The organism is Neorhizobium sp. PAMB6630, from assembly GCF_058242775.1.
Genome location: NZ_CM177836.1, coordinates 2,808,591 through 2,862,914, shown reverse-complemented (window position 1 = coordinate 2,862,914; position 54,324 = coordinate 2,808,591). Strand labels below are relative to the sequence as shown.

Below are 54,324 nucleotides of genomic sequence, written 5' to 3'. Positions count from 1 at the left end.
TGACGTAGTTCGGATTGCCAACAATGAGACCGGATGCCCGATTGATCGTCTCGGAAAACAGATTGAATGTCATGAGCCCCGCGAACAGCACCAGGGCAAACTCTGCCTTCGAGGTTCCCCCCGTGCCCCATTTCGCCTTCAATATGGAGCTGAAGACGAAGGTGTAAACACTCAGCATCAGCAACGGGTTGAAGAAAGACCAGAACACGCCCAGAAACGAACCCCGGTAGCGGCCAAGCACCTCGCGTTTGATCGAGGCCTTGAGCAGGCCGCGGTGGCGCCATTGGCTCGCCACCATTTCCCGGAGGCTCGCGGAAAAGGTCTGCATCAGTCAAACAACTCCGCCATATCCAACGTGGTGGCCGCAGCGTCTTTCGCCGCCAGCTTCGGTTCGCCCTGGATTGGCCAGTCAATCGCGATACGCGGATCATTCCACAGCAGACTGCGCTCAAACTCGGGCGCATAATAGTCGGTCGTCTTGTAGAGAAACTGCGCGGCATCGCTTAAAACGACAAAACCATGCGCAAAACCCTCGGGAACCCAAAGCTGCCGCTTGTTCTGTTCACTCAGATGCACGCCGACCCAATGACCAAATGTCGGTGACGACCGGCGAATGTCGACGGCAACGTCGAAGACTTCCCCTTCGACCACACGCACAAGCTTTCCCTGCGGCTGCCGAATTTGATAATGCAGCCCCCGCAAGACATTTTTTGATGATCTGGAATGGTTGTCCTGCACAAAATTACGATCAAGGCCCGTCAGTTCCTTGAAGGTGCGCGCGTTGAAGCTCTCCAGGAAATAGCCGCGATCGTCTCCGAAAACCTTAGGCTCGAGGATCAGGACGTCAGGAATGCTGGTTGAGATCGCCTGCATCAGAACACTTCGTCCTTGAGAAGGTTCATCAGATAGACGCCGTAGCCGCTCTTTTTCAGCGGAGCCGCCAGCTCTTCCAGTTTTGCAGCGTCGATCCAACCCGCCCTGTAGGCAACCTCTTCCGGACAGGCGACCCGCAGACCCTGCCGTTTTTCGATCGTGGCGATGTAGTGTCCTGCCTCCAGCAGTGAATCATGGGTGCCCGTATCGAGCCATGCATAACCGCGCCCCATGATCTCGACGTTCAGCTGGCCCTGCTTAAGGTAGTGGCTGTTGACATCGGTGATCTCGAGTTCGCCGCGGGCGGAGGGCTTGATATCGGCTGCGATGTCGCAGACCTGCTCATCATAGAAGTAGAGACCCGTCACGGCATAGTGCGACTTTGGCCGCTGAGGTTTTTCCTCGATCGACAAGGCTTTCTTGTTCTTGTCGAAATCCACAACACCGTAACGCTCGGGATCGGTCACGTGGTAGGCAAACACCGTCGCACCATCCGGACGGGCTGACGCGTGTTTCAGCAACTTCTGGAAATCATGACCGTAGAAGATGTTGTCGCCCAGCACGAGGGCAGATGGTTTTCCCCCGACGAAATCGCGACCGAGGATAAAGGCCTGCGCCAGCCCATCGGGACTGGGCTGGACGCTATAGGTGAGGTTGAGACCCCATTGACTGCCATCGCCCAGCAGTGCCTCGAAACGGGGCGTATCCTGCGGCGTCGATATGATCAGGATATCCCGGATGCCCGCCAGCATCAGCGTCGTCAGTGGATAATAGATCATCGGCTTGTCATAGACCGGCAGCAACTGCTTGGAGACTGCCAGCGTTGCCGGATGAAGCCGTGTGCCGGATCCCCCGGCCAGAATGATACCCTTGCGTGTCGTCATCGCCTCAAAACATTTGCTGGAGAATATGGTCAATTCCGGCCTGCCAATGGGGCAGGTTCAAGCCGAAAGTCGTGCGAAGTTTGCAAGTGTCAAGTCTGGAATTGGCAGGCCGCTTCGCCGGCGTCGGATATTGGCTTGAGGGAATGGCCAAAATCGCATCCGGCGCGACGCGGACAGGCCGCCCGCTACGGCGCGCCGTTTCGATCACATGACACGCGTAAGCGTGCCAGTTGGTTTCTCCGCTCGCGACAAGATGGTAAACCCCATCTGGAATGGCATGGCCCTCTTTCACGGCTTCCCGTGCGGCATGCGCTGTCACGTCGGCGATCAGGCTGGCCGATGTCGGTGCGCCAATCTGGTCGGCCACAACCTTCATTTCGTCGCGCTCCGCTGCCAGACGGAGCATGGTTTTCAGGAAGTTGGCGCCGTGAGCACCGGCCACCCATGATGTCCTGAAGATCAGGTGCCGCGCTCCGCTGGCCTTCAGGGATTGCTCGCCGGCAAGCTTGCTGCGGCCATACACGCCCTGTGGATTGGGCTCATGCGCTTCGGTGTAGAAACCGTCATCCTTGCCGTCAAAAACATAATCGGTCGAATAATGCACCACCAATGCGCCAAGAGCGACGGCTTCGGCACCGATGATGCCCGGCGCCGTAGCATTGATGGAAAAAGCCAGATCCTGTTCGCTTTCCGCCTTGTCGACGGCGGTGTAGGCCGCCGGATTGACGATGATATCAGGCTTTACGTCCCGGATAACCGACCGCAATTGAGTGTGGTCGGAGAGGTCGCAAGCGTTCCGGTCCAGCGCGATCACGTCCCCCAAAGGGGCAAGCGCCCTTTGCAATTCGAAACCAACCTGACCGTTTTTGCCTGTCAACAACAACCGCATCGATCAGTTCCCGTATTGCTTTCCGACCCAGTGCTGGTAGGCGCCGCTCGTCACGTTCTGGACCCAGTCCTGGTTCTCGAGATACCACTGCACCGTTTTGCGAATGCCCGTCTCGAACGTTTCAATCGGCTTCCAGCCCAGTTCCCTTTCCAGCTTGCCTGCATCGATCGCATACCGTCGATCATGGCCCGGACGGTCTTTCACAAAGGCAATCTGTGTTGCGTATGACTGACCATCGGCCCGCGGATGCAGTTCATCAAGGATCGCGCAGAGTGTGCGAACCACATCCAGATTGGCCTTCTCGTTCCAGCCTCCGACATTGTACGTTTCGCCGAGTTTGCCTGCATCGAGAACACGCCGGATGGCAGAACAGTGATCCCGGACATAGAGCCAGTCGCGGATCTGCTGGCCATCACCGTAGATCGGCAGAGGCTTAAGCGAAAGTGCATTGAGGATGCACAGGGGAATGAGCTTTTCCGGGAAATGGAACGGCCCGTAATTGTTCGAGCAATTGGTGGTCAGTACCGGCAGGCCGTAGGTGTGATGGTAGCAGCGAACAAGATGGTCGGATGCTGCCTTGCTGGCCGAATAGGGGCTGTTTGGCTGGTACTGGTTCTCTTCACGGAACGCAGGCTCATCCTTTTCAAGCGAGCCGTAAACCTCATCGGTGGAAACATGCAGGAAGCGGAAGGCCGTCTTTTCACTCTCTGCCAGATTTGCCCAGTAGGTGCGAACTTCCTCGAGCAAGGTGAAGGTTGAAACCACGTTCGTCTGTATGAATTCGGCAGGTCCGTGAATGGACCGGTCCACATGCGATTCAGCGGCAAAATTGATGACTGCGCGCGGATTGTGTTCGCAGAGCAGTTTTGCGACCAGCTTCCCATCGCCGATATCGCCCTGGACGAAAATATGCCGTGCATCTCCTTCCAGGCCAGCCAGGTTGTCTAGGTTGCCCGCATAGGTCAGCTTATCCAGGTTGACGATCGGTTCGTCACTTTGGGCGAGCCAGTCCAGCACAAAATTGCTTCCAATGAAGCCAGCGCCGCCGGTAACGAGAATAGCCATCGAATGTCCCTCACGAATTACGCATGAACGCAAAGATGCTGAGTTGAGGTCTCGTGCCTCAATGCAAGCGGAGGAGTTACACGACGACTGGAAGCGGGTCAAACCCCGCTGCGGAATGAGCGCTTGCGCGGTCGGATACGCGTGGGACTGAAACGCTGAGAATATGGGGTGCATTTGAATGAGCTTCGCAGCCATGCAGGCACATCCAACGTGGCTTAAATCCTTCCGGATGAGCGCATGCTGTTGGATCGTGTCAGCCATGCGATGCCAGAGTTTACCGGTGATGTGATCCACACCTGTTCAGCGAAACGGGCCCTCTCAACGCGGCAGCGTACCTGTCATCAAGTCTTCATGCGGGCTTCACGGGAATGTCGTGTGCGACCGTTATGTCGCTCTCATTGCAATTTAACTTGCAGAGGAGAGAGACATGACACGCAAATTGCACAGCACGATTGCAGCCAGCGTTTTTGCCCTGTTCGCCACGATCGGCTCTGCCGAAGCCGCAACCACGGTCAAATTCTGGCACACGTTCAGCAAGACCAATGGCGAGGCTCTGAACAAGATCATCGCAAACTTCGAAGCCGCCCATCCCGATATCGATGTCGAACCGGAATTTGTCGGCAATTACAATGATCTGGTTGCCAAGCTGCAGGCGGCCATTCCCGCCCGTCGCGCGCCGGATGCCGTGATCCTCGAGATCACCCGCTATGGGCTGTTTGCCAACAACAATATCCTGACGGACCTGACGCCTTACGTCGATGCCGATCCGCTGAAGGGTGATCTTTACGACTTCGCCCTCGAAATCGGCCAGATCAACGGCAAGAACTATGTCGTGCCGTTCAACTCCTCCACGCCGGTTCTTTACGTCAACAAGGACATCTTTGCCCGCGCTGGTCTTTCCGTCGATACCCCGCTGAAGACCTATGACGACATCCTCCAGGCTGCAAAGACGATCCAGGAAAAGCTGGGCGCAGAGGGCATTTCCGGAATGGGCGCGCCTGGCCAGTTCGCCCGCTGGGGCCTGGTCATGGCCAATGACAGCGAGTTGATCAATCCGAAGACCAACGAGATCCTGCTCGACAAACCGAACACCATCGAAGCCTATCAGTGGATGGGCTCGCTGGTCAGCCAGCACAAGGTTGCCTCGCCGGATGGCGTGACCGACGAGGACATGGGCAATGCCGCCTTCATGGCCGGCAAGGTCGGCCTCGACATGGATTCGACCGGCAGCTACGGCGGCCGCAAGAAGGCGCTGGGTGAAAATCTCGTCGTGCGGCCCATGCCCTGCAACAAGGTCTGCTCGGTTCCGATCGGCGGCGCCGGCATCGGCATCATGGCGTCTTCGCCCAAGGACGTGCAGGATGCGGCCTACAAATTCGTGAGCTACGCCGCTTCGCCGGAGGCCAATGCCGCCTGGTTTGCCGCGACCGGCTACCTGCCGATCAACAGGAAGAGTGCGGCTCTTCCGGTCGCCGTCAAGGCGCTGGAAAGCCAGCCGGGCATCGATGTTGCGATCAATTCGCTGCCTTACGCCCATGGCCGCGCCCGCGCCACCTTCGTCACCTGGATGCGCACCAATGAATACAAGGTGTGGCAGTCGATTGCGCTTGGCCAGCGCAAGGCCGACGCGGCGCTGAAGGATTTTGCCGAACAGACGCGCAAGGAAAGCCAGCGCGCCGGAAACTGATTTTTCAACCTTCAGGGGCGCCGGTCGGGCAAACGTCCGACCGGCGCAGATAAACAATGCTCCGCAAGCTGACGCCCTATCTTTTCGTTGCGCCGCTGATGATCTTCATCGCGGTGTTTACCTATATCCCGATCCTGACGAGCCTGAACCTCAGCGTGCGCCAGTGGAATTTCCTCACCCCCGACATGCCCTTCGTGGGGCTTCGCAATTATGAAGAGCTGTTCGCCTCGGCCGAATTCTGGAACTCGCTGTGGGTGACCACCGTTTTTGCCGTGCTTTCGGTGCCGTTGAGGCTTGGGGCAGCACTTGCCATCGCCAACTGGCTGGTGCGCGAAACGCTGGCCTCCCGGCTCTTGCGCGGCGCGTTGTTCCTGCCGTCGGTGACATCGACAGTATCGATCGCGGTGGTGTTTTCCTGGGTCTTTTCCACCGATTACGGCATGATGAACGCGCTGCTCTCCTGGCTGGGGCTCGGGCGGCCGCATTGGCTGCAGGATCCGCATCTGGCGCTCTGGGTGCTGATCGTCGTCAATACCTGGAAGCAGATCGGTTATGACATCGTCATCTATATCGCCGGCCTGCAGGCGATCCCGCAGGAGCTTTACGATGCCGCCGCCGTCGATGGCGGCAGGCGCCTGCACGTCTTTCGCCGTGTGACCATGCCGCTGGTGATGCCCACCACCTATTTCCTGCTGGTGATCTCGGTGATCGAGGCCTTCCAGGTCTTCACCATCGTCAATGTGATGACAAAGGGCGGTCCGGCCGGCGCCACCGACATGCTGGTGAACCTGCTCTACGAGATCGGTTTCGTGCTGTTCGACATCGGCCGCGGCTCGGCGCTTGCCGTCATCCTCTTCGTCCTGCTGGTGGCGCTTGCCATCCTCAAATCGCGCATCATCGGCCGCAAGGTGCATTATGAAGCCTGAAAATCCCTTTGTCGCGGTGCTGTCGCTCGTCGTCGGCCTGCTGTTCCTTTCGCCGGTGCTTTATTCCATCTGGATGTCGTTCCAGACGGCCGATGCCTTCTATGCCGGTCACGTCACCTTCACGCTGGACAATTATGAGCGGGCCGTCGGCCAGTTCAATTTCGCCCGTTACCTCCTCAACAGCCTGATCGTCTCCGGCCTGGTCACCGTTCTCGGCATCACGGTGGCAACGCTTGCCGCCTTCGCCTTTGCCCGCTTCACCTTTCGCGGCGGCGACCTGCTGTTCGCAGCGACCGTCGCGACGCTGATGATCCCGAGCCATATCAGCCTCATCCCGAATTACCTGACGCTTGCCAAGGTCGGGCTGCTTGATACCTATGCGGGGCTGATCCTGCCGGCGATTTCCAACGGTTTTGCCGCCTTTTTCCTGCGGCAATATATTCGCGGCATCCCGAAGGCGCTGGACGAGGCGGCCTATATGGATGGAGCCTCGCCGCTCACCGTGCTGTGGCGCATCATCGTGCCGCTCTCCAAGCCGGCCATTGCCTCCATGGCGCTCTACATCTTCATCACCGAGTGGAACAACTACATCTGGCCGCTGGTGGCCGTCGGCCGGCAGGATCTCTACACGCTGCAGATCGGTCTGGCACGGCTCTACAAGATCAATCCGGGGGAGGGGCTTGTCGACTGGCCGCTGGTCATGGCCGCCTCCACCATCACCATCCTGCCGGTGCTTGCCGGTTTCCTGTTCGTGGAGCGCCATCTCGTGCGCGGCATCACCATGGGCGCCGTGAAATGAACCTCTCAAAAGACGAAACGGGGAAGACCAGACTGATGACACGCATCGCATCCCATCGCGGCGGCACGCTCGAATATGGCGACAGCACACCGCGCGGTTTTGCCGCGACCGCTGCCATGCCGCTGGAGGAGGTGGAATTCGACGTCCACCCGACAGCCGATGGCGCGATCGTCGTCCACCATGATCCGACGCTGGAGGGAACGACTGACCGGATGGGCGCGATTGCGGGCCTCACGCTTGCCGAGGTGAAGGCCGCCACCATCCATTACAGCGCCGGCGGCCATCCGCTGACGCTCATCGAACTCTGCGCGCTCTATGCCTCATCCAGCGTCGATTTCCGCTGCGAGATCAAGCCCGGGGCTGATGGCCTTGCCTATCCGGGTTTCGTGCCGAAGGTGATCGACCTGCTTGCCCGCCACGCCATGCTGGCGCGCACCACCTTTTCCTCCTTCCTGCTCTCCTCGCTGGACGATCTGGCGGCTGCCACCGACCGGCCGCGGCTGTGGCTGGTCAGCCCGCCGGTGCTGAAACAGGTTGGCGTTCATGGTGTGATCGAGCTGTGCCGGGCGCATGGCGTGCCGGAGATCGGCGTGCATATCGACACGGCCAATGCCACGCTCGCTGCAACCGTGCAGGCTGCCGGGATCGATTTCGGCTGCTGGGCCACCCACACGCCGACGCAGATCGACAAGGCGCTGGCGCTCGGCGTCAAGGTGTTTACCACCGACCGGCCGACGCTGGCGATTGCCCGGCGCACTGCCTTTCGTCAGAAGGAGATCACGGCATGAGCGGCATTGCCCTTCGCAACATCCGCAAGGCCTATCCGGGCGGACCGACGGTTCTGCACGATGTGTCGATGGAGTTCCATCCCGGCGAGTTCATCGTCATTGTCGGCCCCTCCGGTTGCGGCAAGTCCACGCTGCTGCGGCTGATCGCCGGGCTGGAGCGCGCCGATGCCGGCGAGATCGAGATTGCCGGCATTCGCGCCAATGATCTGGCGCCGCAGGACCGCGACATCGCGATGATCTTCCAGAACTATGCGCTCTACCCACATATGAGCGTGCGTGAAAACATTTCCTTCGGGCTGGAATTGCGCGGTATGCCGAAGGCCGAGCGCAACCGGCGGGCCGAGGAGGTGGCGCGCATGCTGCAGCTCGAACCTTATCTGGAGCGCAAGCCGGGCGCGCTGTCCGGCGGCCAGCGCCAGCGTGTCGCCATGGGTCGCGCCATGGCGCGCAACACCTCCACCTTCCTGATGGATGAGCCGCTGTCCAACCTCGACAATGCGCTCAGGGTGGCGATGCGCACCGAGATCAAGGATCTGCACCGCCAGCTCGGCGCCACCATCGTTTATGTCACGCATGACCAGACAGAGGCCCTGTCGCTGGCCGACCGGGTGGCTGTCATGAAGGATGGCCACCTGCAGCAGTTCGACCGGCCGGAAGTGATCTACGACCGCCCCGCCAATCGATTTGTCGCCGGTTTTCTCGGCGTGCCCCCGATCAATTTCGTCGCTGCGGAGAAACTGCCGGGCTGGCAGGGCATGCAGGGGCTGACGGCAGGCCTGCGCCCGGATATCCTCAGCGTTCATGCGCAAAAGCCGGCGGGACCGGCGCTGGAAGCGCGCCTTGTCCTGTCGGAAATGACCGGATCGGATCTGCTCCTGCATTGCGACAGTGCGGCGGGACGGTTGACGGCCATTGCACCGCGCCGCACCATGTCGGACCCTGCGGCGCAGCTGTGGATCTCCTACGATCTTGACCGGGCGCTGTTCTTTGATAACGACAGTGGAGAGCGGGTCGATCTCACACGTGATTTGCGCAGCATCAGAACAGCGGAAGAGTGATGGACAGGCAAGACCCGTTTCCCCCGGCGTTTGCCGATCTGATCAGCCGCCATTCGACCCGGCTCACCGATGCCGATACGCGCCTGCTCGATGTGCTGGTGCAGGACCCGATCCGGGCTGCGATGGAGAACGGCAAGGATGTCTCCTTCCGCGCCGGCGTCCATCCCGCCTCCGCCGTCCGGTTGGCAAGGCGGCTGGGTTTCAAGGGATATCCGGAGTTTCGCAGCTTCCTGCAGGCCAGTCTTCGAGATGGCGGCGGCGATTTTGAAAGCTCTGCCGCGCGTATGGCCGCCCGGCTCGTCAGGGCCGAGGAGGGCGGCCTGCTCGCTTCGGTTCTGGATAGTGAAATCGCCGCGCTCAACACTGCGCGCAACACCGTATCCGATGCCGATATCCGCGCCTTTTCCGAGCACCTGCGCGACAGCCGCCGCATTTTCGTCTTCGGGCGCGGCCATTCTTCGGCGCTCTCGGCCCTCATTACGCTGCGCTTGGTGCGATCGGGATACGAGGCCGTCAACATCGCCAGCCAGATGGATCAGATGCCGGAGCTTCTCTGGTCTCTTTCGAAAGGCGATGTGGTCTGGCTTCTCTCCTTCCGCCGCGTCGCGCCTCTGGTGCACGAGGTTCGCCGGATTGCCGCCGAGCGTGGCGCGGTAACGCTGGCCCTGACGGACCTGCATGCCGCCCGCATCGATCCCGCGCCGGATCGCCACATCTCGGTCTCACGCGGAGAGCCCGGTCAATCCCAATCGCTCGTGGTGCCGATGACCATCGCCAACGCGATCATTCTCGATCTTGCCGCCATCGATGACGGTCGCTCGATCCGGGCGCTTGGCGAACTGCGGTCGTTCCGGGCCGAGACACGGCTGAAGCTCGACTGAAGCGAAGCTTTCTTTCTCGCCCCCTCCCGCTCTCCCGTCAGTTCTCCCGGAAGGCGCGCATGATCTGGTCGCCTTAGGGTTTCAGCAGATAGGAAGCGACGCTTCTTTCGCCGGTCTGGATAAAGGTCTCGACCGGCATGCCGGACAAGCATCACCTGACCCGGTCGTGCGGCGTCTTCGCGGGTGATGTCGATGCGTAACTCTTTTCACCCTCGTGCCGTTTTTTCCCCCTCGATATCCCCTGCAGGCGTTGCGATTGTCGTGCGGTTGCGGCCAGCGGCCTTGGCGCGGTAGAGGGCTTCGTCGGCGCGGTCGATCGCCGTCTGAAGTGTGTTGCGGCCGGGCTCCAGCGGGGCGATGCCGAGGCTGAGGGTCATGGTTCGGGATGTGCCGCGCAGGTTCAAGATCCGGTTTGCCACGGCCATGCGAAACGTTTCGGCAAGCCGGGCTGCCTCCTGCGGGGCGTGGTGCGGCAGGTAGGCGACGAATTCTTCGCCGCCGAGGCGGGCCGGTATGCCATGGGCGCCGATTGCCTGGTGCAACTGTCTGCCCAGTTGCACCAGCACCTCATCGCCTGCCGCATGGCCGTAGGCGTCGTTGATCGCCTTGAAGTGATCGATGTCGCAGACGATGACCGATCCGGCAGAGAGACCTAGCGGAAAGGCGCGGTCGATGGCCGCGTCAAAGCCGCGCCGGTTGAACAGGCCCGTCAGCGGATCGCGTTCTGCCGCATCCCGGTGCCGTTCAATGGCCGCCGATCCGATGGCGGCAAGCGCTGCAAACGGAAAGGTCAGGCAGAGCGTGATCGTCGTGACGTGGACGCTCAGATTATAGGCGGAGGTGACGAAATCGGCGAGATCGTCGCTCTGATCCACAAAAAAGAAAAACACCACCGCCCGCACCATCGTATCGGCAAAAACGAGGCCAACCGAGGCGAGGAGGATACGGTCGATGCCGCGCGAGGCCCGTGGCAGGCTCGTCCCGAGCGCCAGCGCCACAAGGCAGGCAAAGCCGACATCGGTCAGCAGCAGCTGGTAACGCAGGCTCTGCATGATGAAGACGGTGTGGATGAGGAGGAGAAGATAGATGGCGCAGAACAGCCGCCGCGTCCGATGCCACGACGGCGCCTCGAAATGCTCAAGCACGGCGCTCGAATAACAATAGGCGGCTGCGATGAAGATCACGCCTGAGACGAAGGCATCAAATTGCGGGCCGACGGGAAAGGTCGACAGCAGGAAACCGGAGGCGGTCAGCGCAAATCCCGCACTCCAGTGCCAGGTCGTCGCAATGCCGCTTCGCCACAGTTGCAGGAAGATGATGGCGACCATCCCGAAAATCACAGGCGGCACATAAACGATGATATTGCTCGTGCCCATGATATGCTCGGCTTGAGGGGAACGTCACCACCCGACGTCGTTTCGTCACGATCCGTTTTATTGTGGGGCAGCTTAACGAAATCTCAATGTCAAGACAGTGATCTGGCCGTTGTCTCCTCCTGATACAGTTGGCCGTGTGCCTCTCCGTCCGCGATAGCAGACATGTGCCGTTTTCTCCAGTGGCGCGCTGACAGAGTCACAACCTTGAAAGGGCAGTCGGGGGCTGCTGCACACGGGCGAAGAGATCGCTCCGGGCGGTTATCGTGTGTCTTCCGGTTCTCGATCACGTTTGAGGTCGCGTTCGGTGCGGTTCCCGGTCATGATATTTGGATCGCTTCGCGCACAGTGTCTCTCATGCCGTTCATTCCGCTTCCCTTTGTCGTTGCCATTCTTCTCGTTGTCGTTTTCGTCCATGTCGTGAGACGCGATGAGGACGGCGCGCGCAATTTTCCGTTTCTGGCCCTCATTCTTTTGAGCATCCTCCAGTCGCTGCTGGCTGGACTGCGCTGGGGGTATGGCGTGGGCTGGGTGATGTATCTGGCGCCGGTCGGGGCAGCGCTCGTGCCGCCGCTTGCCTACGCGGGCGTGCTGCGGCTGGTGCGCAAAAGCCGCATGCCCTTGCCGCGCCGGCTTCTGCTCCACGCGCTTCCGGCTTTCTCCATCGTGATGCTGCTGATATTCGGCCGTGACCCCATCGATCTTGTGCTGGTGGCGATTTTTGTCGGTTATGCCATGGCCATTCTTCTTTTGATGTGGCCGGGGGCGGATGCGCTGAAGCTTGCGCCGTTCGAGGGAAGCGTCCGGGCCTACCGCGCCATCCTGTTTGCCGCCTTTGCGCTCTTGTTTTCCGCAGTCATCGATATTCTGGTGTTTCTCGATATGGCCTTCACGCATGGGGAATATGCCCGTCCGGTCGTGGCTGTCGGCAATCTGGCGCTGCTTGCCATTCTCTCGGTTGCGGCGGCTGCGGCCAGCGCCAGCGCAGCGCCCGCCGAAAAGCCCGAGCCGGTCGCAGAACCCTCGCAGCCTGAAGATCACGAAACGCTTGCCGCCATCGAGGGCCTGATGCGCACAAAACGCGTCTATCGCGATGCCGATCTCAACCTTGACCGGCTGGCGCGCAAGGCCGGCATTCCTGCACGCCAGATTTCGGCGGCCATCAACCGGGCCACGGGCAAAAACGTCTCGCAATATGTCAACGAACAGCGCATCGCCGAGGCCTGCCAGATGCTGGCAGAGAGCGACCGGCCGGTGACCGAGATCATGTTTGCCGTCGGTTTCCAGACCAAATCCAACTTCAACCGGGAATTTCGCCGGGTGACCGACATGACGCCGCTGGAGTGGCGCGACAAACAGGCGTCCTCGATCGCGATTTCGCACGGCGCAAAGCACGTTTAAGGTCTCGCACCGCCGGCCGCTGCGTCATCGTTGCGGCATGAACAGACAAGCCCACACCCTTTACCCCGAGACATCCCACCCGGCGCGCGACGGGGCGCGCACCGAAACATTGCGCTCTCTTTTTCAGGAGCCGCTCCCGCCGATCAAGGAGCCGCCGGCACGCAAACGCCGGCGTCTTTTATACCCGCTGCTTTTCGCCGCATTTTTCGGTGCCGCCGCCTTGGGCGCCTCCGTCGTCTGGCCCACCAGCGCGCCGGATAAAACGCCGGCGCCGGCGCTGCAGAACCCTGTGCCTATTCCCCCGCCAGCCATCGCGGCGCGCGAAATCACCGGGTCCGGTTTTGTCATGGCCCCTCAGAAGACGGCGGTGTTTTCCAAATATGAAGGGGAGGTCGTGCGCGTCGCGGTCGCCGTTGGCGATGTCGTGGCCGCCGGCCAGGTGCTTGTCGTGCTCGATGACGCCAGCGCCCGCTTTGCGCTCGAACAGGCCGTGGCCGACAGGCAAAAGGCAGAGTTGCAAGCGCAGGCAAGCGATATCGACCTTGCACAGGCCGCCGCATCCCTTGCGCGCACCAAAACGCTTGCCTTGCGCGATGCTGCCACCCGGCAGGCGCTGGAGGAGCAGGACACGGCGATGCGCAAGGCGGTGAATGCCGTGGCGCAGGCGCGCCAGTCGGTGGATAGCGCCGATCTTGCCGTTCGGATCGCAGAGGAGAAAGTCGATGCGCTGACCGTGCATGCCCCCTTTGCCGGCACGGTCACCCGGCTTGAGGCGCATGTGGGAGACAGCGTGCTGGCCCGCGCAGACAGCGTGCGCGAAAGCCAGAGCCTTCTGATGCTCACCGATACCGCGCAGCTGGTGATCGATGCCGATATCGCCGAAAGCCAGATCGCAATGCTTCGGGCAGGCCTTGCCGGGGAGGCGGTGCTGGATGGCTTTCCTAATCATGCCTTTGCGGTCACCGTCACCCGTCTGGCGCCCGCCGCCTCCGCTGAAAAGGGCACGATTTCGCTGCGTCTTTCGCTCCGCGACCCGCCGCAGGGTATTCGGCCAAACATGGCCGCCCGCATCCGCCTTTTCCTCGATCCCACCGGAGACCGCCTGCCATGAGCACCGCCGAGACCATGCAGACATCACGGGCTGAAACGCCGATGCCAGATGTGCCGCTACCAGCCGAGCCTTATATCGCCCTTGAAAACCTGCAAAAAACCTACCGCATCGGCGGCCAGACGATCCCGATCTTTTCAGGACTTGACCTTGCCATTCCCTGCGGTGATTTCGTCGCCATCATGGGTCCCTCCGGCTCTGGAAAATCGACGCTTCTCAACATGCTCGCCGGCATAGACCGGGCCGATGGCGGCACGCTTCGTATCGGCAACAGCCGTCTCGACCAGATGGGGGAGGGCGCGCGGGCCGCCTGGCGGGCGCATCACATGGGCATCGTTTTTCAGTTCTACAATCTCCTGCCCATGCTGACGGCGGCCGAAAATGTCGAACTGCCACTGCTGTTAAAACCGCTATCGGCGCGTGAACGGCGGGCGCGGGTCGCAAAAGTGCTCGATCTCGTTGGCCTTGCCGGACGGGAAAAACAGATGCCGGGCCTGATGTCGGGCGGCCAGCAGCAGCGCGTCGGCATTGCGCGCGCTATCGTCTCGGATCCGGACCTTCTGCTGTGCGACGAGCCGACCGGCGATCTCGACCGCGCCTCCGCCGATGCGGTGCTCGACATGCTGCGCTTTCTCAACACCGAGATGAACAAGACCATCGTGATGGTGACACATGATCCGCAGGCCGCCCTTCAGGCGCGCCGTACGCTGCATCTCGACAAGGGCCAGTTTCTGGAAGAGACGAGGGCTGCCGGATGACCCTGTTTGATCTTGCCCGCCGCAATGCCTGGCGAAAACCCCTGCGCACCGTGCTGCTCATCACCTGCGTGGCCGTTGCCTTCCTGATCCATGGACTGACCGCAAGTTTTCTCGCCGGCTCACAAGGCGCGTCTGCCGCAAGCGAGGATATTCTGGGCGTGATGAGCGCCGGCGGTCGCGGCCAGTCCCTGCCGATGGCGGCAAGGGCGCGGTTGGCGGGTGATCCCGATATCGCAGCCATTGCCCCGCTCGTGCGTCTGCGCGGATTTGTCGGCACGGAAAAGAATGTCCTTGCCGTCAGTGCTGTCGATCCCGCCCTGATGATGGCGGTCAATGGCAAAAACCTTGGGCTTACGCCAGAGCTGATGGCGGCCATGGGCACGGCGCGCGATACGCTGCTTGTCGGTCGCGCCCTTGCCGATGCGCAAGGGTTTGTGGTGGGCCAGTCGGTCACCGTCAGCGCCTTTGCCATGGCGCGGCAGGATGGAGGGCGCGACTGGCGTTTTACCATTGCCGGCATTTTCGAGGGCGAAAACGCCTCCACTGACACCTATTTCAGCATTGCCCGCCTCGATTATGTCGATGCAGCCCGCGCAAAAGGCCGCGATACCGTGGATGCCTTCGTGGTGCGCCCAAAAGCCGGCACGGACGCGGCACGCCTTGCCGCCCGCATCGATCAGCAATTTCAAAACTCCGCCTCGCCCACGCGCACCCAGTCGGAAAAACAGTTTCTCGAGGCGTTCCTGCGCCAATATGCCGATGTCGGCCTCATCGTGAACCTCGTCGTCGGTGCGGCTTTCGTCACGCTGATGCTGATCGTCGTCAACACCATGGTGTTTGCCGTGCGCGAACGCCGCTTCGAGATCGGTGTGTTGAAAACGCTCGGCTTTTCGCAAAAAGCGATCCTGGCGCTGATCCTTGCCGAAACACTGTTCGTGCTGGCGCTCGGTGGCGCGGCGGGGCTTGCGCTCGCAAAACTCCTGACGATTCTGGCCGGCCCCGAGCTTGGCCTTGTGATGACGCCGCTCATCGTCTTGCGGGCGATTTTGCTCATCGCGCTGCTCGGCTTTTTGACGGGCGCGCTGCCTGCCTTCAACGCGCTGAAAACCCCCATTGTCCAAGCCTTCAGAACGAGGTGATCCCATGTCTTTCCGACAATCGCGCGTGATGATCCGCGCCGCCCTCACAAGCCTTCCCCGGCGCCTTGCGCTCTCTGCCTCCATGGCGCTTTCGGTGGCGCTGGTGGTGTCAACCCTTGCGGGCTTTCTCGCCATGGCGCGCGGGTTTGAACTGGCGCTGGCAGGCGCCGGCTCGCCGCTGGTGGCCGTGGTTCTCGGTGGCGGCACCAACCAGGAAAGCGGCTCGGCGATTCCCCCCGGCACCGTTCACGCGCTCTCGGTTCTGCCGGCCGATACCGGGCTCCTACGCGATGCCGCAGGCCATCTTCTGATGTCGCGCGAAATCGTCGTGCCGGTCGATCTGGCAGATGCTGGGGGCGGGGCGTCCCGCACGCTTGCATTGCGCGGCATGGATGCGGCCGGTGCCGTCCTCCGCGACAGCGTGACGCTGACGCAAGGGCATCTGTTTGCAGGGGGTGCGCGTGACATCGTCATCGGCGCGCGCATCGCCCGCGAATTTCACCTGCATGTCGGGGATGTGCTGCGGCTCGGGCCGGTGGATTGGACGGTTTCAGGCGAATTTGCAGCCGGCGGCAGCGCGTTTGAATCCGAACTCTGGGCGGATCTGGAGACGGTTCGCGCCACTTTCGACCGGCAGGGGGAGGTCCAGAGCGTAAAGCTGCGCCTCACCGATCCGGCAGCCCTCATCAAACTTCGGGAAAACCTTGCAAAAATGACGGAAACGCCGCTCACCGCCGTCAACGAAGCCGAACTTTATGCCGGACAATCCGGCCGCACGGCCGGCCTCATCCGCCTGTTCGGCTGGCCGCTAGCCTGCCTGATGGCCATCGGTGCCACGGCCGGTGCGCTGAATACGATGATGAGTTCGGTCTCCGACAGAACCGTGGAGATCGCAACGGTGCGCGCCCTCGGCTTCAGCCGATCTTCCGCCTTCTTCGCCACCTGGGTGGAGGCGGTGATGCTGGCCGCCACTGGCACCATTCTTGGCCTTGCCCTCTCGCGCCTTGCCTTCAACGGCTGGCAGGCCAGCACGATCGGTGCCAACAATGCCCGCATGTCGTTTGATCTTGCGGTGACGCCGGATGTGATGATGTGGGCTGGCCTGCTCGGCCTTCTCATCGGCCTTATCGGTGGCGCCTTGCCGGCACTCGCCGCAACACGCTTGCCGCTGACGGCAGCGTTGCGGGCAAGGGGCTAACGATTTTTTGGGGGGAGACGATCTGGAATGGGAGAAAATGCCAGCCGGTCAAATGCCGGAAGGCGGGGCGGGACCGGTGGTGTTCACCGGGGCCGCCGGGTTCTGGGCATAGCCGAGGGGGCCGCGCCAGTATTTGGGGCGGATCCCGTTGCGGCCTTGCAGTCTATCAGCGCTGGCGTGCCTTGCGGTTGGCGTAGCGGCGGTCGCGTTCTGCCTTGCGAGCGGCTTCGTCTTCGATGACGCGGCTGACGCGGTTCTTGTTGGCGGCGTCGCGGGCATCGGCTTCAGCGGTTTCGGCAGCAGCAATGGCGGCCGCGCGCTCGGCCTCTTCCGCTTCGATGCGGTTCTTTTCCTCAAGCTTGACCTGCTCGCGTTCGGCGCGGCGCGCATCGCGGGCCTCGGCAATGGCAAGGCGCTCGGCCTGCTTGGCTTCCCGGTTCGGTTCCGCGGCCTGCATGGCAGCACGGTAGGCTGCAAGCTGGGCGGCCTTTGCCTCGGCGGCAGTGCCGCGACGCTCGGAAATCTCGTTGTTTCGAATATTTTTCAAATCTCTGTCCCGTTTGAAGATAGTGTAGCGATGAAGTCAGGGTTTCTTAGCGCGTTTTGATGACGGGCTTGCAGGCTTCAGGCTTTCCTGAAGATCCCGCTGAAGGCGCGCTTCCCGCAGCCGCGCCGTCTTGTCGTCGCGGGCTTTTGTGATGGAGTCCAGTTCTTCCACCGCATGCGCATTGGCAAAAAACTGCGTCTGCGTGGCACCGAAGGCCTTTTCGGCCTGCTGGCGGGATTTGCTGTAAGTCTCTGTCATGATGTTCCCTTCCCGGGAAGGGCCGGCGCATGCACGCGGGCCGTGAGCATCCAGGAGAACGGCCGGGCTATGCGGCCGCGGCAATAAAAAAGGCCAGGCAATTTTTGCCTGACCTCGCTTGGTACACGTGCTTTCGACAGTGCCAGTACATCCGTGGTCAAGGGAAAGCAGATACCGAATTAAGCAGCCTGAAGATTGCAGGCCGACATCTTGCCCGACTTCGAGTCGCGCTCGAGGTCGTAGGAAACCTTCTGGCCTTCGACGATTTCGCGCATTCCGGCGCGTTCGACGGCCGAGATGTGAACGAAGGCGTCAGCGCCGCCGTTGTCAGGCTGAATGAAGCCGAAGCCCTTGGTGGAATTGAACCATTTTACGGTGCCAGTGGTCATGATGAACCCTTTCTTAGCAATACGTGAGGAACCACGAAGCAGATGCCTCGCGGATGGTGATAACGATTGTTTTGAAAGGAAAGGTTCGTTCAGGGCGCGGTGCTAATCGCGCGGTAACCAAAGCTCAGCAAGCAAAATATCGATGACCCATACCTAAGGGCTGGCGGCTTCCTTGTCAATTTTTATTTTCGCGACTTCGGAAATGCCGCTCCCGAGACCGGGCCGATCCGCATGCAGAAGGATAACGATATCAGGCCTTTATCAGCGCAGTGTCGGCCTTTCGGGAAAGGGTGCGCCGGCCATTGGTGCGCGGTGGACATCAACGGCAAGGCCAAGGGACCGGGCCTTTTCCGGGGTAAGCCTCGCCAGGCTTTCCTCGGGCTTAGCGCCTGTTGCGTCCTGCGCGGCAAACGAGATCGCTTCTGCGGGCAGGCGCAGGCGGGCAAGGTATTGGCGCACGCGGCCTATGCCGCGTTCGCTCAGCACCCTGCGCCCGTCCATCTCCAGGCGATAGGAGGCGTGAAAGACAATGAGCGAGTCGGCCGACATGATGCGGGGGCTACCGGCAAGCCAGATGAGTGCGCAGGCGGAGGCGCAAAGCGATGAGGGCGCGACGCTGGTGGCAAACCGCCTGGCGGCTATCTGCGTGCCGATGGCAAGCGCCGGTTCCAGTTCGCCGCCGGGGCTTGTCAGCCGCACCGTGGCGCCGGGATAGTGTCGGGCGACGGCCGAAAACCGCTGCGCGTCACCGGCAACGATCTGGCCGCTGACCGTGATCAGGCCGAAGCCTGGGGTGATCTCGATGCCGGTGATCTCTGCCGCAAATGCCTGTAGGGGCATCACAAGGCAGGCGGCAGTTGTGAGGGCGCTTGTGAGCGCCCGAAGCTTTCGCAAGAAAGAAGAGGAGGGCGGAGCGGTGCGATCGCGCATGGTCGCATCGGGCACGTCAGGCGTGGCGCCGGCTGGCAAAATGCATGCGGATATGCGGCCCATAAGCGTCTCCGGCGGCCCGCAACGCTTTTCTCAAAAGGCCGTCTTTCATCCAGCATCCCGGAGTTGAGGGCTTTTTCGTGACATGCATCCCATGGCAAGTGCTGCAGCAGGGACACCCGGTGGCGCGTGCGGCGCCACCGGGCGAAAACATTATTCGGCGGTCAGTAGCTCGGTGCAGTAGCTCGGGCCGTTGGCGCCGGGCCGGTCTGCGGTGACGGTGATCGACTGGATGCGGTAGTCCTGATCGGTGACGATCTGCGCGCTGCAGTTGACGCGCATCGAGCGGCCGTCTTTCGTCTTGATGCGCTGGAAGCCGCCGCGCCAGTTATAGGTGGTCTGCGAACCGGAGGTGACATCGCTATAAGGCGGCGCAAACCGCGCAAAAAACACGCCGGCCGACTGGCCTTTCCATCGTGCCTCGATCGGCGAGGGCGGCGAAGCCGTCGTGGCGCAACCGGACAGCACGCCGGCAAGTGCGGCAGCAGCAATCAAGCGGTAGTTCATCTCTGGTAAACCCTTCTCATCTCTCGTGAAACGGCATTCTCGCAAGCCGTCTTCAAACGCAATTCGGCTTGGCGGAGCACGCGCCGTGGCGCACGGACAAGGCCCATGTGCCTGAAGAGGCGCACTAGCAGATTTGCGGGGGTATCCGCGAGAGGGCGCTGCGTGCGCCATGAAAATAAACCGCTGCTTTTACTTTTTTGTCACGTGGTGCCGCATTAATGTCGCGCAATGGCACGCTCGAGCCAGGCCGTTTCACAGTGAGGCAATGTCCTGTGGAGGCTGTGCCATAACGGCTGAATTGCTGCTGACCAGTTATTGCGTCGTGGAACCTTTGCGGTTATATTTCATTCCTGTGACGGTGTCGTGTGGAGGCGTGCCGTCGCGGAGGAGGAAAGATGATGATGATGAAACTTTACCACTCGCCCTATGTTCTGTCGCTCAACATCTCGATGCTGATGTGGGCGGTCATTCTATGGTCGGTGTACCGTCTGGTCTTCTGACCGCCGGTTTTCTATTGATGCTTATGTTCCCGTGGTGCAGGTTGTATCAACATATTCAAGCGATACACAGGCATCACGGTTACGTAATTTAAGAATTACATAAACATCTGTTTTTCGTTGTCAACAAGTTCTTCTGCCGCTCCTGTTTTTTCTTGCCGAGCGCCGTTGCTTATTTCAGGCTTCCGGAGATACTGGTTGCAATCATCTAGGGTTGCGACGCGGAGCTGGAAAAACAACGCATGTACGAAAAACTCCGTCCATCCATCAGTTTCCCGTCCGTGCCTCGCATGGCGGACAAAGTGCTGCTGGCGCCACTGGCAGAAGGGTCGAGGGAGACAGGGTTTTGAGGCGGGGGCGCAGCGAGCGCACGACATTGATGGATGTGGCAGCGCGTGCCGGCGTCAGTGCCATCACCGTGTCGCGGGTGCTGCGGGAGCCGGAAAAGGTCTCTCCCAATCTTCGCCAGCGCGTTCTCGATCTCATCGACGACATGGGTTATGTGCCCGATCAGGCAGCGCGAGCGCTGGCCAGCCGTCACAATTCCACCTTCGGTGTCCTGGTGCCCTCGCTCACCAACCGCGCCTTCCTCAGCTTCATGCAAGGGGTGGAGGAGCGGGTGCGCGACAGCACATTCCGCATCCAATATGCCAATACGCACAATTCCGTGGAGGAGGAAAAGCGCCAGGTTCGGCTGCTGATGTCGCAGAACACGGCGGGCATCGTGCTCGGTGGCCTTGAAGGGCTGGACGAGATCAGCGACCTGATCCGTCGCGCCAATTGCACGGTCATCCAGGTGGTCGATGTCGGCATCGAGACGGCGGGGGCAGCCATTGCGGTCGATCATGCGGCCGCCGCCGAGGCTGCCACCCGCCATCTGCTGGCTTGCGGTTATCGAACCATCGCCCTTCTCGGCGGCACACCCGACGAACGCGGACGCCGGCGCACGGAGGGGTATGCGCGCGTGCTGCAGGAAGCCGGGCTTTACGATCCCGATCTCATCCACCACGAAAATGCCACCACCACCACCCAGATGGGCTGCCGCCTGCTGCGCCGGGCCTTGAAGGTTCGCCCCGGCATCGATGCGGCCTTCTGCCAGAACGACGATCTGGCGCTTGGCGTGCTGTTTGAGGCGCAGCGGCTGGGAAAATCCGTGCCGGACGAATTTGGCATCTGCGGTTATAACGACCTCGATTTCGCAGCCGTGATGAACCCGCCGCTCACCACCGTGCGCACGCCCCTCTTCGAAATGGGCTACCGCGCCGGCGACCTCCTGATCCGCAGCGCCGAGGGCAACGCCATCGAACGCCAGACCATCAAGCTCGGTTTCGAACTGATCGAACGCCGCACCACGCGCAAGCGGGAGGGGTGATTTTGGACGAAGCCGGACTGGCACATCGCCGGCACGCGCAGGATCCAAAATAATGGACTGGGCCGCACCTGCCATCCATGTGTGCGCGCGGCCTTGGGGTTAGGCGTACTGCTTCACATCGATCTCAGGATCGAAGTCGACCCGTTTCGCCCTGCCGTCCGGCATCTTCAAGACAAGCTCGACGCCGCCTCCAATGGAATGCATGTAGCGGATGACCGAGGACAGCAGGACATCGTCAGCGCTCTCGATCTTCGAGACGGTGTTCTGTGTCATCGCGGCGCCCGTGGCAACGTCCTGCTGTGTGGCGTTCATCGCCTTGCGCACTTCGGCCAGAGCCTTGCCCAGGCGGCGCGTTTCCCGCTTTTCGTCGAGGCGTGAACGAACGTCTTGCGGGAGTTCGGCGCGCAGCGTCTTCCAGTCATTGTCCATGTTCTCTATCCTTCAGCCACGAACTGAAACGTGGATCAGCCTTGCTGATCAGCTGCTTGTAAAAGAGCGTCTGGTTCTTGCCCTGTTTGTCGCCGCCGCACAGGATAATCGCAGCCTGGTCGGGGTCGAAGGCAAAGGCGAAACGCCACACCTGCTTTGCGAATGTCACCCGGATTTCCTTCATATTGGCGTGCGCGGAACCCGAAAGTGTATCCACCTCAGGCCGTCTGAGGAACGGGCCATCATCTTCAAGGTGATCCAGCACCTTCCATTCCGGGACGAAATCGGAATGGAACTTCACGACATAGGACATCATCTTCCTCAAGAAATATATCCTAAAAGATATAAAGTCAAGATGACAGGTGCAGGATCACCTGCGCACTCATAGGGGGAGTTCTCACAATGTCACGTTATCGTAACCCTCGCCACCTCATTGCAGACCATTCCAACCTCGCACCCCATCCCCCAAAAAGTGCGTAGCAAAAAGCCGGCCGAGGCATCGCCCCGGCCGGCTCATCTTTTCAAGTCCCAAAAGCCTATTCGATTTCGCCAAGAAGATCGGCGGCGCGGGCGGCGCTGATGCGGCGCAGGTCAACCTCGTCGCGGCGGGCGGCAAAGGTCTCGCTGGCCATCAGCTCGTCGGCAAGGTCTGCCGGAAGCGACATCAGCACGCGCTGGCCTTCGCGGTGAATGCCGCCAAGGTCGGTGCGCTTGGCCGTCACCATGCCGCCGGCCACCGTGTTGTTGGTATCGGGGTCGATGATGATGAAGGCACCGGTTCCGCGGTTCTGTTCGTAGGGGTCGAACACGGCCACTTCGTCAAAGGTCAGATGCACCTTGCCGATCGCGTTCATCGACAGCGTTTCGTGATGCGGCTTCCACTTGCCGGACGAAAGCTCCAGCTGAGAGGTGGGTGTGATCGTCACGCGCTGGCGCCGCGCGCCGCTTTTCAGCCAGTAGCGCTTGGCAGGCTCGATGCCGCCCGGCTGCAGCGCCACCAGATGCGCATCGAAGTTGAGGCCGGTCATCGGTTGGCCGTCCATGGAGACGATCATATCGCCGCGCGACACGTCCACCTGCCGATCGAGCACGAGCGTGATGGCGTCGCCCGCCACGGCTGCGTTACGCACGAGGTCGAAGGTGACAATCTGCTTGACGTTGGCGACCATGCCAGACGGCAGGATGGTGACGCTGTCGCCGGGCTTGATCGAGCCGCCGGCAACCGTGCCCTGATACCCGCGAAAGCTTTCGCCGGGGCGCGAGACACGCTGTACCGGCAGGCGGAAACCGCCGGCCTGGGCGGAGCGGGTGGTGGCAAGCTCCAGCGTTTCGACAAGGCTCGGGCCTTCGTACCACGGCATGGCGGCGCGTCCGTCATAAACGACGTTTTCGCCCTTCAGCGCCGACATCGGGATGGCAGTGACCTGACGCACGCCAAGAGACAGCGCCAGCTCCTTGAAATCATGGCTGATCTTTTCAAAGATCGCCTTGTCGTAGGAGACGAGGTCGATCTTGTTGACGGCAAGCACGAACTGCTTGATGCCCATCAGCGAGGCGATGGTGGCATGGCGGCGTGTCTGTTCGAGAAGGCCGGCACGGGCATCGACGAGCAGGATGGCAAGATCCGCCGTCGAGGCGCCGGTTGCCATATTGCGGGTATATTGCTCATGGCCGGGTGTGTCGGCCACGATAAAGGAACGCCGGTCGGTGGCGAAATAACGATAGGCGACATCGATGGTGATGCCCTGTTCGCGCTCGGCCTGGAGCCCGTCCAGCAGCAGGGCGAAATCGGGCAGGCCAAGATCGTTCTGGCTGCCGCTGTCACGACGCAACGTCGCGGCCTGATCTTCCTTCACCGCCTTCGTGTCCCACAGAAGGCGGCCGATCAGCGTCGACTTGCCGTCATCCACGGAGCCGCAGGTGATGAGGCGCAGCGGACGGCTGTCGCGCACGGCCTTTACCGGTTCGGCAAACGGAACGACATTGCTGGCCACCGTCTGGGCCGTCTTGGTGTTCTGAGCGGTCATCAGAAATATCCTTCGCGCTTCTTCTTTTCCATCGAGCCGGACTGGTCGCGGTCGATGGCGCGGCCCTGGCGTTCGGAGACGGTTGCGATTTCGAGTTCGGCGATCACCTCGTCCAGCGTTGTTGCCGTCGAGCGGATGGCGCCGGTCAAGGGGAAGCAGCCGAGTGTGCGGAAGCGGATCATGCCCTGCTGCACGGTTTCGCCGGGCAGGAGTTCAAGGCGCGGATCTTCGGCCAGAATCATCATGCCGTCGCGTTCCACGTAAGGGCGTTCCGCTGCGTAATAGAGCGGCACCAGCGGAATGTTTTCCGCCTGGATGTAGCGCCAGATGTCCACTTCCGTCCAGTTGGAGAGGGGGAAGGCGCGCACGCTTTCGCCCTTGCGGATCATGCCGTTATAGATGTTCCACAGTTCCGGGCGCTGGTTGCGCGGGTCCCAGCGATGTTCGGGCGTGCGGAAGGAATAGATGCGTTCCTTGGCGCGGCTTGCCTCCTCGTCACGGCGCGCGCCACCGAATGCTGCATCATATCCGCCGGCATCCAGCGCCTGGCGCAGCGCTTCCGTCTTCATGATGTCGGTGTAAAGTGCCGAACCATGGCTGAACGGGGTCACGCCTTCGCTTTTTCCGCGCGGATTTGTGTAGGTGACGAGGTCGAGATCGTATTTTTCCGCCATCAGGTCGCGAAACGCGATCATCTCGGCAAATTTCCAGCCGGTATCGATATGCAAAAGCGGGAAAGGAACACGCCCCGGAAAGAACGCCTTTCGCGCCAGATGCAGCAGCACGGAAGAATCCTTGCCGATGGAATAGAGCATCACCGGCTTGTCGAATTCGGCGGCCACTTCGCGAAAAATGTGGATCGCTTCGTTTTCCAGCGCCTTCAGATGCGGATCGAGCGGCGGCTTGGAAACCTGGTCCTTGGAATGCGGATCGTATTCGGAGGTGTGGATATGCATCTTGTCTTTCCTGGGGTTTTTCGCCCTGTGTCTTTTTCTGATGTGCCGCTCTCTGCCATCCCGCCTCTCACCGCGTTTGGGAAACATGGTCCCGGCGGGGAGAGGAGGAGGCCTTAAGAGGGTCGGCAATCATTCAGTTCTGGGTGGGGATGATGGAGGAGGCGGACGGTTCGGGCACATGCAGGCCGCATTCACGTTTTTCGTCGTTTTCCCACCACCATCGGCCGGCGCGTTCGTTTTCGCCGGGCTTGATGGCGCGCGTACAGGGCTCGCAGCCGATGGAGGGATACCCACGGGCGTGCAGCGGGTTCACCGGAACATCCATGGCCTCGACATGGGCGTTGATCGCCTCGAGCGACCAGTCGGCGAGCGGGTTGATCTTGAGGAGGCCGCGCTCGGCGTCATACTCGGCAAAGGGCGTGGTGGCGCGGTTGCCGGACTGGCCGCGACGAAGGCCGGTGATCCAGATGTCGGCGCCAGCCAAAGCCTCGGCGAGAGGCTTCAGCTTGCGCACATGACAGCAGGCGTGGCGGGCTTCCACGCTGTCGTAAAACCCGTTGAGGCCGTATTGCGCGGCAAAACCTTCGATATCGGCAGGTTTGGGATAAAAGCGCCTGATGGTGATGCCGTAGCGCTCCTCGGTCTCGCCGATCAGCGCCACCGTCTCGGCAAACAGCCGGCCGGTTTCCAGCGTCGAAACCTCGATCGGCAGCTGGTGCGTGCCAATCTCGGCGGTGATCACCTGATCCTCGATGCCGAGCGAGGTGGTAAACACCGCCCGCCCAAGGCCTGCTGCCAGCGACAGCCGGCCGGCAAGAGGAAGCGCTGCGAGTTCAGCGTCGAGCGAGGCGATGTCCTGAAGTGTCTGATGCAAGGTCATGAAGCAAAATCCGCTGTGTTGCCAAGGGTTATGCCATGACCGGGCTGCGGGAGACAGAAACAGGGATTTGAAGCGCGCGCGCGTAAGAGCAAATATCTCTAGAAAACGCCGCTTCCCGAGAAAACTTGGCGCCTGCCGGCAAAAACCTGCGCGCGGCTGCCATTGAGGGGGCTGATCCGTTTGTATTTCCGGTGGATTTGGGGTAGTGCGGGGACGCGGCCTGAACGCGCCCGGGGCACCCGCTCCGGCTTGCGTGTGGCGGGCCGTGCGCATGCCTCTCCACGCCCTGTCGACCGCCATTCCCGACGATCCTGTTGCCGGGGTTTCCAGAGGTCAACTCGCATTCGATCTCGCTGATGGAACCTTGATGATTTCGCAGAAAGCCAAATATGCCCTGCGGGCGCTGACCGCTCTGGCGCAAGCCGACACCGAGCGTCCGCTGATGATCTCGGAAATCGCCACGCAGCAGGCCATTCCGAAGAAATTTCTCGAGCAGATCCTTCTGGAACTGAAGCGGAACGGCATCGTGGAAAGCCGACGCGGCAAGCAGGGCGGTTATCTGCTGCTGAAGCCGGCGCAGGACATCACCTTTGGCGAAATCCTGCGGCTGATCGATGGCCCCATCGCGCCGCTGCCCTGCCTGTCACAGACGGCCTATCGCCGCTGCGAGGATTGCGATGGCGAACACCTCTGCGAAATCCGCCATGTCTTTGCCCGCGTCGCCGATGCCAGCCGCGACGTGCTGTTTTCCACCACCATCGCCGATGCTGTCGGCGGTGTCGAAGACGCGCGGGCCCTGGAGCTTGCCATCGCCTGAACCGGCATCCACCTGAAAAACCGGCTTGAGGCAAGGATCCGGCGCAGAATTTCTGTCGCCATCCACCCGTTTTGCGCGCTCGTCATGGATGAAGTTTGCGCGTCTGATGCTTCCCACCACCAGTGTTTTGCGCCACATTGCCGTCTCGCATCCCATTCTTTGTTGTCGATTTGCGGCGCAGGGAAACAGTTTTGCCTTCTGCGTCAGCCCGATTGACCAACTCTACCTGTTCAGTAGACATTAACGTGGCATTCCGATGGAGGGACCGTCATGAAGAGACTGAAGAATGGGTTGGGCGCCATTGCGCTTGGAATTTCGCTCAGTGTCGGCCTCGTGGCCCCGGCTTTTGCCGATACGACGCTGCTCAACGTCTCCTACGATCCGACCCGCGAGTTCTACAAGGAGTTCAACGCGGCCTTTTCCAAGCACTACAAGGCAGAGACCGGCGAAACCGTCACCATCCAGCAATCGCATGGCGGTTCCGGCAAGCAGGCCCGCTCGGTCATCGACGGTCTGGAAGCCGATGTGGTGACGCTGGCGCTCGAAAGCGACATCAACGCCATCGTCGACAATGGCGGCAAGATCAAGCCGGACTGGCGCGGACGTCTTGCCAACAATTCCTCTCCCTATACCTCCACCATCGTGTTCCTGGTGCGCAAGGGCAACCCGAAGGGCATCCACAACTGGGGCGACCTCGTGAAGGGCGATATCCAGATCGTGACGCCGAACCCGAAGACCTCGGGCGGTGCGCGGTGGAATTATCTTGCCGCCTGGGCCTGGGCCAATGAAGAGTTCAAGGGCGATCAGGTGAAGATCAAGGCCTATATCGCCGATCTCTACAAGCGCGCGCCTGTCCTCGACAGCGGTGCCCGAGGTTCCACCGTCACCTTTGCACAGCGCGGTATCGGCGATGTGCTGCTGGCCTGGGAAAACGAGGCTTATCTGGCCGGCCAGGAATTCGGCGAAGACTCATTTGATATCATCGTGCCGCCGATCTCGATCCTTGCCGAGCCGCCGGTTGCCGTGGTCGACGCCAATGTCGATGCCAAGGGCAGCCGCAAGGTAGCCGAGGCCTATCTGCAATATCTCTATTCGGATGAAGGCCAGAACCTTGCCGCCAAGCACTTCTATCGCCCGGCAAAACCCGAGGTGGTGGCGCCTGAGCTTTTGAAGAAACTGCCTGACGTGAAGCTCGTCACCATCGACGATCCGATCTTCGGCGGCTGGAAAAAGGCCCAGCCCGAGCATTTCGGCGATGGCGGCATTTTTGACCAGATCTACAAGCCGGGCCGCTAAGCTCACTTTATATATATAGGGGAACCGGAGGAAATCCGTTCGCATGACAAAAACAGCCACCTCGCGGTGGCGATGGAAACAGCCGAGCATCATCCCGGGTTTCGGGCTGACGCTCGGCTTTTCGCTCGCCTACCTGTCGCTGATCATTCTCATCCCGCTCACGGGCCTTGTCTGGCGCACGGCGTCGCTCGGTTGGGGGCAATTCTTTTCCATCCTGTTCGATGAGCGCACGCTTGCCGCTCTTTATATATCGTTCGGGACCGCGCTGATTGCTGCCGTGGTCAATGCCGTGTTCGGCGTTTTGATCTGCTGGATCCTGGTGCGCTATGATTTTCCCGGCCGCCGGCTGATCGATGCCATGGTGGACCTGCCGTTTGCGCTGCCGACGGCCGTTGCCGGCATCGCGCTTGCCTCGCTTTATGCGCCAAAAGGCTGGATCGGCGCGTTCTTCACACCGTTTGATATTCGCATTGCGTTTACCCCCATCGGCATCGTCGTCGCGCTCATCTTCATCGGCCTGCCCTTCGTGGTGCGCACGGTGCAGCCTGTGATGGAGGAGATCGACCGAGAGGTGGAGGAGGCGGCGGCAACGCTCGGTGCCAACCGTTTCCAGACCATTTTCAAGGTTCTGCTGCCGGGGCTCGCTCCGGCTGTGCTCACCGGCTTTGCGCTGGCCTTCGCCCGCGGCGTCGGCGAATACGGTTCGGTGGTCTTCATCGCCGGCAATATTCCTTACGTCTCGGAAATCGCACCGCTCCTCATCGTCATCCGGCTGGAGGAGTTCAATTACGCCGGCGCCACCGCGGTTGCCACCATCATGCTCGCCATCTCCTTTGCCATGCTGCTGGTCATCAACCTCATCCAGGCCTGGAGCCGCAGGAGGTATGGTTATGTGTGACGTTTTTCGAGTTTCCTTGAAGAAGAACCCCTCCCAACCCTCCCCACAAGGGGGAGGGCTTAACCCAGCCGCACCCTTTGATGCAGGAACGCAGCGCTTGCCACGTCGGTTCTCCCCCCTCGTGGGGGGTCCAAAGGACGGGGCGAGACCCGTGGCTCGACCCCGGTCGCCCGGCAGGGCAGGGAGGGTCTTGTCTCATGTCTAAGTCCGCCCGCACCACACATTTCCGCAACCCCGCCGATGAAAGCCCGCTGGTCAAGCTGCTGCTGATCCTGATCGGCCTCGTTTTCCTCGGTTTCTTCCTGTTCCTGCCGCTGGTCGGCGTTTTCGTTGAAGCGTTCCGCAAGGGTACGGAAGCTTATGTCGAGGCGCTGGTGGAGCCGGATGCGGTGTCTGCCATCAAGCTGACGCTGCTGGTCGCCGTCATTGCCGTGCCGCTCAACCTCGTTTTCGGCGTGGCCGCCGCCTGGGCGATTGCCAAGTTCGAATTCAAGGGCAAGGCTTTCCTCACCACGCTGATCGACCTGCCGTTTTCCATCTCGCCGGTCATTTCCGGCCTCGTCTACGTGCTGTTGTTCGGCAGCCAGAGCGTGCTTGGGCCGTGGTTGAAAAGCTACGGCATCGAGATCCTGTTTGCTGTCCCCGGCATCGTGCTTGCCACCGTCTTCGTCACCTTCCCCTTCGTTGCGCGCGAACTGATCCCGCTGATGCAGGATCAGGGCACGGGTGACGAGGAGGCGGCCCTGTCGCTTGGGGCGTCCGGCTGGCAGACCTTCTGGTTCGTGACGCTGCCGAATATCAAATGGGGTCTGCTGTACGGCGTGCTTCTCTGCAATGCCCGCGCCATGGGTGAATTCGGCGCCGTCTCGGTCGTCTCCGGCCATGTGCGGGGGCTTACCAACACCATGCCGCTGCATGTGGAAATCCTCTACAACGAGTATAATTTCGTCGCAGCCTTTGCCGTGGCCTCGCTGCTGGCGGCCCTTGCCCTCGTCACGCTTGCTCTCAAAACACTTCTGGAACTGCGGTTCGGCGCCGGTGGCGCTGGCGGCCGCCGGCATTGAAAGGCGCAACTTCCCATGGACGTCACCATCAACCACATCCGCAAGGAATTCGCCCGCTTTCCGGCCTTGAACGATGTCTCGCTCGATATCCGCTCGGGCGAGCTGATCGCGCTGCTCGGCCCCTCCGGTTCCGGCAAAACGACGCTTCTGCGCCTCATCGCCGGTCTCGACCAGCCGACGGAAGGGAAGATCCTGTTCGGCACGGAGGATGCCTCGCACCGCACGGTGCAGGAGCGCAATGTCGGCTTCGTGTTCCAGAGTTATGCGCTGTTTCGCCATATGACGGTCGCCGAAAACATCGCCTTTGGCCTGAAAGTGCGCCCCAGCGCCACGCGTCCGCCCAAGGCCGAGATCCGCAAACGTGTCGCCGATCTGCTCGAGATGGTGCAACTGACGGGGCTCGACAAACGGTATCCGAACCAGCTGTCCGGCGGCCAGCGCCAGCGCGTGGCGCTTGCCCGTGCCATGGCGATCGAACCTCGTATCCTGCTCCTCGACGAGCCGTTTGGCGCGCTCGACGCCAAGGTGCGCAAGGAACTGCGCCGCTGGCTGCGCGAGTTTCATGATCGCACCGGCCACACCACCGTTTTCGTGACCCACGATCAGGAAGAGGCGCTGGAGCTTGCCGACCGCGTCGTCGTCATGAGCCAGGGCAAAATTGAACAGGTGGGCACCGCCGACGATGTTTATGACCGGCCGGGTTCGCCCTTCGTTTTTTCCTTCATCGGCTCCTCCTCGGAACTGCCGGTGACGCTTGCGGGTGATGGCGTCCGTTTCAACGGCCGCCCGATCGGGATCGGCACGGCGGGAGAGGGGCCAGCAGACGGCAAGGCCCGCCTGTTCTTCCGCCCGCAGGATGTGGTGCTGATGGACGCAGCCGATGCGCTGTCGGGCAAGGTCACCGCCTGTCGTCGCCTTGCCGGCACCCGCATTGCCGAAATCGACATTTCCAACGGTGAGGCCAAGGGCGGCAAGCCGCATCACGTCGAAATCGAGGTGCCGCTCGATGCACCCGTGACGCTCGGGGCTGACCTCTCCTTCCGTCCAACCCGCTGGCGGCTGTTTTTCGAGGGCTGACCGAGGGCCGTTGATCCCGGGCATGGCAATTCGGGATCGACGCACGGCGTTGCAGAGGGTTTTTGCGCGTGCATTGCAGTATAAGATGTTTTGCATCCGGACGCATCAGATATTGACTGCCCGGTCCGATGTCTTATGCCTAATGCGCCTGACAACATTCTGCGCGCGATTGTCCAGCTGCAGCATTGTTTTCCGGAAACACTTGGGGGAATGACCGACAATCAGTGACGCCGTATCTGGACCACGCCCGGGACCGGTTTTCACGCATTCGAAACCTTGGCGCTTACGTCTTGGTTTACGTCTGCGTGCCATAAGCTTGAGACCATGCAGGACTTTTATGTGCCACTGCCGGACTTTTAAGCTTTGACGGGCCAGACATGGATATGCTTTCGACAGATCCTCAGACGATGATGCGAGTTGGCGACGACCTGACCGACCGGCAGATGCCCATGCCGGTGCGACGGCACTTTGGTGCGCGGGGGGAAGCGGACGGGGGACCCCGCAGCATGACCGCCCGGCTGCTGGCCTTTGCCGCGCTGCTGCTCAGCGTGCGGCCGGGCCGCCCCACCTTCGGTTTTGCCTGTCTTCTCGTCTTTACAGCCTGTGCGCTGGCGGATGTTTTTCTGGAGGAGGGGGTGCTTGCCCTGCCTCTGTGGCTCGGCATTCCCATGCCGGAGGGGACCGGTTCGACGCTGTCGCTGACGCTGGTGGCCGGCGCATGGGCGGGGCGGCGCATCCTGCGCCCGGCCCCGCAGGTCCGGTGCCGCCCGGCGTCCGAGGATCTTGCCCGCGCTGCCGAGATTGTCGCGCGCCATCCCAATGCCAGCGCAGGCCTCGTGCGGCTGGGCGACAAACATGTGCTGTTTTGCGAAGACCGCGAGGCTTTCATCATGTATGCCCGCCACAACCGCTCCTGGGTGGCGCTGTTCGACCCGGTTGGTCCACGTGAAAAATGGCCGGGGCTGGTGATGAAATTCATGGATGCGGCCCGCGCCGATGGCTGCCGCCCGGTGTTCTACCAGGTCTCGCCGGAATTTTTGCCGGCAGCCGTCGATGCGCGGCTGAAACCCTACAAGCTTGGCGAACAGGCGGCGGTGGACCTGACGCGCTTCGACCTGAAGGGCGGCGCCTGGCTAAAATTGCGCCGCTCGATCAACCGCGCCGAGCGCGACGGCCTGGAATTTTCCCTGCTGCAGCCCTGCGATGTGCCGGCCGTGCTGGACGAGCTTTTTTCGGTCTCGCGGCAATGGCTTGCCGCCCACAATGCCGGCGAAAAGGGCTTTTCGCTCGGCACCTTCCAGCCGGCCTATGTGGCGGCAAGTCCGGTGGCCGTCGTGCGCATCGAAGGCCGCATCGTGGCATTTGCCAATATCCTGACGGCTGATAACGGCCGGGAAGCCTTCATCGACCTGATGCGCCATGTGCCCGGCACGCATCGCGGCCTGATGGATCTTTTGTTCGTGCGCACGATGGAGAGCCTGAAAAGCGCAGGCTTTACGACGATGAACCTCGGCATGGCGCCTCTTGCCGGCCTCAGCGACCACCACGCAGCACCGCTCTGGAACCACATCGGCCGCCGGATCTTCTGCCACGGCGAACGGTTCTACAATTTCCAGGGCGTCCTGTCGTTCAAGTCGAAGTTCGATCCCGCCTGGCAACCGCGTTATCTTGCCGTCGGCGCAGGCGTACCCATCGGCTCGCTCTACGATGTCACCATGCTGATCGGCGGCGGGCTGAGGAACATGCTGCGCCGGTAAGAGGTAACGGAATCGAAAGCGGCCAGCCCATGCTTGCCGCAGGGACTGGCCGTTTTTTCGAGGCAAAAATCCCTGTCACACCAGAAAGATCGAGATGATCGGGAAGGCCGTGAGGAGGATGATGCGCAAGAGGTCGGCGGTGACGAAGGGCACGATGCCCCGGTAGGTATCGCGCACCGGCACCTCTCGCGACATCGCGGAGATGATGAAGAGATTGAGTCCGACAGGTGGTGTGATCATGCCGATCTCGGCCACCATCAGCACGAGAATGCCGAACCAGATGGCAAAGTGCTCCGGTGAAAGCCCGAAATCCATCGCCGTCACGATCGGGAAAAAGATCGGGATGGTGAGCACGATCATCGACAGCGAATCCATGATGCAGCCGAAGATGATGTAGAGCGCGAGGATGATGATGAGCACCGTCATCGGCGCAAACCCTTGCGCGGTTACCCATTCGGCGCCCATCTGCGGCAGGCGCGAGAAGGCAAGGAACGAGTTGAACACGGAGGCGCCGAGCACGATGAAGAAGATCATGCCGGTAGAAACAGCGGTTTCCTTGAAGCAGGCGAGAAGCGATGCGCGATCCAGCCCGCCATTTTTCCAGGCAACGAGGCCTGCACCGGCTGCCCCGACAGCGGCTGCCTGTGTTGGCGTGAACCAGCCGAGATAGATGCCGCCGACGACAAGGAAGAAGATTGTCGCGACCGGCCAGACGGCCAGGAGCGCCGGCACCCGCTCGGCCCAGGGCACGCGCGGCGCCTGTCCGGCGCTTTCAGGTTTCACCCGCACATAGATGGCGATGACGATGAGATAGGAGATCGCCGCGATGATGCCGGGCACGAAGGCGGCGAGAAACAGCTTTGCGATGTTCTGTTCGGCAAGGATCGCATAGATCACGAGCACGACGGAGGGCGGGATGAGGATGCCGAGCGTGCCGCCGGCAGCAAGGGCTGCGGTGGAGAGGCCACCGGCATAACCGTGGCGGCGCAGTTCCGGCAAAGCGACCTGCGCCATCGTGGCAGCGGTTGCCAGTGACGAGCCGCAGATGGAGCCGAAGCCGGCGCTGGCACCCACCGCTGCCATGGCAACACCGCCCTTGCGGTGGCCGACGAAGGCGGCGGCGGCATTAAACAGCGCCTGGCTCATGCCGCCGCGTGCGGCAAACTGGCCCATCAGCAGGAACAGCGGAATGATCGACAGGGAATAGTTGGCGTTCGTTGTCCAGGCGATGGATTTCAGCTGCGACAGGATCGGCACCCATTTGCCAAGCACCAGATAGGTGCCGACAATGCCCGTGCCGAGCATGGCGGCGGCAATCGGCACGCGCAAAAAAATCAACAGGATAAGGACTGGAAACGACCAGAGCCCGATTTCAATACTGCTCATCAATGGGCTCCCATGGAGGCGACAATGGCTTGGCCGCGGCGGATATCGCGCAGGTCCGCCAGAATGACGAAAAGACAAATCAACACGTTGACGACAAGCAGGACCATGGCAGCGGCAAAGCCCCACCAGACCGGCAGCAGCAAAAGCGGCGTGGTTTCGCCATTGCCGAACTTGTCCATGAGGCCAACGCCGTGGCGCCAGGTGAGCAGGCCAAAGAGCACGGCGATGATGATGTCGCCAATCAGCTGCGTGACGTTCATCGCCTTCGGCCCGAAGGCGGCGATCAGGATATCGACGCCGACATGGCCGCGCCGCAACTGGCAGAACGGCAAAAAGGCGAAAACGGCAAGGCCGCACAGTGCTTCCACAAGCTCGATTTCGCCGGGGATCGGCCGGATCGTCAGCGAGCCCAGAATGGAAAGGCCGGTCAGTGTACAGGCGGCGACGAGGCAGAGCCCGCCGAAGCCGACGAAAACGCCGGCCAAAAGATTTGCCGCGCGCTCCAGCCCATCGAACGCAGTCGGTTTTTCGGTTGCCATCAGAGACATCCTTGATTCTGAAAAAGACATGATCTTGAAAACGCCTGTCCAGGCGACCGCCGGCGGTGCCTGGACAGGGGCAGTGCTTGCAAAATTACTTGGTGTGCTTCTCGATCATCGAGATGGCATCCTTGTAAAGCGTGGTGCCATCAAGGCCCTTGCCATCCATCTCGGCCACCCAGTTTTTCGTCACCTTGTCGCCCAGCGCCTTCCAGCGATTGGTCTCGGCCTCGTCCAGCACATAGGTGGTGTTGCCGGCCTTGTCGGCCAGTTCCTTGCCGCGCACATCGCCTGCATCCATCGCAGCGCCGAACTTGGCGGCAAGGGCGGCACCGGAATTGTCGTCGATCACCTTCTTCAGGTCTGCCGGCAGCGCCTCATAGCTGTCCTTGTTCATGGCAAAGATGAAGGCGCCCGTATAAAGGCCGGTCTTGCTGGCAAAGGCCGTGTGGTTGGGCGCAAGTTCGGCGATCTTGATCGAGGGCGTCACTTCCCACGGAACCACGGTGCCATCGATGACGCTCTTCGACAGCGATTCCGGAACCGTCGTTACCGGCATGCCGATGGCAGACGCCCCCATGGCTTCCAGCATCTGGTTGACCACCTTGGAGGTGCCGCGCAGCTTCAAACCCTTCATGTCGGCGAGAGACTTGATCGGCTTTGCGGCAATCGTGTGCAGCAGGCCGGGGCCGTGCGTGTGGACGGCCAGAACATGGAAATCCTTGAACTCGTCCTTCAGGTGTTTTTCGTAATAATCGTTGAAGGCAAGCGAGGTTGCCTCACCTGTTGTTACCATGAAGGGCAGCTCGAACGCCTCCGATTTCGGGAAGCGGCCGGGTGTATAACCGATCAGCGTCCAGCCCATGTCGACGACGCCGTCCTTGACCTGATCGACGATTTCGCCGGGTTTGCCGCCCAGCTGCATGGCCGGGTAGATCTCCACCTCCATGCGGCCGCCGCTATCCGCCTTGATCTTTTCGGCCCAGGGTGTGAGCACCTTGGAAGGAATGGTTGCCTGCGGCGGCAGGAAATGGTGCAGTTTCAGAACCACCTCGGCGGCAAAGGCCGAAAGCGGCATCAGGGAAAGGGCAGCACCGGACAGGCCGGCCAAAAGGAACTTGCGCAACATGATCTCCTCCAATCGCGCTGAAATGTCAGGGGAAATCTGGCACGGCCTTGTCCTGCCGGCGGCTTTCGGCACTCGTGGTGAGCGCCGCGCCCTGTTCCGGACCGGACGGACCCCTCCGTGGTCGCATCCTTCCCCCATGCTGGTTATGCTTACAGAAGCAAACGGGCCGCGCAAATAAAAACAATCACGCCATTCATAACTTAACGGATATGCATCGCATTGGTTTGTGCTGGCCTTGCGAGGGAGCAGCCGTCATCCCGCCGGTTTTCAGGATGCCGTGCGTTGCTCGCTGCGCTGCGCGCGCAACGCCTGCGCGAGAAAGGCGCGCGACAGCCCGTGATAGAGCGGTTCCGGCGCAAGGATGCGCGAGGTGACGTAACCGAGCATCGAGGCCGCCATGATCGGGATGACGGCTTCATGGTTGCCGGTCATTTCGATGATGATGACGAAGGCGGTCATCGGCGCCTGCACGACGCCGGCGAAATATCCGGCCATGCCGAGAATGGCCCCAAGCGCGATATTGCCGCCGATGAGGCCCGCGATCGTTCCGCCAAGGCTGACGCCGACGGTGAGCGACGGCGCAAAGATGCCGCCTGGAATGCCAGAGGCCATGGAGAGGAAGGTGGAGGCGAATTTTTCGAGAAACAGGAAATGACCGGGCGCCTCGCCGTTCAGGATGGCGCGGGACTGTTCATAACCGGTGCCGAATGTTTCACCGCCGGAGATAATGCCGATGACGGCAACCGCCAGACCACAAATAGCAGCCAGCATCACGGTTTTCTTGAGCGGCGCCGGCTGCACGTAACGGCGCACGCGGCGTGCTACCGAGAGCGCCCCGGCGCTGAAGCAGGCGCCAAGCCCGCCGCCGGCAAGCCCGCAGGCAAGCACCAGCAGCCAGTCGCGCATGCCGGATGCGGCAACCGAGGTCTCGCCAAAATAGGTATAGCTGCCGACAAGCCCGAGCGCTGCAAGTCCGGACAGAATGACGGCGGCGAGCACCAGCCCGTTGGCGCGGGATTCGAAACTGCGGCTCATTTCCTCGATGGCAAAAACGATGCCGGCAAGCGGCGTGTTGAAGGCAGCGGCAATGCCGGCCGCCGAGCCCGCGAGAATAAGCCCCTTGGCCTGCGCCATGCCGCCGATGCGCCCGCTGGCCAGCATGATGGCCGCCCCCACCTGCACGGTCGGTCCCTCGCGCCCGATGGAGGCGCCGCAGAAGAGGCCGACAAGGGTGAGCAGGATTTTTCCGACGGCCAGTTTCAGCGATAGCAATGCCCCGCGTGCCGCCTCATGGCTCAGGTGCCGGGCCGCAATCGCCTGCGGAATGCCGCTGCCTTGTGCATTGGGAAACCACGACAGCGCCATCCATGCACTCAGCGCAAAACCCGCCGGCGTCAGAAGCAGCGGCAGCAGGAAGGTATAAGGCCCCGCCGACGTCAGCGCCTTGAACAGATGCTGCGCCTGATCAGCCGCCATGGCAAAACCGACGCTCACCACCCCGATCGCCACCGCCCCGATCCAGAACACGACCCGCGGCTTCCACACCCGCCAAGACCCGCGCATGACCCGCGACCGACGAAACATTTTGGACTTGCGATAGGAGAGGGGCATGGCAGGCTCGGGGAATTTTTCAGGTAAGGCAGACCCCTTTAACCCCTCCGAGGCATGGGGATGCAAGCCTTTAGCGCAGCAAGGCGGAATATAGGGCGGATTTTAAGGGGAAAGGCGAGTTGAAAGGATCGGCTAGGGCGCTGTCACTGCATCGGACGCTTGGTGATGGGAGGTTCGGCCCCGTTGCCACATTCTATGAATCGATGGAAGGTTGGTCGGAACATTTAGGGAACGAAATGGCGGCGGAACCATGCCCTTTTCTGAGCAGCAGTTCGTGGAGCATGTCCGGAAAAATCCCGTCAACCGTCGGCTTCTGGAGAGCCTCCCCAGCCTGGAACTGCCGCAGGGCACCCTTGCCGCCGGCTGCCTGGCTCAGACGGTCTGGAACCTGAAGGTCGGGAACAAACCGGATTGGGCCATCAAGGACTATGACATTTTCTATTTCGACGCCGGCGACCTGTCGTGGGAAGCGGAAGACGCGGTCATACAAAAGGCAAGGGATACGCTTGGCGATCTCGCAGACAAAGTCGAGATCAGAAATCAGGCGCGTGTTCACCTCTGGTACGCGCAGAAATTCGGTTCTGCCTGCCCGCCATTGACACGCGTGGAAGGCGGGATTGACCGTTTTCTCATCACCTGCACGCAGGTCGGGATCAATCTGGAGAATGGTGCCGTTTATGCCCCTCACGGGTTCAACGACCTCTGGAACGGCATTCTGCGCATCAATCCCCATAATCCGCTGAAGGATTTGTTCGTCAGCAAATGTGCGGATTACAGAACCCGCTGGCCCTGGCTTTCTGTTGCAATATGATCCGTCGTCAACACGTTCGGACGTCGCGGTGATATCGTTATAAAGCAGCGATTTTTAAACGAAGATGATGTTTGTCGAGAGCGCTTCAGAAGGGGGCACAGTAGGCGCCAGCCGCCCCCTCATCCGCCTGCCGGCACCTTCTCCCCGGGGGGAGAAGGGATGTTGCCGCAGCGGAGGCGGCTCTCTCATCCTCTCGTCCTTGACGTGCGCTTGTAAAATGCGTATTTTACAAAAAAGAGATGGATGGGGTCATGGCGCAGGCTTTGAAAGTTTCGGCCACAGAATTTGCCCGCAAGTTCACCACGTTCAGGGAGCAGGTGCAGACGGCGGGCGTGATCGAGGTCACGGCGCACAATCGCACCATCGGCGCCTTCTTGTCTGCGGCTGAACTCGAGCACTATCAGGACATGAAGAAACGCGAACGCGAGGTCATCCGCGCAAGCGAGATCGATGACGACACCATGGCGCTGATCATGGGTGCCGAATACGGCAAAGCATCCGAGTGAATTATCCGGTCCCTGTTCCCGGCCTTGTCATCCGCTACAACTACCTTTGGGATCAGGAAAAAGCCGAGGGGCGCACTGTCGGGCGCAAGGACAGGCCCTGCGCCATCATTCTCTATCATTCAAAAAGCCAGGACACGATCGTCGTCCCCATCACCCATTCGCCTCCCGAGCCCGGCGAGGAGGAGCTTTCCGTCGAGGTTCCTGCGGAACTCCGGGGCCAGCTTGGTCTGGATGACGAGATTAACTGGGTGCGCGTGAGTGAGGTGAACCGGTTCGTGTGGCCCGGCATTCATCTGCGCGCGTTGCCGTCTGACCCGAACCGCTTCGATTACGGCATGATCCCTGAAGACTTCTACGAGAAGATCAAGGCCCGGCTTCATCAGGCCATGATGAAGGGGCGCATTCCCTCGACACGACGCTGAACCAGGTAACACTGATGACGAGCGGCTGCCGGTCTCGGGGCAGGGAGTGAGACCGGCAGCACGTCTCCCGTCAGACGATCAGCCCCTTCATCGGCTGAACGGCTTGCGAGCCGGGGAAAACGACGTCGGCGAGGTGGCCGGCGCTGGCGCCCAGGAGATCGACCGCCATGCCCTTCACCACCGCGCGGATATCGGTGGTGGCGGCGAGATCGCGGGCTTCGAAGAGCTGGCTGTCCTTCAAGCCCGGCCAGTCGGTGATGACGCGGCCGCCGGCCACCGCCCCGCCGGCCAGAAACGCCGTCGTGCCGGTGCCGTGGTCGGTGCCTTCAGTGCCGTTGATACGGGCGGTGCGTCCGAATTCGGTGGCGACCACAATGGCGGTATCCTTCCACACCGGCCCCAGTTCCTCGCGGAAGGCGGCGAGCGAATTATCGAGGCCGGACAGGAGCTTGGCCAGCCGCTCGGTCTCCTGCGCATGGGTGTCCCAGCCTTCGAAGGCAAGCGCTGCCACACGCGGGCCATCCGGTTGCGCCAGAAGCCTTGCGGCACCGCGGGCCATCTGTTCCATGCCGTTCGGATCACCCGGACCGCCGCGCGCCTTCACATCCAGCCCAGAAGCGATCTTGCCGGTCTCGATGCCTTCCTTCAGCAGTTCCGACAAAAGCGGATCGGTCTTGCCGTAGAGATCGACGAGACGGGGGGCAAGATCGCCGTCGGCTGCCTTCAGCACCGAAGGCGCCCAGCCGAGCACCGGCGCCTTGCCGCGGATGACCAGCGGCGCATTGGCGCCAATCGACAGGCCGCGCACCCGCTCGGAGGCGCCGGGCGCGATCTTTTCGCCGGCCGGCAGGCCTTCCAGCAGGCGGTTCAGCCAGCCGGTTTCCACATGGCCGGGGGTCGAATAGCCGGATTCCAGCACGTCCTGCCCGTCAAAATGCGAGCGCTCGCGATAGGCGGTGGCGCTGGCATGGACGACGGCTGCCTCCTTCGCCTGAAACATTTTCTGGAATTTTGGCATAGAAGGGTGAAGCCCGAAAAAGCCGTCGAGCGGCAGCGCCGGGTTGTCGCCATCCAGCCGCAGCGCGATCTGCTGGCGAAGGCTTGCATAATTGGGATCGCCGATCGGGGGCACGGCCGTCAGCCCATCCAGCGCGCCGCGCAGGATGATGGTGACGAAACGCGGATCGCGCCCGCCCGCCGCATGGGCAAAACGCGGCATGAAGGCCCAGGCAAACAGCGCGCCTGATGTGCCGAGGACGGCGCGGCGGGTGGGGTTCAAGTTTTCGCACAGCATGATCAGGCCCTCTGGAATTCGGGGGAAAGGAAGGCGATGGACAGACCTTGCGGGCGCGTTTCGGCCCTTGAGATCGCCTGCAGCGTGTCATCGGAGAGGAGCGGCCCGAACCGGTCGCCGGCAAAGGCGCGCGGATCGACAGCACCCGGCACCTGACCGGCAAACAGGCTTGCCGCATCGATGCGGGTGGCAAGGCCTTCGGATGAGGCCCAGGCGTCGCTGACATCGGAAAAACCGTTCGGCCCCGACGGGTTCCACAAGGGTTGGCCGAGCGCATTCAGCACGGAAATCACCTGCTGCGGTTTGGGCTTGATGCCGGTGGTGCGCAGCACGGCCGTCACATATTGCAGCGGCGTTCGGATTTTTGTGAGCTGCGGGTTCCATGCCTCCTCGGCATCGACCAGCGCCATATAGACCGCCGAGAGATCGCCGTCGGTCTTGGTATAGGCGGCGGCAAGCTTTGCCACGAGCGCCGGTGGCGGCTGATCGGCGACGAAATGGCGGACCAGCTTGGTGGCGAGATGGCGGGCGGTGGCGGGGTGGCGGGCAAGATCGCGCAGCGCCGAGCGCCCCTGTTCCTCGCCGCCTTCCGCGTAGGTTATGCCCATCACCGCATGGTCGCCCGGTTCATGCGCGTATGTATTAAAGACGAACGTGCCCTGCGGCCCCGGCTTTTTCTCATCGCGAAACACCGTCCAGCCGGTGATGATGCGGGCAAGCGAGGTCACATCAGCCTGGCTATAACCGCTGCCGACGCCGAGCGTGTGCAGTTCCATGATTTCGCGGGCGAGGTTTTCGTTGAGGCCACGCTTGCCGTTTTTGTTGGCGGGCGAATTGGGGCCGATGGACTGGCGGTTATCGAGAAAGACCAGCATGGCCGGATGGGTTTCCACCGCCACCAGCATGTCCTCGAAACGGCCAAACACATGCGGGCGGATGGCCTCGCGCTCGAAACAGCCAGCAAGGATATGCACCTCGCCGCCCTTGGACGTGGCAATCGAGAAGTGATTGGCCCAGAACTGCGCCAGCCGCTCGCCAAAGCCGATCAGCGGCTGGTGAATGGTGCCGTTGAAGCGGGCGTCCGCTTCGGCGAGCAGGATCTGCTGCGGCAGATAGGGACGTTTTGAGGCGCTGTCGGCCTGTTGTGCGGCGGGTTTTGTCGCGCCGCCATCCGGCATTTTCTGGCCCGCAGCATTGCCCGCGCCCATTCCGCCCGAGCCCATCTCCGCGCCGCCCATTCCATTGCCGCCGCCTTGCATGCCGGCAGCTGCCGGTTTGGCCGGGGCAGAGGGTGGGGTCGATCCGGCGCCTGCCATGGCAGCTCCGGCTGTTGCCATGGCGGCATCGCCGGGCTTTGCGGAAACCGGTGTCGGCTGCGGGCGTTCGCGCTCGGCCTTCACCTGCTCGTTATACTCGTAGAGCGAGATCAGCAGGTCCGCGTGGGAACGCAGGTCCGCGCCGACAGGGGTCGGCACCGCCTGTTCGACGATTTCCTGCCGCAGCAGATCACGCGGGTCTGCCTTGATGGCGTTTATGCTGCCCTCTTGCGCGCCGAGCCCGAAACGCCAGAGGGCAAGCGCTGCATCGATATCCCTGGGATTGGCCATGATGGAACCGAACTCCGTTGCGTTATCCCTCCTTCAACGAGGGCAGCGGCAACAATCCGTCGGTTTTCAAATGTGATCATTTCGTGGCGGGGCGCGGGGCCTCGCGCTGCACCAGTCCGTCAGCCAGACGGCGGCGCTCATCGAGCGAAAGATTTTGGGCAAATTCCACCGCGCGCTTTTCGGTGGCGGCACGCACGGCCATTTCCGCATCGCGCGCCCGCTCCAGCGCATCCGAAAGCGCCTGTGCATCCAGAACCGGCTTGCCCATCAGGGCTGCCGCCTCGACACGGGCCTGGCGCGCCTCCTGCACGGTGAGGCGCACCTCGCGCCTGGCATCCGACAGCGCCTTCTGGAAATCGGCCCGCACGTTACCCGGCAATTGCTCGCCGGCAAGCGGCATGCGCGACGGCGGGGCGGCACTGCGGCCGGAGAGATAGACGGCACCGGCGCCAGCGAGCGCGCAAAGAAGAAAGGTATTGGCCAGCAGAAGGCCGACTGTCAGCCGGCGAAAACTCGTCTCGTTCATTGCATCGTTCCGATCGTCACGTCATTGTCGCCGGATACCGTGCCGAAGGCGGTATCGGCATTGCCGGCCATTCCAATGGATATCCCGCCTGACATTCCACCATCACCAAACGGCATCGGCTGGCCGGGCATGATGACGGAAACGGCAATCGCCCCCGTCAATCCGCCAGCAAGGCCAAGGCCGACAAGACCTGCCCCCATCCACCAAGCCCGCAGCCGTTTTTGCAAGGTTGCGCGCCGGCCGGCTGCGGCAAATGCTGCCTGTGGCAGCACACGGGCCACCAGTGCTGGCGAAGGAGACGGCGCCTGATAGCGCGACAGCAGCGCGTCCAGCCCGGCGGCGTTTTCCAGATAGGCCGCCCCTTCCGGAGTGCTGGCAAACTGCGCGGCGGCGGCCCTTTTATCCTGCGGCCAGCGGCGTTCTTCGGCGCCATAGGCATCAACAAGGGCGTAAATATCCTGTGGGGTCATAGGGGGCGGGATCATGGGGGGCGCCTCATTCGTCATCGTCTTCTCCCTTCAGGATGGCCTGCAACGCGCGCCGTCCCCGCGACAGCAGGCTTTCCAGCGCATCGACGCTCACCTGCATCACCTCGGCCGCCTCGATATTCGACATCTCCTGGTAATAGACCAGGATGATCGCCTCGCGCTGGCGCGGCGCAATGGTTTGCAGCGCGCGCTCCACCCGCCGGCTTTCCGCTTCCCGGCCCGCAACGCCGTCATCCGGCAAAGGCGCGTCATCGGCCTGCTCGGGTGGTTCAGCCACCAGCACGTCGCGGCGCTTGCGCAGCGCATCGTAACAGAGGTTCAGCGCCACCCGGTGCGCCCAGGTGTCAAACCGCGCGCGCCCCTGCCGCCAGGTTCCCGCCTGTTTCCAGATGCGCAAAAAGGTTTCCTGCGCCACATCTTCGGCTTCGGCCGCATCGCCCAGCATGCGGGTTGCCAGCGCCAGCATCCGCGGCAGCTTTTTTGTCACCATCGCTCGCATCGCCGCCGCATCGCCAGCCGCCACGGCCTTGACAAGATCTGCATCGGGATCGGCGGTCATCGGGTGCCGGTTGTTACTGCCATGGTTGTTGAACGTGCCGTTGGGGGAAATCCGTCGCTTGTCTGTTCTTGATCGGACATTTTTTATGTCGTGTCGATCAGCTCTTTCAAGGCTTCCATCCGCTTTGCGGTTTCCGGAACGCCAGCCTTGCGCAGATCCTCGATATAGTGCTCGAAGGAGATGGCGGGAGCTTTGTAATGTTGGAAGTCCTGACCCGCATATTCGATGAACAGCGTCTGCGACATATCGAAGAGATCCATCAGGAAATCGTCGGGATGACAAATCTCGATGCCGAGCGGCTCCACCACGTCCTTTGGAAAGTCACGGACATTAAATGTGACAATCCTGTCGGCCCGCGTTTTCACTGCGGCAGCAAGAACGTGGCGGTCATCCGGGTCCGGCAGGTCGAAGCTACTCTCCAGCATTTCGTAATCTGTAACGAGACAGTTCAGCACCGAGCGATCCATCATGGTTCGGGTTGGTTCGAGTTTGTCTATCGGAATATTTCGTTTCGCAGAAACATTCCGCATCCATTCCTCGTGAACCCGATCGGTCCAGCGTGCCCGAAACATTTTCGATTGAGCTAAAAAAAGAACGAGGCTTCTCAGTCTCGCTCCGAAAAATACATTGGCGTCAATGAAAACAGTGAAGGGCGACTTCACTCCAGCCCCAGCTCTCTCGCTTCTTTTGCCATCTCGGCCAGCGCCTTCATCCTGTCCGCCTGGGATGCCTGCTCGAACGCGACGAGATCGGCAAATTTTATCCGGCGGTGCCTGTTCACCATTCGCGCCGGCAGCTTGCCCTCATCAATCAGCTTGACGACAAACGGACGCGAGACGTTGAGGAAATCCGCCGCCTGCTGTGTCGACAGTTCTGTCTGATGCGGGACGAGGGAAATGGGGTGTCCGTCTGCCATGGCTGCGAGCACCGTGACCATCAGGTCCACAGCCCGCGCGGGCAGGGGCACAGCGATCCTGGAGCCGTCGATGTGGATCGTGATGTCCTGCTGCGATTCAGCAACAGGCCGCAGCCTTTCTGCTGCCTTGCGCGCAATCGCGGCTTCCGTTTCCGTAACGGGTTCGCTGCCCGCTTCCAGACGTGCCAGCATGATGTGATCCTCTCAAAGCGTTCGTCACATCGTCAATGTAATCAATCGGGCAGGTAAACGCAATAAACGAAACAATCGCAATAAACGAAAATGGATGCCTACCGGTCACTCACCTGCCAGCGCGGGTTGATCCACGGCTCCTGATTGCTGCGGGGCAGCGGATCGCGGCCGAGGATGTGGTCGGCGGCTTTTTCGCCGGTCATGATTGAGGGGCCGTTGAGGTTGCCATAGGTGACGTGCGGGAAAATGGATGAATCGGCGACGCGCAGGTTCTCCACACCGATTACCCGGCACTGCGGATCGACCACCGCCATCGGATCATCGAAACGGCCCATTCTCACCGTGCCGCAGGGGTGGTAGGCGCCTTCCAGATGCTCGGCCAGAAACGCGTCGATCTCTTCGTCGGTCTCGACATTCGGCCCCGGTGCCATTTCCGCTTCGCGGTAGGGATCAAACGCCTTCTGGGCAAAAATCTCGCGGGTCACGCGCACGGCATGGCGGAATTTTACCCAGTCTTCGGGGTCGCTCATGTAGTTGAAGCGCAGCACCGGCGCGTCCTTCACATCCGGCGAGCGAAGCGTCACCGAGCCGCGCGATTTCGACATGTTGTAGCCGACATGGGCCTGGAAACCATGGCCTTCGGCGGACGACTTGCCGTCATAGGACACGGCAATCGGCAGAAAATGATACTGAATATCGGGCCATTTGACGCCGGCGGCCGAGCGGATGAAGGCGGCGGCCTCGAACTGGTTGGATGTGCCAAGCCCGGTCTTGAAGAACAGCCATTCGGCCCCGACCACACCCTTCCAGAACCAGTTGTTCTTGGCATGCAGGGTGATCGGCAGCTTTGACTTGAACTGGTGGTAATATTCGAGATGGTCCTGCAGGTTTTGCCCGACGCCCGGCCGATCCGCCACCACGGAAATCCCCATCTCCTTCAGATGCGCTGCAGGTCCGATGCCTGAAATCATCAGGATCTTTGGCGAGTTGAAGGCGGATGCCGCGACGATCACCTCTCGGTTGGCCCTGATGACCTCGATCTTGCCGCCGATCTCTACCTCGACACCGACTGCGCGGCGGCCTTCCATCACCACCTTGCGGGCAAAACAGCGGATCAGCCGGCAGTTCTCCCGTTTCAGCGCCGGCTTCAGATAGGCATTGGCGGTGGACCAGCGACGGCCGGCAAAACTCGTCTGCTCCATCAGGCCAAAACCTTCCTGGTGGCTGCCGTTATAATCCTCGGTCACCGGAAATCCGGCCTGACGCCCAGCTTCGATGAAAGCGCTGTAGAGCGGATTTTTGGCCGCACCCCGGCGCACATGCATCGGCCCATCCGTGCCGCGCCAGCCGTCTTCCCCACCATGGGCATGTTCCATGCGCTTGAAATAGGGCAGCACATCCGCATAGGCCCAGCCCTGGGCGCCCATCTCCTCCCAGCGATTGAAATCTTCCGCATGGCCGCGCACATAGACCATGCCATTGATCGAGGAGGAGCCGCCGACGACTTTTCCGCGCGGGGCAATCATGCGCCGGTTGTTGAGATGCGGCTCAGGCTCCGACAGGTAACCCCAGTTATAGCGGTCCATGTTCATCGGATAGGCGAGCGCTGCCGGCATCTGCACGAAGGGCCCGATATCGGAGCCGCCGAATTCCAGCACGATGACCGTGTGCTTCCCGTCCTCCGACAGCCGGTAAGCCATGGCAGCCCCTGCGGAGCCGGAACCGATGATGACGAAATCTGCCTGCTGGGTCATGTTGGGGTTCCGGTGTTTTAGTGAAACGAGTGACAGGCGTATCGCGATGCGCTATAGTTGGGCGCAGCGGTATCGCTCTGGGCGACGGTGGCGGAATGAAGGAAGTCGTGGTCAGTCGAGAAGCGGCACGCAGCCTCAATCGAATGCAGCCGAAGCGGCAAGCGGCCATCTATGCAAAACTTCTGGCCTATGCGCGCGGCGAGCGGGTCGACATCAAGAAGATGAAAGACAGCCGCTACTATCGCATTCGTGTTGGCGATGACCGCGTGATTATTGACGAGCAGGGGCGGGTGATCTTCGTCATCGAGGCAGGGCCGCGCGGCGGAATTTACAAGGATTAGATTGATATGGGTGAGATCCAGAAACTGACCATTGACGGCAAGTCCTATGTTCTGCTGAGCGAGGAAGACTACGAGGATCTGGTCGATGGTCTTCACGCCGAGGCCATCATGGCCCGCATTGCCGCAGGCGAAGAAACCTGGCCGCTCGAGCTGGTCATGGAACTGTCCGAAACCGATAGCCGCATCCGCACCTACCGCACCTACCGAAAACTCTCCGTCTCCGAACTGGCCGAGGCAGCCGGCATCTCGCAGCCGTATCTGTCGGAAATCGAGAGTGGCAAGAAGACCGGTTCGGTGGATGTGCTGAAGCGCATTGCTGCTGCGCTGAAGGTCGATCTGGATGATATTGTGATGTGACGGGGGTACAAGGCTGGCCTGCGGCCGTGTCCGCCGCACCGCCCCCTCACCCGGCCTCCGCTGCGCTCGGCCACCCTCTCCCCGAGGGGAGAGGGGCATCAGCGAGTGCCGCGGCACCTTTCCCCTTCTCCCCAGCGGGGAGAAGGTGCCCGAAGGGCGGATGAGGGGGGCGTCGCTGCACGTGGTCAGCAGGCTGTAGCCTATTGCGCGCCGGGTGGCGCCTTGGCGGGCACGCGCCGTCAGCCGGACGCTGCTCTCCCCTTGCGGGGAAAACGCCCGGCAGGACAGAGGGGGACGAGCGTGCGCTAAGGCCAACTGCATCTCAATACGGCGCCTCGCAGGGTCCCATGCCGACATAGACCGTCTTCAGCTCCGAATAGTGCTCCAGCGCTGCGGCCGAATTCTCGCGGCCGAAGCCGGATTGTTTGGAGCCGCCGAAGGGGATTTCCACCGGGCAGAGATTGTAGGTGTTGATCCACAGCGTGCCCGCTTCCAGCTGGTCCACCACGCGGTGGGCGCGGGTGAAGTCCTTTGTGAAGACGCCGGCGGAAAGGCCGAATTCGGTGGCGTTGGCGCGGGCGATGGCTTCCTCTTCGCTCTCGAAATCCAGAACGCACATCACGGGCCCAAAGATTTCCTCGCGGGCGATGGTCATGTCGTCGGTCACATCGGCAAACACGGTGGGCTGGATGTAAAAACCTTCGCCGGAGACGGTGTTGGGAATGCCGCCGCCGCAGATCAGCGTGGCACCTTCCGCCTTGCCTTTCTCGATATAGGAGAGAACCTTTTCGCGCTGGGCAAAGGAGACGAGCGGCCCCATCTGGGTGGCTTCATCCTGCGGATCGCCGATCACGATGGCTTCGGTGCGCTCCTTCAGCCGCGCCAGAAATTTTTCGCGGAGACCCTTTTGCACGAAGACGCGGGTGCCGTTGGAGCAGACCTGGCCGGAGGAGTAAAAATTGCCGAGCATGGCGCCGGAAATGGCGCTTTCGAGATCCGCATCGTTGAAGACGAGGATCGGCGACTTGCCGCCAAGTTCCATCGTCACATGCTTCAACTGGGCTGCTGCCGCACCCGCCACCTTGCGCCCCGTCGGCACGGAGCCGGTGAGCGAAACCTTGGCGACGTCCTTGTGGCTGACGAGCAGAGGCCCCGTATCGCGGTCACCCTGGATGACGTTGAAGACACCCTTCGGCAGGCCGGCCTCGATGAGGATTTCGGCAATCTTCAGTGCGCCGAGCGGCGTGACTTCCGAGGGCTTGAACACCATGGCATTGCCGGCGGCAAGCGCTGGTGCCGCCTTCCAGCAGGCGATCTGCTGCGGATAATTCCAGGCGCCGATGCCGACGACCACGCCGAGCGGTACACGTTTCGTATAGGCCCAGTCGCCGCCGAGCGGGATCTGTTGGCCGTTCAGCGCCGTTGCGATGATGCCGCCGAAAAATTCAAGACTGTCGGCACCGGAGGAGGGGTCGGCGACGATGGTTTCCTGGATCGGCTTGCCCGTATCGAGTGTTTCCAGCTCGGACAGTTCGCGGTTGCGCTCGCGGATCAGGTCGGCGGCCTTTTTCAGCACGCGGCCGCGCTGGGCGGGGCTGAAACCGGCCCATTCCTTTTGCGCCCGCTTGGCGGAGGCGACGGCCTGTTCCACGATGGCAGGCGTTGCCGCATGAAGGCGTGCGATCACTTCGCCGGTTGCGGGGTAGATGCTTTCGATGACAGTACCGGCGGTATCCTCGACATAAACCCCGTCGATGAAGTGGGAGGCGTGCGGTTGGGCTTTCATGTCCTGTCTCCAGACGGTGAACGGGTGTTTCGTGTATCAAGCTGGCCGCTCACATAATCCTCCACCAGTGTGACGGAGGTATCGATGGAGAGCGTGGCGGTGCGCAGGCTGCGGCGAATGTAGAGCCCGTCGATGAGGGCGGCGGCCCCTTCGGCGATGCGTTGGGCCTCGGCCCGGCCGCAGAGCGGCGTCAGGCCCGAGAGCAGGTTGGAGTGCAGACGGCGGGCATAAAGCACCAGCAGATGGCGCACTTCTTCGGAGCGCTGCGCCTCGGAATAAAAGGCCAGCCAGGCGGCCACGACCTCAGGGGCGAACTGGTCGGCATCGAAGGACACGCGTATGACCGCTGACACCCGTTCCCGCGGTGTGGCCGCGCGCGCAAGTGCGGCAACCGCATCGGCCTTCAACTGGCGCAAAAGCGTGCGGATGGTGGCGATGAGCAATTGCTGCTTGCTGCCAAAATAATGGTGCGCAAGCGCTGCCGATACGCCGGCCTCGCGGGCGATTTCCGACATCGTCACATCGAGCGAGCCTTGGCTGCCGATGGTGCGCAAGGCCGCCTCCACCAGCGCCTTGCGGCGCACCGGTTCCATTCCAAGCTTGGGCATTTTTGTCTCCTGAAGGCGGCAGTATATTTTTGATTGACTGATCAATCAATAAAAAATCGACAGACTGGCGCAGCAAGGTGAGATTTGAACAGAGGCCACAGGCACCGGGTTATGCGAAGACCGGCCAAGCATTGCGCAACGCGGTGCGGCCGGGGGGCCGCAAACTGTCATGAAACATTCATCTGGCGGCAAGACTTCGTTGACGGGTGGCAAGTGATTGTCTGTCGTATTTTTCATTTGCTTCCGGGCAACGGGGATCGTTTATGTCGAGCGTTGTCACGCTGGAAGACACTGTATTGAGACGTTACGCCAACGATCAGCTTTTGCCGCTCTCCAAGCTGGTGCTGGAAAATGCTTTCCAGCCGATCGTGGAACTGTCGACAGGTCGGGTCTTCGGTTATGAAACCCTGATGCGCGGCCATGAGCGGCTGGGCTTTGACTCTCCGCTCGATCTTCTGGATACGGCCGCCGGGTCCGACCAGTTGCTCGGCCTCGAACAGATGATGGCAAGCCGGGCGCTGGCAAAATTTGCCACTTTGCCGGATTTTGCCCACAATACGCTGTTCATCAACCTGGATGGTCGCCTCATCCGCGAAGGCGAGCAGGTCATCGAAAAGCTGGTCCAGCATCTGCGCAAGGCCGGCATTCCACCATCGTCCATCTGTTTTGAACTGTCGGAACGGTTTGACAATACCAGCGCGCCGGAATTTCCGGCCCTGATCACCACCATGCGCAAATCCGGCTTCAAGCTCGCCATCGACGATTTCGGCGTCGGCCATGCGGAGATGAAGCTGCTGTGCGATTTTCCGGTGGATTATCTGAAGATCGACCGGCATTTCATCAGCGAACTCGATACCAGCCCGCGCAAGCGTCATCTGGTCCGCAACATCGTCAACATCGCCCATGTGCTCGGCGTGCGGGTCATTGCGGAGGGCGTGGAGACGGAGGCGGAATGCCTTGCCTGCCGGGAATTCGGCGTGGATCTCGTGCAGGGCTGGTTCATTGCGCGCCCGACGACGTTTCTCAGCGAATTGCAGCCGTCCTTTCCCCATCTTGTCGATCTCGGGCGCGGGCGTCGCTCCAGCCAGTCGCTCGATGAAATCCTCATCCGCAAGCAGATCGAGATGCTGCCGACGGTTTATGAAAACGAAAGCGTCGACACGGTGTTCGAGCTGTTTCGCGCCAATCCCCGTCAGGCCTTCTTTCCGGTGCTGAATGCCAATGGCGAGCCGCGCGGTATCATCAGCGAATACCATCTGAAGGAATATATCTACCGCCCCTTCGGCCGCGACCTCCTGAAGAACAAGATCTACGAGCGCTCCATCTCGCATTTCGTCGAGGGCGCGCCGATCGTCGGCCTCGATGCCAATGCCGAGCGGCTGATGAACATTTTTGCCAACATGGATGGCAGTGATTGCGTCATCCTCACCGAAAACATGCGTTATGCCGGCATTGTCTCGGCGGCATCGCTGATCAAGGTGATCAACGAGAAACAGTTGAAGGTGGCACAGGACCAGAACCCGCTCACCAGCCTTCCCGGCAACCGCGCCATCCGCGATTTCATGCAGGAAGTGGGCCGCGACGACGACCAGACACGCTTCTTCTGCTACTGCGATTTCGACCACTTCAAGCCGTTCAACGATCATTACGGTTTTCAGATGGGCGATCACGCCATCTCGCTGTTTGCCGCGCTGATGCGGCGTTATTTCTTCTCGGAAGGCGATTTCCTCGGCCATGTCGGCGGCGATGATTTCTTCATCGGCCTGTCGGATTGGACGCGCGAGGACCTGTCGGAAATTCTTGCCCGCCTGCTGTCGGATTTCCATGACGACGTGGTGGAGCTTTATTCCATCGAAGACCGCACTGCGGGCAGCATTCGCGGCCATGATCGCAGCGGCACAGAGCGGGATTTTCCGCTGCTGCGCTGCTCCATCGGCGTGGTGGAACTACCGCAAGGCCTGCTGCTCGATGATGTCGGGCGCATCAGCACGGCGATTGCGCAGGTGAAGGCGCAGGCGAAGGATTGCGACGAGGGCCTGGTGTTTGCCACTTTCGGTGCCGGCTGAGGCTTGCCCCCCGCGTCAGCGCGCCGCCTTTTCAAGCCGCCATCGCTGTCCTACATCAGGGGACCGAACGAAGAGGATTTCCTGATGACACTTCCCGCCACCATGCGTCATGTCGACCTGCCGTCTTTCGGAGCGCCTGAGGTGATGACCTTTGCGACCGGCCCGGTGCCGCATCCGCGCGCCGGCGAAATCCTCGTCAAGGTGGAGGCGGCCGGCGTCAACCGTCCTGATGTCGCGCAGCGCCAGGGCGCCTATCCGCCGCCGAAGGATGCAAGCCCGATCCTCGGCCTGGAAGTCGCCGGCACGGTGGCAGCGCTTGGTGAAGGTGTGACGGATTTTGCGGTGGGTGATCAGGTCTGCGGACTGGCCAATGGCGGCGGTTATGCCGAATATGCCGTCATTCCGGCCGGACAGGCGCTTGCCTTTCCCAAGGGTTATGATGCGGTAAAGGCTGCCGCCGTGCCCGAAACCTTCTTCACCGTCTGGGCAAACCTCTTCCAGATGGCAGGGCTGACCGAGGGCGAAAGCGTGCTGATCCACGGCGGCTCGTCGGGCATCGGCACCACGGCCATCCAGCTTGCCCATGCCTTTGGCGCGACGGTTTACACGACGGCGGGATCTGCCGACAAATGCGCGGCGTGCGAAAAGCTCGGCGCGACAAAAGCCATCAACTACAAGACGGAGGATTTTGTCTCCGTCGTGAAGGAGGCAACCGGCGGGGCGGGGGTCGATGTCATCCTCGACATGATCGGCGCTGCCTATCTGGAAAAGAACTTGGCATCCCTTGCCAAGGACGGCTGCCTGTCGATCATCGCCTTTCTCGGCGGCGCGGTCGCCGAAAAGGTCAATCTGTCGCCGATCATGGTGAAGCGCCTCACAGTCACCGGGTCCACCATGCGCCCGCGCACGGCCGAGGAAAAACGCGCTATCCGTGACGATCTCCTGTCGCATGTCTGGCCGCTTCTGGAAGCGGGAACCGTTGCCCCCGTCATCCACGCGGTCCTGCCCTTCGATGACGTGGTGGAAGCCCACCGCCTGATGGAAAGCAGCAGCCATATCGGCAAGATCGTGCTGAAGCTCGGATAAGGCGGCCGGGCAGGGAACGAGGATCCGGTAACGGCCTTTCGAACTTTGTCATATAACGTGCCTTGCATAAGCGCCTGATCGCGCCTACCTTCTTCTCAACAGCAACGTAACGAAAGGAAGGTGATCCAATGTCGAGTGAGATTTCGGTCTGCAAGTCGGACAATGGAAAGGTTACGGTTTTGACGGGGCAGCCCTCGGCCTGACCAACACTTTCCTCGGGGTCTGGCAGCCTGTCTGTCGTCCCGGTCTGGTGATACAGACCAAACTCATGGAAGGGTCGCGAAAGCGGCCCTTTTCCTTTTTTGCGCTTTCTTTCAGATGCCGATACGCCCGATGGCGGGGATCTTGATGCCGGGGCGGGCAAGATCGAGACCTGCGACAAGACCCAGAAAATGCACTTCGAAGCCGCTTCGAACGCCCGCGGATATGCCGATGAGGCCGCGCAGCGTCAAATGCACATCGCGCCAGTCATCGTCGACATGCAGAAACTCGCCGTCCGGCAGGTAATCACGCCCCACCGCATGCGGCGGCAGCACCGCGCCAAGTTCCGGCACGCTGCGCAGCACGAAGGCCACGAACGTGTTGGAGTTGGGCCCCGGCCAGATCGTGTAGCCGCCGGGTTCGGCGTAAGGATAGGCGGAAATGGCGCTCTCCACCTTCGGGATCAAAGATTCCGCCTCTCTGCCCGTGATTGCCACCACCTGCTGCGGCCGGTTGGAATACCAGAAGGCATCGGCGGCGCGGTGGTTGCGGCGGATCGGGTTGCCCCAGCCCACCTTGTCATAGCGGGTATAGGTTTTTGCGCCCTTGTCCTTCGTCACGATCCAGGCATGGCTTGCAACGGAGCCCTTCAGGCCGCCGGTTGCCGCGGAAAACACGTAGATGGCGGCGTCTTCATCGGCCTCCGGTTTGGGTAAAATGCCCGCCGAGCCCCAGTTTGCCTCGCTCCAGCGGGCAGGGCGGTCCTGCAGCGCCCACCAGCCGGCAGCGGCAAAGGTCGGCAGCAGGTAGATCACCAGAATGGCCAGAGCCAACCGTTTTACAGCCTTCATCTCATGCGTTTCCGTGTCTGTTTGCCGCTGACAACCGTAAGGCTTGGAAACCTGCCGGCATCTGCGGCGCGTGCCTTCAGGCGTGGTCTGTCTCGCACGCGGCCATATCGTTTTGCGCGGCCTGCGTTATCGCGCTATGACCGCAACAAAACAGCAACTTCAGGGCACTCCCATGCAAAATCCCGTTACCGTCGAAGTCACCCGCGGCCATCGCGTCGAAAGCCGTCATCGCGGCATCGCCGTGGTGGTGGATGGCGCCGGCAAAACCCTGTTCTCGCTCGGCGATGTCGATCAGCCGGTGTTTCCGCGCTCCGCCTGCAAGGCCATGCAGGCGCTGCCGCTGATCGAAAGCGGGGCTGCCGATGCCTTTGGCCTCTCGGCGTCGGAACTGGCGCTTTCCTGTTCCTCCCATTCCGGCGAGGAGGCGCATGTGGAAACGGCCGCCGGCATGCTGAAAAAGGCTGGCCATGATCTCTCCGTGCTGGAATGTGGTGCCCATTGGTCCTCCGACCAGCAGACGCTGATCCGTCAGGCCCGCACGCTGGATGCGCCGACGGCGCTGCACAACAATTGCTCGGGCAAACATTCCGGCTTCATCTGCACTTGCGTGCAATCCGGCTTCGATCCGAAGGGTTATGTCGGTTACGATCATCCGCTGCAGGCCGAAATCCGCGCCGTGATGGCGGATCTGACCGGTGCC

The 54,324-nt window shown here is 61.5% G+C and carries 57 protein-coding genes (2 of these 57 running past the window's edge); 26 read left to right on the top strand and 31 right to left on the bottom strand.

Annotated elements, in window-relative coordinates; all coding sequences use genetic code 11:
- The 5 genes in view from AC4CWF_RS13795 to rfbB are tightly spaced (at most 4 nt apart) and all read right to left on the bottom strand, a layout consistent with a single transcriptional unit that may run on beyond the window.
- A protein-coding gene (locus tag AC4CWF_RS13795) for an ABC transporter permease (RefSeq protein ID WP_491282219.1) crosses the window boundary here: on the bottom strand, nt 1–328 show its 5' portion. 491 nt of this gene lie to the left of the window's left edge; 328 of the gene's 819 nt are visible here — the first part of the coding sequence; the start codon lies at nt 326–328; the stop codon falls past the left edge of the window.
- Complete coding sequence (gene rfbC, locus AC4CWF_RS13790) at nt 328–873, bottom strand: dTDP-4-dehydrorhamnose 3,5-epimerase (protein WP_491282218.1); 546 nt, start codon at nt 871–873, stop codon at nt 328–330. The genes AC4CWF_RS13795 and rfbC overlap by 1 nt, the downstream gene beginning before the upstream one ends.
- On the bottom strand, nt 873–1,757 hold the full coding sequence (rfbA, locus tag AC4CWF_RS13785) for a glucose-1-phosphate thymidylyltransferase RfbA (protein WP_491282217.1): 885 nt from the start codon (nt 1,755–1,757) through the stop codon (nt 873–875). The genes rfbC and rfbA overlap by 1 nt, the downstream gene beginning before the upstream one ends.
- 4 nt (nt 1,758–1,761) lie before the next feature.
- A complete protein-coding gene (rfbD, locus tag AC4CWF_RS13780) occupies nt 1,762–2,646 on the bottom strand; it encodes a dTDP-4-dehydrorhamnose reductase (protein ID WP_491282216.1) in 885 nt (294 codons plus the stop codon).
- A gap of 3 nt (nt 2,647–2,649) precedes the next feature.
- Nucleotides 2,650–3,711: a dTDP-glucose 4,6-dehydratase gene (rfbB, locus tag AC4CWF_RS13775; protein ID WP_491282215.1), complete on the bottom strand. Its 1,062-nt coding sequence runs from the start codon at nt 3,709–3,711 to the stop codon at nt 2,650–2,652.
- Nucleotides 3,712–4,138: 427 nt separating this feature from the next.
- Between rfbB and AC4CWF_RS13770 the strand changes: the two genes are divergently transcribed.
- Genes AC4CWF_RS13770 through AC4CWF_RS13745 form a run of 6 tightly spaced genes read left to right on the top strand, consistent with a single transcriptional unit; the run spans nt 4,139 to nt 9,850 of the window.
- Nucleotides 4,139–5,398 (top strand): ABC transporter substrate-binding protein, encoded by a 1,260-nt coding sequence (locus AC4CWF_RS13770; RefSeq protein ID WP_491282214.1) that lies wholly within the window; start codon nt 4,139–4,141, stop codon nt 5,396–5,398.
- A 56-nt stretch (nt 5,399–5,454) separates the two neighbouring features.
- Nucleotides 5,455–6,324, top strand: coding sequence for a carbohydrate ABC transporter permease (locus AC4CWF_RS13765; RefSeq protein WP_491282213.1), 870 nt, complete (start codon nt 5,455–5,457; stop codon nt 6,322–6,324).
- Complete coding sequence (locus AC4CWF_RS13760; RefSeq protein ID WP_491282212.1) at nt 6,314–7,123, top strand: carbohydrate ABC transporter permease; 810 nt, start codon at nt 6,314–6,316, stop codon at nt 7,121–7,123. The genes AC4CWF_RS13765 and AC4CWF_RS13760 overlap by 11 nt, the downstream gene beginning before the upstream one ends.
- Nucleotides 7,124–7,158: 35 nt before the next feature.
- Nucleotides 7,159–7,911 carry a glycerophosphodiester phosphodiesterase family protein gene (locus AC4CWF_RS13755; protein WP_491282211.1) on the top strand — a complete coding sequence of 251 codons (753 nt, stop codon included), beginning with the start codon at nt 7,159–7,161 and terminating at the stop codon, nt 7,909–7,911.
- Nucleotides 7,908–8,969, top strand: coding sequence for an ABC transporter ATP-binding protein (locus tag AC4CWF_RS13750; protein ID WP_491282210.1), 1,062 nt, complete (start codon nt 7,908–7,910; stop codon nt 8,967–8,969). The genes AC4CWF_RS13755 and AC4CWF_RS13750 overlap by 4 nt, the downstream gene beginning before the upstream one ends.
- Nucleotides 8,969–9,850 (top strand): MurR/RpiR family transcriptional regulator, encoded by an 882-nt coding sequence (locus AC4CWF_RS13745; RefSeq protein WP_491282209.1) that lies wholly within the window; start codon nt 8,969–8,971, stop codon nt 9,848–9,850. Before AC4CWF_RS13750 ends, AC4CWF_RS13745 begins: the two co-directional genes overlap by 1 nt.
- Nucleotides 9,851–10,056: 206 nt before the next feature.
- On the opposite strand, the gene AC4CWF_RS13740 is transcribed toward AC4CWF_RS13745, so the two are convergent.
- Complete coding sequence (locus AC4CWF_RS13740; RefSeq protein ID WP_491282208.1) at nt 10,057–11,226, bottom strand: sensor domain-containing diguanylate cyclase; 1,170 nt, start codon at nt 11,224–11,226, stop codon at nt 10,057–10,059.
- 354 nt (nt 11,227–11,580) lie between these two features.
- On the opposite strand from AC4CWF_RS13740, the gene AC4CWF_RS13735 reads away from it, so the two are divergent.
- The 5 genes from AC4CWF_RS13735 to AC4CWF_RS13715 are packed head-to-tail and all read left to right on the top strand — an operon-like array spanning nt 11,581 to nt 16,827.
- Nucleotides 11,581–12,624: a helix-turn-helix domain-containing protein gene (locus AC4CWF_RS13735; protein ID WP_491282207.1), complete on the top strand. Its 1,044-nt coding sequence runs from the start codon at nt 11,581–11,583 to the stop codon at nt 12,622–12,624.
- A gap of 37 nt (nt 12,625–12,661) precedes the next feature.
- Nucleotides 12,662–13,735 carry an efflux RND transporter periplasmic adaptor subunit gene (locus AC4CWF_RS13730; protein WP_491282206.1) on the top strand — a complete coding sequence of 358 codons (1,074 nt, stop codon included), beginning with the start codon at nt 12,662–12,664 and terminating at the stop codon, nt 13,733–13,735.
- Nucleotides 13,736–13,776: 41 nt separating this feature from the next.
- Nucleotides 13,777–14,490: an ABC transporter ATP-binding protein gene (locus tag AC4CWF_RS13725; protein ID WP_491285400.1), complete on the top strand. Its 714-nt coding sequence runs from the start codon at nt 13,777–13,779 to the stop codon at nt 14,488–14,490.
- Nucleotides 14,487–15,629: an ABC transporter permease gene (locus AC4CWF_RS13720; protein WP_491282205.1), complete on the top strand. Its 1,143-nt coding sequence runs from the start codon at nt 14,487–14,489 to the stop codon at nt 15,627–15,629. Before AC4CWF_RS13725 ends, AC4CWF_RS13720 begins: the two co-directional genes overlap by 4 nt.
- Nucleotides 15,630–15,633: 4 nt before the next feature.
- Nucleotides 15,634–16,827, top strand: coding sequence for an ABC transporter permease (locus tag AC4CWF_RS13715; protein WP_491282204.1), 1,194 nt, complete (start codon nt 15,634–15,636; stop codon nt 16,825–16,827).
- A gap of 166 nt (nt 16,828–16,993) precedes the next feature.
- On the opposite strand, the gene AC4CWF_RS13710 is transcribed toward AC4CWF_RS13715, so the two are convergent.
- The 5 genes from AC4CWF_RS13710 to AC4CWF_RS13690 all read right to left on the bottom strand — a co-directional run bounded on the left by AC4CWF_RS13710 (nt 16,994) and on the right by AC4CWF_RS13690 (nt 19,518).
- Entirely contained in the window at nt 16,994–17,374 is a 381-nt protein-coding gene (locus AC4CWF_RS13710; RefSeq protein WP_491282203.1) for a DUF6481 family protein, read from the bottom strand.
- 36 nt (nt 17,375–17,410) lie between these two features.
- Nucleotides 17,411–17,632, bottom strand: a complete 222-nt coding sequence (locus AC4CWF_RS13705; protein WP_491282202.1) for a hypothetical protein — start codon at nt 17,630–17,632, stop codon at nt 17,411–17,413.
- 179 nt (nt 17,633–17,811) lie between these two features.
- The gene (locus AC4CWF_RS13700) at nt 17,812–18,021 is read right to left on the bottom strand and encodes a cold-shock protein (protein ID WP_491282201.1); all 210 of its coding nucleotides are present in this window, start codon (nt 18,019–18,021) and stop codon (nt 17,812–17,814) included.
- 261 nt (nt 18,022–18,282) lie between these two features.
- On the bottom strand, nt 18,283–19,014 hold the full coding sequence (locus AC4CWF_RS13695; RefSeq protein WP_491282200.1) for a COG3904 family protein: 732 nt from the start codon (nt 19,012–19,014) through the stop codon (nt 18,283–18,285).
- Nucleotides 19,015–19,164: 150 nt separating this feature from the next.
- The gene (locus AC4CWF_RS13690) at nt 19,165–19,518 is read right to left on the bottom strand and encodes a hypothetical protein (RefSeq protein ID WP_491282199.1); all 354 of its coding nucleotides are present in this window, start codon (nt 19,516–19,518) and stop codon (nt 19,165–19,167) included.
- An 843-nt stretch (nt 19,519–20,361) separates the two neighbouring features.
- On the opposite strand from AC4CWF_RS13690, the gene AC4CWF_RS13685 reads away from it, so the two are divergent.
- Nucleotides 20,362–21,387 carry a LacI family DNA-binding transcriptional regulator gene (locus AC4CWF_RS13685; RefSeq protein ID WP_491282198.1) on the top strand — a complete coding sequence of 342 codons (1,026 nt, stop codon included), beginning with the start codon at nt 20,362–20,364 and terminating at the stop codon, nt 21,385–21,387.
- Between the two features lie 99 nt (nt 21,388–21,486).
- Here AC4CWF_RS13685 and AC4CWF_RS13680 read toward each other — a convergent pair whose 3' ends face one another.
- From AC4CWF_RS13680 to AC4CWF_RS13660, 5 genes are all read right to left on the bottom strand, one after another.
- A complete protein-coding gene (locus tag AC4CWF_RS13680; protein WP_491282197.1) occupies nt 21,487–21,816 on the bottom strand; it encodes a helix-turn-helix domain-containing protein in 330 nt (109 codons plus the stop codon).
- Nucleotides 21,806–22,132: a type II toxin-antitoxin system RelE/ParE family toxin gene (locus AC4CWF_RS13675; protein ID WP_491285399.1), complete on the bottom strand. Its 327-nt coding sequence runs from the start codon at nt 22,130–22,132 to the stop codon at nt 21,806–21,808. Before AC4CWF_RS13675 ends, AC4CWF_RS13680 begins: the two co-directional genes overlap by 11 nt.
- 220 nt (nt 22,133–22,352) lie before the next feature.
- The gene (gene cysN / locus AC4CWF_RS13670) at nt 22,353–23,843 is read right to left on the bottom strand and encodes a sulfate adenylyltransferase subunit CysN (protein ID WP_491282196.1); all 1,491 of its coding nucleotides are present in this window, start codon (nt 23,841–23,843) and stop codon (nt 22,353–22,355) included.
- Nucleotides 23,843–24,799, bottom strand: a complete 957-nt coding sequence (cysD, locus tag AC4CWF_RS13665) for a sulfate adenylyltransferase subunit CysD (RefSeq protein ID WP_491282195.1) — start codon at nt 24,797–24,799, stop codon at nt 23,843–23,845. The genes cysN and cysD overlap by 1 nt, the downstream gene beginning before the upstream one ends.
- 133 nt (nt 24,800–24,932) lie before the next feature.
- Nucleotides 24,933–25,679, bottom strand: a complete 747-nt coding sequence (locus AC4CWF_RS13660) for a phosphoadenylyl-sulfate reductase (RefSeq protein ID WP_491282194.1) — start codon at nt 25,677–25,679, stop codon at nt 24,933–24,935.
- 367 nt (nt 25,680–26,046) lie between these two features.
- On the opposite strand from AC4CWF_RS13660, the gene AC4CWF_RS13655 reads away from it, so the two are divergent.
- From AC4CWF_RS13655 to AC4CWF_RS13630, 6 genes are all read left to right on the top strand, one after another.
- A complete protein-coding gene (locus AC4CWF_RS13655; protein ID WP_491282193.1) occupies nt 26,047–26,496 on the top strand; it encodes an RrF2 family transcriptional regulator in 450 nt (149 codons plus the stop codon).
- Between the two features lie 270 nt (nt 26,497–26,766).
- Complete coding sequence (locus AC4CWF_RS13650; protein ID WP_491282192.1) at nt 26,767–27,792, top strand: sulfate ABC transporter substrate-binding protein; 1,026 nt, start codon at nt 26,767–26,769, stop codon at nt 27,790–27,792.
- A 43-nt stretch (nt 27,793–27,835) separates the two neighbouring features.
- Nucleotides 27,836–28,690: a sulfate ABC transporter permease subunit CysT gene (gene cysT / locus AC4CWF_RS13645; RefSeq protein ID WP_491282191.1), complete on the top strand. Its 855-nt coding sequence runs from the start codon at nt 27,836–27,838 to the stop codon at nt 28,688–28,690.
- Nucleotides 28,691–28,887: 197 nt separating this feature from the next.
- The gene (gene cysW / locus AC4CWF_RS13640; RefSeq protein ID WP_491282190.1) at nt 28,888–29,754 is read left to right on the top strand and encodes a sulfate ABC transporter permease subunit CysW; all 867 of its coding nucleotides are present in this window, start codon (nt 28,888–28,890) and stop codon (nt 29,752–29,754) included.
- Nucleotides 29,755–29,769: 15 nt separating this feature from the next.
- Nucleotides 29,770–30,831 (top strand): sulfate/molybdate ABC transporter ATP-binding protein, encoded by a 1,062-nt coding sequence (locus AC4CWF_RS13635; protein WP_491282189.1) that lies wholly within the window; start codon nt 29,770–29,772, stop codon nt 30,829–30,831.
- A 506-nt stretch (nt 30,832–31,337) separates the two neighbouring features.
- Nucleotides 31,338–32,588: a phosphatidylglycerol lysyltransferase domain-containing protein gene (locus AC4CWF_RS13630; protein ID WP_491282188.1), complete on the top strand. Its 1,251-nt coding sequence runs from the start codon at nt 31,338–31,340 to the stop codon at nt 32,586–32,588.
- Nucleotides 32,589–32,663: 75 nt separating this feature from the next.
- Here the strand turns inward: AC4CWF_RS13630 and AC4CWF_RS13625 are convergent, their stop codons facing one another.
- The 4 genes from AC4CWF_RS13625 to AC4CWF_RS13610 form a co-directional block, all read right to left on the bottom strand.
- Complete coding sequence (locus AC4CWF_RS13625) at nt 32,664–33,974, bottom strand: TRAP transporter large permease (RefSeq protein WP_491282187.1); 1,311 nt, start codon at nt 33,972–33,974, stop codon at nt 32,664–32,666.
- A complete protein-coding gene (locus AC4CWF_RS13620; RefSeq protein ID WP_491282186.1) occupies nt 33,974–34,513 on the bottom strand; it encodes a TRAP transporter small permease in 540 nt (179 codons plus the stop codon). Before AC4CWF_RS13620 ends, AC4CWF_RS13625 begins: the two co-directional genes overlap by 1 nt.
- Nucleotides 34,514–34,607: 94 nt before the next feature.
- Nucleotides 34,608–35,642 carry a TRAP transporter substrate-binding protein gene (locus AC4CWF_RS13615; RefSeq protein WP_491282185.1) on the bottom strand — a complete coding sequence of 345 codons (1,035 nt, stop codon included), beginning with the start codon at nt 35,640–35,642 and terminating at the stop codon, nt 34,608–34,610.
- 267 nt (nt 35,643–35,909) lie between these two features.
- Nucleotides 35,910–37,253: a chloride channel protein gene (locus AC4CWF_RS13610; RefSeq protein ID WP_491282183.1), complete on the bottom strand. Its 1,344-nt coding sequence runs from the start codon at nt 37,251–37,253 to the stop codon at nt 35,910–35,912.
- A gap of 250 nt (nt 37,254–37,503) precedes the next feature.
- Here AC4CWF_RS13610 and AC4CWF_RS13605 point away from each other — a divergent pair, with 250 nt between their 5' ends.
- From AC4CWF_RS13605 to AC4CWF_RS13595, 3 genes are all read left to right on the top strand, one after another.
- Entirely contained in the window at nt 37,504–38,064 is a 561-nt protein-coding gene (locus tag AC4CWF_RS13605) for a nucleotidyltransferase family protein (RefSeq protein WP_491282182.1), read from the top strand.
- Nucleotides 38,065–38,315: 251 nt separating this feature from the next.
- Nucleotides 38,316–38,570, top strand: coding sequence for a type II toxin-antitoxin system Phd/YefM family antitoxin (locus AC4CWF_RS13600; RefSeq protein WP_491282181.1), 255 nt, complete (start codon nt 38,316–38,318; stop codon nt 38,568–38,570).
- Nucleotides 38,567–38,992 (top strand): hypothetical protein, encoded by a 426-nt coding sequence (locus AC4CWF_RS13595; protein ID WP_491282180.1) that lies wholly within the window; start codon nt 38,567–38,569, stop codon nt 38,990–38,992. The genes AC4CWF_RS13600 and AC4CWF_RS13595 overlap by 4 nt, the downstream gene beginning before the upstream one ends.
- Before the next feature lie 70 nt (nt 38,993–39,062).
- On the opposite strand, the gene AC4CWF_RS13590 is transcribed toward AC4CWF_RS13595, so the two are convergent.
- The 8 genes from AC4CWF_RS13590 to betA form a co-directional block, all read right to left on the bottom strand.
- Entirely contained in the window at nt 39,063–40,286 is a 1,224-nt protein-coding gene (locus tag AC4CWF_RS13590; RefSeq protein ID WP_491282179.1) for a DUF1501 domain-containing protein, read from the bottom strand.
- A gap of 2 nt (nt 40,287–40,288) precedes the next feature.
- Nucleotides 40,289–41,893 carry a DUF1800 domain-containing protein gene (locus AC4CWF_RS13585; RefSeq protein ID WP_491282178.1) on the bottom strand — a complete coding sequence of 535 codons (1,605 nt, stop codon included), beginning with the start codon at nt 41,891–41,893 and terminating at the stop codon, nt 40,289–40,291.
- Nucleotides 41,894–41,969: 76 nt separating this feature from the next.
- Entirely contained in the window at nt 41,970–42,419 is a 450-nt protein-coding gene (locus tag AC4CWF_RS13580) for a periplasmic heavy metal sensor (protein WP_491282177.1), read from the bottom strand.
- Nucleotides 42,416–42,904, bottom strand: a complete 489-nt coding sequence (locus AC4CWF_RS13575; protein WP_491282176.1) for a hypothetical protein — start codon at nt 42,902–42,904, stop codon at nt 42,416–42,418. The genes AC4CWF_RS13580 and AC4CWF_RS13575 overlap by 4 nt, the downstream gene beginning before the upstream one ends.
- A 10-nt stretch (nt 42,905–42,914) precedes the next feature.
- The gene (locus AC4CWF_RS13570) at nt 42,915–43,466 is read right to left on the bottom strand and encodes an RNA polymerase sigma factor (RefSeq protein ID WP_491282175.1); all 552 of its coding nucleotides are present in this window, start codon (nt 43,464–43,466) and stop codon (nt 42,915–42,917) included.
- An 83-nt stretch (nt 43,467–43,549) separates the two neighbouring features.
- Entirely contained in the window at nt 43,550–44,128 is a 579-nt protein-coding gene (locus AC4CWF_RS13565; protein ID WP_491282174.1) for a VapC50 family PIN domain-containing toxin, read from the bottom strand.
- Nucleotides 44,125–44,574 (bottom strand): helix-turn-helix domain-containing protein, encoded by a 450-nt coding sequence (locus AC4CWF_RS13560; RefSeq protein ID WP_491282173.1) that lies wholly within the window; start codon nt 44,572–44,574, stop codon nt 44,125–44,127. Before AC4CWF_RS13560 ends, AC4CWF_RS13565 begins: the two co-directional genes overlap by 4 nt.
- 98 nt (nt 44,575–44,672) lie before the next feature.
- Entirely contained in the window at nt 44,673–46,328 is a 1,656-nt protein-coding gene (gene betA, locus AC4CWF_RS13555) for a choline dehydrogenase (RefSeq protein WP_491282172.1), read from the bottom strand.
- A 95-nt stretch (nt 46,329–46,423) separates the two neighbouring features.
- On the opposite strand from betA, the gene AC4CWF_RS13550 reads away from it, so the two are divergent.
- Together AC4CWF_RS13550 and AC4CWF_RS13545 are read left to right on the top strand one after the other, a co-directional pair.
- Nucleotides 46,424–46,669, top strand: coding sequence for a type II toxin-antitoxin system RelE family toxin (locus AC4CWF_RS13550; RefSeq protein WP_491282171.1), 246 nt, complete (start codon nt 46,424–46,426; stop codon nt 46,667–46,669).
- Between the two features lie 6 nt (nt 46,670–46,675).
- Nucleotides 46,676–47,026, top strand: a complete 351-nt coding sequence (locus tag AC4CWF_RS13545) for a helix-turn-helix domain-containing protein (protein WP_491282170.1) — start codon at nt 46,676–46,678, stop codon at nt 47,024–47,026.
- Between the two features lie 322 nt (nt 47,027–47,348).
- Here AC4CWF_RS13545 and betB read toward each other — a convergent pair whose 3' ends face one another.
- Together betB and betI are read right to left on the bottom strand one after the other, a co-directional pair.
- The gene (betB, locus tag AC4CWF_RS13540) at nt 47,349–48,812 is read right to left on the bottom strand and encodes a betaine-aldehyde dehydrogenase (protein ID WP_491282169.1); all 1,464 of its coding nucleotides are present in this window, start codon (nt 48,810–48,812) and stop codon (nt 47,349–47,351) included.
- Nucleotides 48,809–49,420 (bottom strand): transcriptional regulator BetI, encoded by a 612-nt coding sequence (gene betI / locus AC4CWF_RS13535; protein WP_491282168.1) that lies wholly within the window; start codon nt 49,418–49,420, stop codon nt 48,809–48,811. Before betI ends, betB begins: the two co-directional genes overlap by 4 nt.
- 263 nt (nt 49,421–49,683) lie before the next feature.
- Between betI and AC4CWF_RS13530 the strand changes: the two genes are divergently transcribed.
- Together AC4CWF_RS13530 and AC4CWF_RS13525 are read left to right on the top strand one after the other, a co-directional pair.
- A complete protein-coding gene (locus tag AC4CWF_RS13530) occupies nt 49,684–51,486 on the top strand; it encodes a bifunctional diguanylate cyclase/phosphodiesterase (RefSeq protein ID WP_491282167.1) in 1,803 nt (600 codons plus the stop codon).
- Nucleotides 51,487–51,570: 84 nt separating this feature from the next.
- Nucleotides 51,571–52,572 (top strand): NAD(P)H-quinone oxidoreductase, encoded by a 1,002-nt coding sequence (locus tag AC4CWF_RS13525; protein ID WP_491282166.1) that lies wholly within the window; start codon nt 51,571–51,573, stop codon nt 52,570–52,572.
- Nucleotides 52,573–52,886: 314 nt separating this feature from the next.
- Here AC4CWF_RS13525 and AC4CWF_RS13520 read toward each other — a convergent pair whose 3' ends face one another.
- Nucleotides 52,887–53,624: a DUF3750 domain-containing protein gene (locus AC4CWF_RS13520; RefSeq protein ID WP_491282165.1), complete on the bottom strand. Its 738-nt coding sequence runs from the start codon at nt 53,622–53,624 to the stop codon at nt 52,887–52,889.
- Nucleotides 53,625–53,796: 172 nt separating this feature from the next.
- Here AC4CWF_RS13520 and AC4CWF_RS13515 point away from each other — a divergent pair, with 172 nt between their 5' ends.
- On the top strand, nt 53,797–54,324 hold the 5' portion of the coding sequence (locus AC4CWF_RS13515) for an asparaginase (protein WP_491282164.1). It continues 480 nt past the right edge of the window; 528 of the gene's 1,008 nt are visible here — the first part of the coding sequence; its start codon is at nt 53,797–53,799; the stop codon falls past the right edge of the window.

Bases quoted from the DNA above. Each gene is read 5' to 3' on its own strand.
- rfbC (WP_491282218.1), bottom strand. From the start codon at position 873: ATGCAGGCGATCTCAACCAGCATTCCTGACGTCCTGATCCTCGAGCCT.
- rfbA (WP_491282217.1), bottom strand. From the start codon at position 1,757: ATGACGACACGCAAGGGTATCATTCTGGCCGGGGGATCCGGCACACGG.
- rfbD (WP_491282216.1), bottom strand. From the start codon at position 2,646: ATGCGGTTGTTGTTGACAGGCAAAAACGGTCAGGTTGGTTTCGAATTG.
- rfbB (WP_491282215.1), bottom strand. From the start codon at position 3,711: ATGGCTATTCTCGTTACCGGCGGCGCTGGCTTCATTGGAAGCAATTTT.
- AC4CWF_RS13770 (WP_491282214.1), top strand. From the start codon at position 4,139: ATGACACGCAAATTGCACAGCACGATTGCAGCCAGCGTTTTTGCCCTG.
- AC4CWF_RS13765 (WP_491282213.1), top strand. From the start codon at position 5,455: ATGCTCCGCAAGCTGACGCCCTATCTTTTCGTTGCGCCGCTGATGATC.
- AC4CWF_RS13760 (WP_491282212.1), top strand. From the start codon at position 6,314: ATGAAGCCTGAAAATCCCTTTGTCGCGGTGCTGTCGCTCGTCGTCGGC.
- AC4CWF_RS13755 (WP_491282211.1), top strand. From the start codon at position 7,159: ATGACACGCATCGCATCCCATCGCGGCGGCACGCTCGAATATGGCGAC.
- AC4CWF_RS13750 (WP_491282210.1), top strand. From the start codon at position 7,908: ATGAGCGGCATTGCCCTTCGCAACATCCGCAAGGCCTATCCGGGCGGA.
- AC4CWF_RS13745 (WP_491282209.1), top strand. From the start codon at position 8,969: ATGGACAGGCAAGACCCGTTTCCCCCGGCGTTTGCCGATCTGATCAGC.
- AC4CWF_RS13740 (WP_491282208.1), bottom strand. From the start codon at position 11,226: ATGGGCACGAGCAATATCATCGTTTATGTGCCGCCTGTGATTTTCGGG.
- AC4CWF_RS13735 (WP_491282207.1), top strand. From the start codon at position 11,581: ATGCCGTTCATTCCGCTTCCCTTTGTCGTTGCCATTCTTCTCGTTGTC.
- AC4CWF_RS13730 (WP_491282206.1), top strand. From the start codon at position 12,662: ATGAACAGACAAGCCCACACCCTTTACCCCGAGACATCCCACCCGGCG.
- AC4CWF_RS13725 (WP_491285400.1), top strand. From the start codon at position 13,777: ATGCCAGATGTGCCGCTACCAGCCGAGCCTTATATCGCCCTTGAAAAC.
- AC4CWF_RS13720 (WP_491282205.1), top strand. From the start codon at position 14,487: ATGACCCTGTTTGATCTTGCCCGCCGCAATGCCTGGCGAAAACCCCTG.
- AC4CWF_RS13715 (WP_491282204.1), top strand. From the start codon at position 15,634: ATGTCTTTCCGACAATCGCGCGTGATGATCCGCGCCGCCCTCACAAGC.
- AC4CWF_RS13705 (WP_491282202.1), bottom strand. From the start codon at position 17,632: ATGACAGAGACTTACAGCAAATCCCGCCAGCAGGCCGAAAAGGCCTTC.
- AC4CWF_RS13700 (WP_491282201.1), bottom strand. From the start codon at position 18,021: ATGACCACTGGCACCGTAAAATGGTTCAATTCCACCAAGGGCTTCGGC.
- AC4CWF_RS13695 (WP_491282200.1), bottom strand. From the start codon at position 19,014: ATGGGCCGCATATCCGCATGCATTTTGCCAGCCGGCGCCACGCCTGAC.
- AC4CWF_RS13690 (WP_491282199.1), bottom strand. From the start codon at position 19,518: ATGAACTACCGCTTGATTGCTGCTGCCGCACTTGCCGGCGTGCTGTCC.
- AC4CWF_RS13680 (WP_491282197.1), bottom strand. From the start codon at position 21,816: ATGGACAATGACTGGAAGACGCTGCGCGCCGAACTCCCGCAAGACGTT.
- AC4CWF_RS13675 (WP_491285399.1), bottom strand. From the start codon at position 22,132: ATGATGTCCTATGTCGTGAAGTTCCATTCCGATTTCGTCCCGGAATGG.
- cysN (WP_491282196.1), bottom strand. From the start codon at position 23,843: ATGACCGCTCAGAACACCAAGACGGCCCAGACGGTGGCCAGCAATGTC.
- cysD (WP_491282195.1), bottom strand. From the start codon at position 24,799: ATGCATATCCACACCTCCGAATACGATCCGCATTCCAAGGACCAGGTT.
- AC4CWF_RS13660 (WP_491282194.1), bottom strand. From the start codon at position 25,679: ATGACCTTGCATCAGACACTTCAGGACATCGCCTCGCTCGACGCTGAA.
- AC4CWF_RS13655 (WP_491282193.1), top strand. From the start codon at position 26,047: ATGATTTCGCAGAAAGCCAAATATGCCCTGCGGGCGCTGACCGCTCTG.
- AC4CWF_RS13650 (WP_491282192.1), top strand. From the start codon at position 26,767: ATGAAGAGACTGAAGAATGGGTTGGGCGCCATTGCGCTTGGAATTTCG.
- cysT (WP_491282191.1), top strand. From the start codon at position 27,836: ATGACAAAAACAGCCACCTCGCGGTGGCGATGGAAACAGCCGAGCATC.
- cysW (WP_491282190.1), top strand. From the start codon at position 28,888: ATGTCTAAGTCCGCCCGCACCACACATTTCCGCAACCCCGCCGATGAA.
- AC4CWF_RS13635 (WP_491282189.1), top strand. From the start codon at position 29,770: ATGGACGTCACCATCAACCACATCCGCAAGGAATTCGCCCGCTTTCCG.
- AC4CWF_RS13630 (WP_491282188.1), top strand. From the start codon at position 31,338: ATGACCGCCCGGCTGCTGGCCTTTGCCGCGCTGCTGCTCAGCGTGCGG.
- AC4CWF_RS13625 (WP_491282187.1), bottom strand. From the start codon at position 33,974: ATGAGCAGTATTGAAATCGGGCTCTGGTCGTTTCCAGTCCTTATCCTG.
- AC4CWF_RS13620 (WP_491282186.1), bottom strand. From the start codon at position 34,513: ATGGCAACCGAAAAACCGACTGCGTTCGATGGGCTGGAGCGCGCGGCA.
- AC4CWF_RS13615 (WP_491282185.1), bottom strand. From the start codon at position 35,642: ATGTTGCGCAAGTTCCTTTTGGCCGGCCTGTCCGGTGCTGCCCTTTCC.
- AC4CWF_RS13610 (WP_491282183.1), bottom strand. From the start codon at position 37,253: ATGCCCCTCTCCTATCGCAAGTCCAAAATGTTTCGTCGGTCGCGGGTC.
- AC4CWF_RS13605 (WP_491282182.1), top strand. From the start codon at position 37,504: ATGCCCTTTTCTGAGCAGCAGTTCGTGGAGCATGTCCGGAAAAATCCC.
- AC4CWF_RS13600 (WP_491282181.1), top strand. From the start codon at position 38,316: ATGGCGCAGGCTTTGAAAGTTTCGGCCACAGAATTTGCCCGCAAGTTC.
- AC4CWF_RS13590 (WP_491282179.1), bottom strand. From the start codon at position 40,286: ATGCTGTGCGAAAACTTGAACCCCACCCGCCGCGCCGTCCTCGGCACA.
- AC4CWF_RS13585 (WP_491282178.1), bottom strand. From the start codon at position 41,893: ATGGCCAATCCCAGGGATATCGATGCAGCGCTTGCCCTCTGGCGTTTC.
- AC4CWF_RS13580 (WP_491282177.1), bottom strand. From the start codon at position 42,419: ATGAACGAGACGAGTTTTCGCCGGCTGACAGTCGGCCTTCTGCTGGCC.
- AC4CWF_RS13575 (WP_491282176.1), bottom strand. From the start codon at position 42,904: ATGATCCCGCCCCCTATGACCCCACAGGATATTTACGCCCTTGTTGAT.
- AC4CWF_RS13570 (WP_491282175.1), bottom strand. From the start codon at position 43,466: ATGACCGCCGATCCCGATGCAGATCTTGTCAAGGCCGTGGCGGCTGGC.
- AC4CWF_RS13560 (WP_491282173.1), bottom strand. From the start codon at position 44,574: ATGCTGGCACGTCTGGAAGCGGGCAGCGAACCCGTTACGGAAACGGAA.
- betA (WP_491282172.1), bottom strand. From the start codon at position 46,328: ATGACCCAGCAGGCAGATTTCGTCATCATCGGTTCCGGCTCCGCAGGG.
- AC4CWF_RS13550 (WP_491282171.1), top strand. From the start codon at position 46,424: ATGAAGGAAGTCGTGGTCAGTCGAGAAGCGGCACGCAGCCTCAATCGA.
- AC4CWF_RS13545 (WP_491282170.1), top strand. From the start codon at position 46,676: ATGGGTGAGATCCAGAAACTGACCATTGACGGCAAGTCCTATGTTCTG.
- betB (WP_491282169.1), bottom strand. From the start codon at position 48,812: ATGAAAGCCCAACCGCACGCCTCCCACTTCATCGACGGGGTTTATGTC.
- betI (WP_491282168.1), bottom strand. From the start codon at position 49,420: ATGCCCAAGCTTGGAATGGAACCGGTGCGCCGCAAGGCGCTGGTGGAG.
- AC4CWF_RS13530 (WP_491282167.1), top strand. From the start codon at position 49,684: ATGTCGAGCGTTGTCACGCTGGAAGACACTGTATTGAGACGTTACGCC.
- AC4CWF_RS13525 (WP_491282166.1), top strand. From the start codon at position 51,571: ATGACACTTCCCGCCACCATGCGTCATGTCGACCTGCCGTCTTTCGGA.
- AC4CWF_RS13520 (WP_491282165.1), bottom strand. From the start codon at position 53,624: ATGAAGGCTGTAAAACGGTTGGCTCTGGCCATTCTGGTGATCTACCTG.